Origin of the sequence: Erwinia oleae, assembly GCF_000770305.1 — a bacterium.
In the GTDB taxonomy this organism is placed as follows: domain Bacteria; phylum Pseudomonadota; class Gammaproteobacteria; order Enterobacterales; family Enterobacteriaceae; genus Erwinia; species Erwinia oleae.
Window position 1 is genome coordinate 1 of record NZ_JNVB01000019.1, and the last position, 56,020, is coordinate 56,020.

Consider the following 56,020-nt stretch of genomic DNA (forward strand, 5'->3'; position numbering starts at 1 on the left):
ATGATTACGGCGTGAAGCGAAATATTTTGCGCATGCTGGTCGATCGCGGCTGCCGTTTGACCGTTGTTCCGGCGCAGACGCCTGCCGCCGACGTGCTGAAGATGAATCCCGATGGCGTTTTCCTGGCAAATGGCCCCGGCGATCCTGAGCCGTGCGATTACGCGATTACGGCGATCAAAACCCTTCTTGAAACCGATATTCCAGTTTTTGGTATCTGTCTGGGGCATCAATTGCTGGCGCTGGCCAGCGGCGCGAAGACCGTCAAAATGAAGCTGGGCCATCACGGCGGCAACCATCCGGTTAAAGATCACGATAACAATACCGTGATGATTACCGCACAAAACCACGGCTTCGCAGTGGATGAGTCAAATTTGCCGGCAAACCTGCGCATTACCCATACGTCGCTGTTTGACCACACGGTGCAGGGTATTCATCGTACCGATAAAGCCGCCTTCAGTTTTCAGGGGCACCCGGAAGCCAGTCCCGGCCCGCACGATGCCGCACCGCTGTTCGATCACTTTATCGAACTGATCGAAGCTTACCGTTCAACCGCGAAATAATCAGGAGCGAGAAAATGCCAAAACGTACCGACATAAAAAGTATCCTGATCCTTGGCGCAGGCCCCATTGTAATCGGCCAGGCCTGTGAGTTTGACTATTCGGGCGCCCAGGCGTGTAAAGCGCTGCGCGAAGAGGGTTACCGCGTCATTCTGGTAAACTCAAATCCCGCCACCATTATGACCGATCCGGATATGGCCGATGCAACTTACATCGAGCCAATTCACTGGGAAGTGGTGCGTAAAATCATCGAAAAAGAGCGCCCTGACGCGGTGCTGCCAACCATGGGCGGCCAGACGGCGCTGAACTGCGCGCTGGAGCTGGAGCGGCAGGGCGTGCTTGCCGAGTTCGGTGTCACGATGATCGGTGCGACGGCAGACGCCATTGATAAAGCGGAAGACCGCCAGCGTTTCGATAAAGCGATGAAGAAAATTGGTCTGGAAACGGCGCGTTCCGGCATCGCACACAACATGGAAGAGGCACTGGCGGTGGCTGCCGATGTCGGTTTCCCGTGCATTATTCGTCCCTCTTTCACCATGGGCGGCACCGGCGGCGGCATCGCCTACAACCGTGAAGAGTTTGAAGAGATCTGCGAGCGCGGCCTGGATCTTTCGCCAACCAATGAGCTGCTGATTGACGAATCGCTGATTGGCTGGAAAGAGTATGAAATGGAAGTGGTGCGCGACAAAAATGATAATTGCATTATTGTCTGCTCCATCGAAAACTTTGACGCGATGGGTATCCATACCGGTGACTCCATTACCGTGGCGCCTGCGCAGACGCTGACCGATAAAGAGTATCAAATCATGCGTAACGCCTCGATGGCGGTGCTGCGTGAAATCGGCGTAGAAACCGGCGGATCGAACGTGCAGTTCTCGGTCAACCCGGAAAATGGCCGTTTGATCATCATCGAGATGAACCCGCGCGTATCACGCTCATCGGCGCTGGCGTCAAAGGCGACCGGCTTTCCTATCGCGAAAATCGCCGCCAAACTGGCGGTGGGATACACGCTTGACGAGCTGATGAATGATATCACCGGCGGCCGGACCCCGGCATCGTTCGAACCTTCTATCGATTACGTCGTGACCAAAATTCCACGCTTCAACTTTGAAAAATTTGCGGGCGCCAATGACCGCCTGACGACGCAGATGAAGTCGGTCGGCGAAGTGATGGCGATCGGGCGCACCTTTCAGGAGTCGATGCAGAAAGCGCTGCGCGGGCTTGAAGTGGGTGCCGCAGGCTTTGATCCGAAGGTCGATCACAACGATGCCGAGTCGCTGACGCACATTCGCCGCGAACTGAAGGACGCTGGCTGCGATCGTATCTGGTATATCGCTGATGCTTTCCGGGCGGGCATGTCCGTTGACGGCGTGTTCAACCTGACCAACGTTGACCGCTGGTTCCTGGTGCAGATTGAAGAACTGGTGCGGCTGGAAGAGCGCGTAAGCCGCGAAGGCATTAATGGCCTGACGAAAGAGTTCCTGAGGGATCTGAAGCGTAAAGGCTTTGCCGATGCGCGACTCTCCATGCTGGCGGGCGTTGCTGAGGCGGAAGTCCGCAAACTGCGTGAGCAGTACGATCTGCATCCCGTTTATAAGCGCGTTGATACCTGCGCCGCCGAATTCTCTACCGACACCGCCTACATGTACTCCACGTATGAAGAAGAGTGCGAGGCAAACCCAAACCAGGATCGTGAAAAAATCATGGTGCTGGGCGGCGGGCCAAACCGTATCGGCCAGGGCATCGAGTTTGATTACTGCTGCGTGCACGCCGCGCTGGCGCTGAGCGAAGACGGTTTTGAAACGATAATGGTTAACTGTAACCCCGAAACCGTTTCCACCGATTATGACACTTCCGACCGCCTCTACTTTGAGCCGGTAACGCTGGAAGACGTGCTGGAAATCGTGCGTATTGAGCAGCCGAAAGGCGTCATCGTGCAGTACGGCGGCCAGACGCCGCTGAAGCTGGCGCGCGATCTCGAAGCCGCTGGCGTACCGATTATCGGCACCAGCCCGGATGCCATTGACCGCGCGGAAGACCGCGAACGTTTCCAGCAGGCGGTGGATCGCCTCGGTCTCAAACAGCCCGCTAACGCCACCGTCACCACTACGGAGCAGGCGATTGAGAAAGCCCTGCTGATTGGCTATCCGTTGGTGGTGCGCCCTTCCTACGTGCTCGGCGGCCGCGCGATGGAGATCGTTTACGATGAGGTCGATCTGAAACGCTACTTCCAGACGGCGGTGTCGGTTTCCAACGATGCGCCGGTGCTGCTGGATCGCTTCCTGGATGATGCGGTGGAAGTGGACGTTGACGCCATCTGCGACGGCGAACGCGTGTTGATTGGCGGCATTATGGAGCATATCGAGCAGGCGGGCGTGCACTCCGGTGACTCGGCCTGTTCTCTGCCTGCCTATACGCTGAGCGCTGACATTCAGAACGTCATGCGTCAGCAGGTGGAAAAACTGGCCTTTGAGCTCTGCGTTCGCGGCCTGATGAACGTGCAGTTTGCCGTGAAGGATAACGAGGTTTACCTGATTGAGGTTAACCCACGCGCGGCGCGTACCGTGCCGTTCGTCTCCAAAGCCACCGGCGTGCCGCTGGCGAAAGTGGCCGCGCGCGTGATGGCCGGTAAATCACTGGCGGAGCAGGGCGTGACTGAAGAAGTTATTCCGCCTTACTATTCGGTGAAGGAAGTGGTGCTGCCGTTCAACAAATTCCAGGGCGTTGATCCGATTCTTGGCCCGGAAATGCGCTCAACCGGTGAGGTGATGGGCGTGGGACGTACCTTCGCTGAGGCGTTCTCTAAGGCGATGCTGGGCGCGCAAAGCAACATGAAGAAAAGCGGACGCGCGCTGCTGTCGGTTCGCCAGGAAGACAAAAAGCGTATTGTTGACCTGGCGGCAAAGCTGCAAAAACTGGGCTTTGAACTTGACGCCACCCACGGTACGGCCGTGGTGCTGGGCGAGGCGGGCATCAATCCGCGCCTGGTGAACAAAGTGCATGAAGGCCGCCCGCATATTCAGGATCGCCTGAAGAACGGAGAGTATGCTTATATCGTCAATACCACGGCGGGACGCCAGGCCATTGAAGATTCAAAGCTGATCCGCCGCAGCGCGCTTCAGTACAAAGTGCACTATGACACAACGCTGAACGGCGGCTTTGCCACGGCGATGTCGCTCAATGCAGATCCAACGGAACAGGTGATTTCGGTGCAGGAGATGCACGCGCAGATACAGCGGTAATGTGTGACTGGCCCCGCTTCGGCGGGGTTTTTTCAGGAAATAAAACATTTCTTGTTACAACTATGTCAGTTTTGTGACAGCGTTAATAGCAAGCGCCAGCGGGTTTCCTTAGTATTGAAAGTGATACTGATGTCTCACTTTTAATGCCTACGCTGGAACCCTTATGAAAAAAATCCTGTTAACCTCACTGATTTGCGCTTTCACCACCCAGCTTGCCTTTGCGGCAAAAGACGTCACCACAAAACCCGACGTCTATTTTCTAAAAGAATCCCAGAGCATTGACAGCCTGGCGCTACTGCCGCCGCCGCCGGCAATGGACAGCATCGATTTCCAGAACGATAAAGCACAGTATGACGTGGGCAAAATGCTCAGGAATACGCCGCGCGGCAAGCAGGCGTGGAAGGATGCTCACGTTGCCGGTGATGGCGTAGCGGAAGCGTTATCCGACGCGTTTGGCATGGCGATCAGCAAAGAGAAAACCCCGGAAATCTATCGGCTGGTGATGAAAATGCGTGAAGATGCAGGGGATCTGGCGACGCGCGGCGCAAAAGAACATTACATGCGCATCCGGCCTTTTGCCTTCTACAATGAGCCAACCTGCCGCTCCGACGAAGAGAGCAGCCTGTCTAAAAATGGCTCTTATCCGTCAGGTCACACCACCATTGGCTGGGCCACGGCGCTGGTACTGGCAGAAATAAATCCTGGCCGCCAGGCGGAAATTTTCAAACGCGGCTACGAAATGGGGCAAAGCCGGGTGATCTGCGGCTATCACTGGCAAAGCGACGTGACGGCGGCGCGCGTTGTGGCGTCGGCTATCGTGGCGCGCCTGCATGCGGAACCCGCTTTCAACGAGCAGTTACAAAAGGCGAAAGACGAATTCAAACGCGGTAACGCCTCCTGATAGTAAAAAAACCTGCCGCGGCAGGTTTTTTGCTTCTATGACAGCGCGACTTTTATGCCCAGCGCGATCAGCACACCGCCGAGCAGCTTATCAACCAGCTTTTGCGCTTTCGCCAGTCCGCGACGCACCGGCGCGCTCTGAATCAATACCACCAGCAGCGGCCACCACAGGCAGGAGAGGGCAATAATAATTCCTGCGTACCACAGTTTTTCCCCAAAGCCGGAATGGACGTTAAGCACCTGAGTAAACATCGACAGGAAGAAAAGCGTCGCTTTAGGATTCAGCAGGTTACACAGGTAGCCCTGTATAAACGCTTTCTTATAAGAGGTTGACTCCGCCTTCACGCCGCTGAGATCCATTTTCCCGCCTGCGCGTGAGAGCAGGGCCATCGCGCCGACGTAAATCAGGTACGCCGCGCCTGCATATTTAAGCAGCATGAACAGCCAGGGCGTGGTGGTGATCACCACCGCCAGGCCTGCCACGCAGTAGGTCATATGGGTGATGACGCCACAGATGACGCCCAGCGAAGTGACCAGCGCCGCGCTGCGACGATAGCGCGCCGCATTTTTGATAATCAGAAAAAAATCCGGGCCGGGGGAGAGCATCCCCAGCGTGGCAATCGTGGCAATAAATAAGCTGGTTTCTAACATGGTCACATCTGCGTTAAATCGAAAGACGGATCTTAGCATGGATGATGAATGATGTGCGGTGGATGGAAAAAATCAGCCTTTTTAACTTTGTGTAAAACGTCCGGTTTAGCTATCGACGAAAGTTTCGCCTTTACGTATGATGGCGCGAATTTTATCGCCTGTTGAGTGTTAATGAATGATTAGCTTTATTGCGGCTATCGCAGCCGATCGCGTGATTGGCATGGAGAACGCTATGCCCTGGCATCTTCCAGCCGACCTGGCGTGGTTCAAACGTAACACGCTGGGCAAGCCTGTGATTATGGGACGCCGGACATGGGAATCAATTGACCGTCCTTTGCCCGGACGCCTCAATATCGTGATCAGTAGCCAGACAGGCGAAGCGGAAGGCGTAACCTGGGTGAGTTCCATCGACGATGCGCTGCTGGCAGCCGGCGATGCGGAGGAGATCATGATCATTGGCGGCGGCCGGATTTATGAGCAGCTTTTACCCCGCGCTAACCGGCTCTATCTGACGCATATTGACGTGGAAGTGGAAGGCGATACCACCTTCCCGGACTACGAGCCGGATCAATGGCAGTCAACCTTTAGCGAGTTCCACGACGCTGACGAGAAAAACAGCCACAGCTACTGCTTTGAGATCCTCGACCGCCGTTAGCAGAAGGGCGGAGCTGTCTCCGCCCGCTGCTACTCTTCCAGCGCGCGCTCGCGGTTAGAAGGCTGCACGAAGAGGCGCTTGTCTTCCCAGCGCAGCATGGTCAGCGTTCCGCCCCAGCAGCAGCCGGTATCCAGACCGATGATGCCCTCGGGCGTGCCTTTGCCCTCCAGCGATGCCCAGTGACCAAAAATAATGGTGTACTCTTTTGACACCGGGCCGGGAATGGCGAACCACGGCTTCAGCGGCGGCGGCGCGGATTCCGGCGAGTCCTTGCAGATCATATCCAACTGACCATTGGGGAAGCAGAAGCGCATTCTGGTCAGCGCGTTGGTGCTGAAGCGCAGCCGCGCGAGTCCGGTCAGTTCAGGCGTCCAGTTATTCGGCATATCGCCATACATGGCATTGAGGAACAGCGGATAGGTATCGCTGGAAAGCACCGCCTCCACCTCTTTCGCGCAGATCTTTGCCGATTCCAGATCCCACTGCGGCGTGATCCCGGCGTGCGCCATCACCAGCTTCTTTTCTTCATCAACCTGAAGCAGTGGCTGACGGCGTAGCCAGTTAATCAGTTCATCGGCATCGTCTGCCTCGAGCAGCACTGAAAGGCGGTCTTTTGGCTTATTACGACTGATGCCGGCGAAAACGGCCAGCAAATGCAAATCGTGGTTACCCAGGACCAGGCGAACACACTCGCCCAGCGAGCGCACAAACCGCAGTACCTCAAGCGAACCGGGGCCGCGCGCGACCAGATCGCCGGTCAGCCAGAGCGTGTCCTGAGTGGGATTGAAATCAACCTGCTGAAGTAAAGACTGAAGTTCGTCGTAGCAACCGTGGATGTCGCCAATTAAATACGTACTCATTAAGTCTGCCTGCGACAAGACGCCTGTGAACAGGCTTTAGTGAATTTTACTGGGAATGGCCAGCCTGAATACCGGGATCTCAACCTGGAACGTGGTGCCCTGTTGATCAATCATCTCGTAGTGGCCCTGCATGGTGCCCATTGGCGTTTCAAGTACCGCACCGCTGGTATACTGGAACTCGTTACCCGCCGCAATGTGCGGCTGCTCGCCAATCACGCCTTCTCCCTGAACTTCCGTTTCACGACCGTTGCCGTTAGTAATCAGCCAGTAGCGGCTGAGCAGCTGTACGGCGGACTGCCCAAGGTTGCGAATGGTAATGGTGTAAGCGAAAACGTAGCGGTCCTCCTCCGGGGAAGACTGCGAAGGTATCCAGACGCTCTGCACGTGAACACAAACCCTGGGCGTGTCGGTCATGAATCAGTTCTCCTGCGGCTGAGGATGCGCAGTCAGCCAGTTTGCCAGCTGGCAATACTGTGCCACCGAGATATTCTCAGCGCGTAAAATCGGATCGATATTCATCTCTTCCAGAACCTCGGTAGTAAACAGGTGACCAAGGCTGTTACGCAGCGTTTTACGACGCTTGCCGAAGGCTTCCGTGGTAATCCGGCTCAGGGTGCGGATATCCTCTACGGGATACGGCAAACTGGCGTAGGGTACCAGGCGAACCACCGCGGAATCGACTTTAGGCGCGGGTGTGAAGGAGGCCGGCGGCACTTCGAGTACCGGAATTATCTGGCAATAGTACTGCGCCATCACCGACAGGCGCCCATACGCTTTACTGCCCGGCCCGGCAACCAGCCGATTCACCACCTCTTTTTGCAGCATAAAATGCATGTCGCGGATCGCATCAGTATAGCTGAAAAGGTGGAACATCAACGGCGTGGAGATGTTATACGGCAGGTTGCCGAATACGCGCAGCGCCTGACCCTGCTCGCGTGCATAGGCGGCAAAGTCAAAGGTCATGGCATCCTGCTGGAAAATCGTCAGTTTGGGGCCGAGAAACGGATGCGTTTGCAGGCGTGCGGCCAAATCGCGATCCAGCTCAATCACCGTCATGCGTTCAAGACGTTCGCCGACCGGTTCGGTCAACGCGCCCAGGCCGGGACCAATTTCGACAACGGCTTCGCCTGGCTGCGGGTGAATGGCGGAGACAATACTGTCGATAATGTACGGATCGTTAAGGAAGTTCTGGCCGAAACGCTTGCGGGCGAAGTGGCCCTGATGGACGCGATTATTCATTGACATTCAATCATGGTGATGGCGAGGTTAAGCGCCGTAGTAAAGCTGCCCGCATCAGCGCTGCCAAGGCCAGCCAGCTCAAGAGCGGTGCCGTGATCGACGGAGGTGCGGATAAAAGGCAGGCCGAGGGTGATATTCACCGCCCGTCCAAACCCCTGATATTTTAATACTGGCAGGCCCTGATCGTGGTACATCGCCAACACCGCATCGGCCTGTTGCAGATACTTGGGTTGAAACAGCGTGTCGGCCGGCAGCGGGCCGGTCAGTAACATGCCGCGGTTGCGCAGTTCGCTCAGCGCCGGGTTGATCACGTCAATCTCTTCGCGGCCCATATGTCCGCTTTCTCCCGCGTGCGGATTCAGCCCGCAAACAAAAATATGCGGCGACGCGATGCCGAATTTACTTTGCAGATCGGCATGAAGAATGCCAATCGTTTCGAGCAGGCTTTCGCGAGTGATCGCGGCAGAGACGTCTTTCAGCGGAAGATGCGTGGTGGCGAGCGCGACGCGCAGCTCTTCGGTCGCCAGCATCATCACCACGCGCGCCCGACCGGCGCGCTCGGCGAAAAACTCAGTGTGGCCGCTGAAGGGGATACCGGCGTCGTTGATGACGCCCTTATGAACCGGGCCGGTGATCAGCGCAGCGAACTCGCCGTTCAGGCAGCCATCGCAGGCGCGAGCCAGCGTGTCGAGCACGTAATGACCATTCGCCACGCAGAGTTCACCTGGCGTGACCGGCTGTTGGACGGGTACCGACAACACGGTGAGCGTTCCGGCCGCCTGCGGCTGTGCCGCCACGCCGGGCTGGTAGTCGCGCAGCGTAAGAGGAAGCCCTAACGTCTGCGCGCGCTGCCGTAGTACCACCGGATCGCCGCAAATAACCAGCTCAACGGGCCAGGCACGCTGGGCCAGTTGAACGGTGAGATCGGGCCCGATCCCGGCGGGTTCGCCGGGCGTGATCACAACACGTGCGTTACTGCGCATTCGTATCCAGAATCTTCACATAGGCCGATGCACGCTGTTCCTGCATCCAGGTCTGGGCCTCTTCCGCAAATTTGCGGTTAAACAACAGACGATAGGCGCGTTCTTTCTGCGCGGCATCGGTCTTATCGACCTTACGCGTGTCCATTAACTGAATCAGATGCCAGCCGAACGAGGAGTGCACCGGCGCGCTCATCTGGCCTTTATTCAGGCGCAGCAGCGCGTCGCGGAACGCAGGATCGTAGATTTCCGGTGAACTCCAGCCCAGATCGCCGCCCTGATTCGCGGAACCCGGATCCTGAGAAAGCTGTTTCGCCGCTTCAGCGAAGGTGGTTTTACGGCTGTTAATATCCGCAGCAATCTGTTGCAGCTTCTGGCGCGCCTGATCGTCGGTCAGCACCGGCGATGGCTTCAGCAGAATATGACGGGCATGAACTTCGGTCACGGAGATGCTCTGCTTATCACCGCGCATGTCGTTAACTTTTAAAATATGGAAGCCAACGCCAGAACGAATCGGGCCGATAATGTCGCCTTTTTTCGCCGTCGACAGCGCCTGAGCAAACAGCGATGGCAGCTCCTGAATGCGGCCCCAGCCCATGTTGCCGCCTTTTAAGGCCTGCGGATCGGAAGAGTAGGTGATGGCCAGCTTGCCGAAATCGGCGCCGCCTTTGCTTTCGCTGACTAACTGCTTCGCCAGCGTTTCCTGATCGTCAACCTGTTGTTGAGACGGGTTTTCCGGCAGCGGCAGCAAAATATGACTCAGGTTCAGCTCGGTGCCGGCATCGTTCTGCGAGGCGACCTGTTTCGCCAGCGAATCCACCTCCTGCGGCAGAATGGTCACGCGACGGCGCACTTCGTTATTGCGCACTTCGGCAATGGTCATCTCTTTGCGGATCTGCTCGCGGTAGGTGGCGTAGTTCATGCCGTCATAAGCCAGACGGCTACGCAGCTGATCCATGCTCATCTTGTTCTGCGCGGCAATATTGCCAATGGCCTGATCGAGCTGGGCATCGGAAATTTGCATGCCGCCCTGTTTGGCCATTTGCAACAAAATATTGTCCATGACCAGGCGCTCAACGATCTGATGGCGCAGCGTTTTGTCATCCGGTAACTGCTGACCCGCCTGCTGGGCCTGCCCTTTCACTGACTGCATCATGCCGTCAACGTCACTTTCCAGAACCACGCCGTTATTCACGACGGCGGCAACTTTATCAACAACCTGCGGGGCTGCAAACGCGGTGCTGGCTGTCAGCGCTGCACCAAGGATCAGCATTCTCCAGTTCTTCATACCTTTTCCATTCTTCTATCCGCACTGCGGGTTTGCATACTATCGAACAACATCAGAAAGAGCGCTGGTACGGCAGGATACCCTGACGAAGCATTTCACCCGTGCCCAAACTGTACGAAGGACTCAGACCCCGTAGCTCAATGTTGAATGAGATTTTATTGTCATACTTACTGCTGTCGTTTTCCCAGCTGGTGATCTTCCGCTCGTAGCCGAGACGTATCGCGTAACAGCAGGAGCTGTATTGCACGCCAAGCAGCTGGTCGGCCGGTTGTTTCGCTTTAGTATCGTAATACCATGCGCCTACTACTGACCAGGCGTCCGCAATCGGCCAGCTGGCCGTGGTGCCTACCTGTGAAATCCCCTGCTGATAGCCTGGGTTTCTGATCTGACTTAAGGTCTGCTCAATGTACTCCGGGCTGGTATAGCGATAGTTCAGCTGTACCATGCGGTCGGCGTCGCGACGGTACTCCAGTACGGCATTGCCCTGCGAAACATCATCAAGGCGCGTATCGTACTGAACGCCGCCGCGCGCGCCCCAGCGATCGCTGATCTTCCAGTAAGTGTCGCCTGCCCACACCAGGCTGCCACGGTCGTCGTTGTCTGCCGTAGACAGGCCGGTACGGGAAGGCGTGAACGAGTAGATTTGACCTATAGAAGCGTTAAAACGTTCAACCAGATCGTTATCAAAAATTCGTGTGGTCACGCCGCTGGTTAACTGGTTGGCAGAAGCAATACGATCCAGACCGCTGTAGGTGCGGTCGCGGAACAGGCCGGTGTAATCACTTTGCAGCAGCGTGGAGTCGTAGGCGCGAATGTCGCTCTGATCGCGATAGGGAATATAGAGGTACTGCATACGCGGTTCCAGCGTCTGCGTATAGCCCGGCGACCAGTCCATATTACGATCGAACACCATTTTGCCATCCATCTTAAACTGCGGCATGGTGCGGTTAACGGTGCTTTTCAGCTGGTTAACTTTACTGGTGTCGACATTGTCGTTGTAGTACTCAATATTTTCCTGCTGATAGTGCGTCGCCAGCAGTTTCGCTTCCGTATTCAGGCTGCCCCAGCCGTTAGAGAGCGGCAGATTAATCGTGGGTTCAACGTGCAGGCGCGTCGCGTCAGGATAGTCGTCGTTCACGTTAGTGAATTTGACCGCCTGTGCATAGAGATGCGTATCAAACGGCCCGACGTCATTCTGATAATAGTTGTAATCTAACTGCGGCTCGGCACGGTAAACGTCATTATTGGCATTGGTTGAGAAAATCTGGAACTGCTTGGTTGATAAGGTCGCATCCCAGTTCTTTTCGGCGTAACCCACGCTGAATTTCTGCGTGACGTAGCCATCAGTCGAGTTACCGTAGGTCGAATCCAGATCGGTGAAGTAGTAAGGATCGCTGACCTTGGTGTAATCGACGTTGAAGCGCCAGTTCTGCTCGTAGACGCCGGAATGCTTCCAGAAGAACAGCCAGCGATTCGAATCTTTCTCATCGGAAATGTTGCGCGCATCGGCGTCTTTATTGAACTGATCGTCGGTCGGCAGGTAGTCGAACTCCATCAGCCCCGCGCCCGCTTTGGTCAGGTAGCGGAACTCATTCTGCCATTGTAAGCCGCGCTTGCTCATATAGTGCGGCGTGATAGTGGCATCGGCCTGCGGCGCAATGTTCCAGTAATAGGGCAGAATGAATTCAAACCCGTTGGAACTGCCATATTTGGCGTTAGGGATCAGAAAACCTGAACGGCGGCGGTCGCCGATCGGCAACTGCAAATAGGGGCTGTAGAGCACCGGCACTGCGCCGATTTTAAAGCGTGCGTTCCAGATTTCAGCAACCTGCTCTTCACGATCCTCAATCACTTCGGTTCCCGCCACGCTCCAGCTGTTATCGCCGGGCAGACAAGACGTGAACGTTCCATTTTCAAGAATGGTGTAGCGGTTTTGTCCGCGCTGCTTCATCTGATCGCCGGTGCCGCGGCCCTGGCGGCCCACCATCTGGTAAGAACCGTCCCAGACGTTGGTGTCTTTGGTATTCAGGTTCGACCAGGCTTTCGGACCTTTCAGGATGACCTGATTATCGTCGTAATGTACATTTCCTAACGCATCAACGGTCCGAACCGGCGTGGTCTCTCCGGGCTGCTGCTTCTGATGAAGCTGCACTTCGTCAGAGAGCATGCGGCTGTTGCCCTGCTGAATATCGACGTTACCGCTGAATACCGCGTTATCGGGATAGTTACCCTTCGCCTGGTCGGCATTAATCGTTACCGGCAGATCGTTGGTATTCTGGCCCTCAATCAGCGGACGATTATAGCTGGGCACGCCCAGCATACACTGCGAGGCGAGATCGTCGGCCAGACCCTGCTGGCTGTAGAGCGCTGAACCGATAAGCGTGGCCAGCAAAGTAGGTATTCTTTTTTTCATACGCGGTATCGAAAATTCCGTGATAGCTGGCATCATGCCGACAAACGGTCAGAGACTAACGTACTCAACTGCGTTGCGCTAGTGCTATGCCCTTCATCTTACAATTTACAGACGCGTTGCCGTTAGGCTCGTGGCGAAATGACAGGTATGATAATGCAATTTTCAGCCGGGAGCATGGCGAATTGAGGAGTATATGCGCTATTGGGGAAAAGTAATTGGCCTTGTGCTGGGTTTGTTAAGCGGCGCCGGCTTTTGGGGAGTGGCCTTCGGCCTGCTGATTGGTCATCTGTTTGATAAAGCGCGCGCGATAAAAGGGCAGGGCTACTTCGCCAATCAGCAAACGCGTCAAACGCTGTTCTTCAGCACCACCTTTCAGGTGATGGGCCATCTGACCAAGTCAAAAGGGCGGGTGACCGACGCCGACATACAGATGGCGTCGCTGCTGATGGACAGAATGCAGCTGCACGGCGAAGCCAGAACTGCCGCACAGCGCGCCTTTCGCGAAGGCAAAGAGAGCGGCTATCCGCTGCGCGAAAGACTCCGCGAACTGCGCAGCGCCTGCTTTGGCCGTTTCGATCTGATCCGTATGTTTCTGGAAATTCAGATTCAGGCGGCGTTCGCCGACGGCTCGCTTCATCCCAACGAGCGTCAGGTGCTCTACGTGATCGCAGAAGAGTTGGGTATATCTCGCGTACAGTTCGACCAGTTTCTGAAAATGATGGAAGGCGGTCAGCAGTTTGGCGGCGGGCACAGCTACCAGCAGTCAGGCGGCTTTAAGCCGGGCCAGCAGCGCGGGCCGACGCTGGAAGCCGCATGCAGCGTGCTCGGCGTAAAACGCAGCGACGATGCCGCCACCATTAAACGCGCCTACCGCAAGCTGATGAGCGAGCACCATCCCGACAAACTGGTGGCCAAAGGGCTGCCGCCGCAAATGATGGAGATGGCGAAGGAAAAGGCGCAGGAGATCCAGTCGGCTTACGACCTGATCAAGCGCGAAAAAGGCTTTAAGTAATCTCGGGAGCGGTCTGCTCCCGCTTCAATACGCTAAAAGTCCGCCGGTTGGCGAAAGGTCATCGGCGTTTTATACAGCGGATGGGTAATGGTCAGCGTCTCTGCATGAAGCTGTAAACGGGGCGCCATCAGCCGTGCGGCGTCGTCAGCGTAAAAGTTATCGCCTAAAATCGGATGCCCCAGCGCCTGCATATGCACGCGTAGCTGATGGGAGCGTCCGGTGATGGGCTTAAGCTGCATGCGCGCGCAGTTGTCCTTCTCATATTCCAGCACCTGATAGAGCGTTTGTGCCGGTTTTCCGGTGTCAAAACAGACCTTCTGCTTTGGCCGGTTCGGCCAGTCGCAAATCAGCGGTAAATCCACCAGGCCTTTCTCCTGCGCCGGATGTCCCCAGACGCGGGCGATGTAGGTTTTCTGCGGCTCCCGCTCGCGAAACTGTCGCTTCAGCTCGCGCTCGGCGGCCTTGTTCAGCGCCACCACGAGAACGCCGCTGGTCGCCATGTCCAGACGATGCACCGACTCCGCCGTGGGAAAATCGCGCTGGATACGCGTCATCACGCTGTCCTTGTGCTCTGCCAGACGGCCCGGCACGGAGAGCAGTCCGCCTGGCTTATTTACCACCATGATTGCGCTGTCCTGATAGAGGATGTGCAGCCAGGGCTCTTGCGGTGGGTTATAGGGTTCCAATTCTTTGCCTGTAAAGGGCGGATTGCGCCGCCCTTGCGAAGTTACTGATGCGTAACGACGATCAGGCGCAGCGCGTCAAGACGCCAGCCCGCATCGTTAAGCGCGGACAACACCTGTTCGCGATTGCTCTCCAGCGCGTCGATCTCATCCTGACGAATGTTCGGATTGACGGCACTGAGCGCAGAAAGGCGCGACAGTTCCGCGCTGAGCTTCTCATCGGCCTCCTGACGCGCGGCATCAATGACGTTGCGCGCCTCGGCCGCCGCCTGATCTTCTGCCAGCGTCAGGATCGCATGTACATCCTGTTGCACCGCATTGACCAGCTTGCTGCCGTTATGGCGATTGACCGCATTGAGCTGACGGTTAAAGCTTTCAAACTCAACCTTGCCCGCCAGGTTGGTTCCCTGACGATCGACCAGCATTCTGATCGGCGTGGGCGGCAGGAAGCGCGTGAGCTGAAGATGGCGCGGCGCCTGCGCTTCCACCACGTAGATCAGCTCCAGCAGCAGCGTGCCGACCGGCAGCGCCTTGTTTTTCAGCAGCGAAAGCGCGCAGCTTCCGGTATCGCCGGAGAGGATCAGATCCAGTCCGTTACGAATGATCGGATGCTCCCAGGTCACATACTGCGCATCTTCCCGTGAAAGCGCCTGGGCGCGATCGAAGGTGATGGTGCAGCCATCCTCCGGCAGGCCCGGAAAGTCCGGCACCAGCATGTGATCGCCCGGCGTGAGTACGATCAGATTGTCGCTGCGATCTTCCTGATTGATGCCGACAATATCGAACAGGTTAAGCGCAAAGTTAACCAGCTCAATATTATTATCCTGCTCGCTGATGACGTCCGCCAGCGCCTGCGCTTTTTCGCCGCCGTTGGAGTGCAGCTCCAGCAGGCGATCGCGCCCCTGTTCAAGCTGCGCTTTCAGGGCCGCGTGCTCTTTACGGCATTCGTCGATGAATGCATCCAGCCCTTCGGTATTTTCCGGTGCGGCGAGGAATGAGACCAGCTGCGGCTGTACCCGATCGTAAATGGCGCGGCCGGTCGGACAGGTGTGTTCGAAAGCGTCCAGCCCTTCGTGATACCAGCGGATCAGCACCGACTGCGCCGTTTTTTCCAGATAAGGCACGTGGATCTGAATATCATGAACCTGACCAATACGATCCAGGCGGCCGATGCGCTGCTCCAGCAGATCCGGGTTGGCAGGCAGGTCGAACATCACCATCTGGCTGGCGAACTGGAAGTTACGCCCTTCAGAGCCGATTTCAGAACAGAGCAGCACCTGCGCGCCATCCTCTTCTGACGCAAACCAGGCGGCGGCGCGGTCGCGTTCGATAATGGACAAGCCTTCATGGAACACCGCCGCACGGATGCCTTCGCGCTCGCGCAGTACCTGCTCAAGCTGGAGTGCGGTATCGGCTTTGGCGCAGATCACCAGCACTTTCTGGTCACGGTGGCTGGTGAGAAAGCCCATCAGCCACTCAACGCGCGGATCAAAGTTCCACCAGGTGCCGCTGTCGCCTTCAAATGCCTGATAAATCTGTTCGGGATAGAGCATGTCGCGGGCGCGCTCATCAACGCTTTTACGGCTGCTCATGATCCCGGAGACTTTAATGGCGGTTTGGTACTGCGTCGGCAGCGGCAGACGGATCTGATGGAGTTCGCGATGCGGGAAACCCTTCACGCCGTTGCGCGTGTTGCGAAACAGCACGCGGCTGGTGCCGTGACGATCCGTCAGCATGCTAATCAACGCCTGACGCGCTTCGTGCTTGCCCGCGCCGTCGCCGTTGGCCGTTTGCAGCAGTGGCTCAATATCCTCTTCACCCATCAGATCGTTAAGCAGATTCATCTCCTGCTGGCTGATGGATTTATCGGCCAGCAGCATCGCCACCGCATCGGCAATCGGGCGGAAGTGCTGCTGCTCCTCAACAAAAGCGGCAAAGTCGTGGAAGCGATCCGGGTCCAGCAGGCGCAGACGCGCAAAATGGCTCTCCATACCTAACTGTTCCGGCGTGGCGGTGAGCAGCAGCACGCCGGGGATCTGCGCGGCAAGCTGCTCAATAACCTGATATTCACGACCTGGCTTGCCCTCTTCCCAGGCGAGGTGATGCGCTTCATCAACCACCATCAGGTCCCAGCAGGCATCGGCCAGCTTTTCCAGGCGCGGCTTGCTGCGGCGCACGAAATCCAGCGAGCAGATAATCAGTTGTTCAGTTTCGAAGGCGTTGTCGCTGTCCAGTTCGGCCTGCGCGTAGCGCTCGTCGTCAAACAGGGCGAAGCGCAGGTTAAAGCGACGCAGCATCTCGACCAGCCACTGGTGCTGGAGCGTTTCGGGTACGACGATCAGCACGCGCTCGGCGCGGCCTGCCAGCAATTGCTGGTGAATGATCATGCCGGCTTCGATGGTTTTCCCCAGGCCGACTTCATCCGCCAGCAGCACGCGTGGCGCATGGCGGCGCCCGACGTCATGGGCGATATGCAACTGATGCGGGATCAGGCTGGTGCGCATCCCGCGCAGGCCGCTTACCGACAGGCGATACTGCTCGCTGTGATATTTACGTGCGCGAAAGCGCAGGGCGAAGCGATCCATGCGATCGAGCTGACCGGCGAACAGCCGATCCTGCGGTTTGCTGAACGCAAGCTTGCTGTCCAGCATCACTTCGCGCAGCGACACGCCCGGTTCAGCGGTATCCAGTCGCGTACCCACATAGGTGACCAGATCGTTTTCCGTTACCACTTCATCGACGACTAACTGCCAGCCTTCATGGCTGGTGACGGTATCGCCCGGATTAAATATCACGCGGGTTACGGGAGAATCGCTTCTGGCGTAATGACGGTTTTCACCGGTGGCAGGAAAAAGCAGCGTCACCATGCGCGGTTCTACCGTGACGACAGTTCCCAATCCCAGTTCGCTTTCCGTATCGCTTATCCAGCGTTGACCAAGTGTAAAAGGCATAAATATTCGGCTCGATTCTCGTAAGATGATTTCAGATTTTTTGAGGCAACAGTACAACCGCCCGGCGCAGACGCCCGGCAGGAGGGTTCAGATAATCAGGAAGGGCGCTATGGTACTGGAAGGCCGCGCGTTCGTCACCTGTCAAAAAAGCCCCAGTTGTCCGGTAACCAGTGTAGCAAAGTCATCCTGCAAAAAAGGAAGGATGCCGTCGGCCACCGGCTGAAGCTGACGCTCCAGGTAATGTTCATAGTCAAACGGCGTCGTGCGCGCCTCCAGCGGCTCCGGCCCTGACGTGGCCATCACGTAGCGAATGCGCCCGCCGTTCTGGTAGAGCAGCGGGCGGCCCAGCTTCTGATTCTGTTCATCGGCAATGCGCGCGGCGCGCACGTGTGGCGGCACATTGCGCTGATAGTCACTGAGGGGGCGACGCAGCCGCTTGCGGTAAACCAGCTGCGCATCCAGTTCGCCCTCAAGCAGCTGACGCACCGTTTCGCGAATGTAATCCTGATAGGGTTCGCCTTTGAAAATTTTCAGGTAGAGCGTCTGCTGAAACTGCTGCGCCAGCGGCGTCCAGTCGGTACGCACCGTCTCCAGCCCTTTGAACACCATTTTTTCTTCGCCGCCGGTGCAAATCAGTCCAGCATAGCGCTTTTTACTGCCCTGCTCGGCGCCGCGAATGGTTGGCATCAGAAAGCGGCTGAAATGCGTTTCATACTCCAGCTCCAGTGCGCTTTGCAGACCGTATTCCGCAAGAAGGTGTTCGCGCCACCAGCCGTCGATTTTATCCACCAGGCGCCGCCCGATTTCAGCCGCCGCGTCCTCATCGTGCGGGGTTTTCAGCCAGACGAAGGTGGAATCGGTGTCGCCATAAATCACGTCATAACCTTCCGCTTCAATCAGCGTTCTGGTCTGACGCATGATCTCATGGCCGCGCAGAGTGATAGACGACGCCAGTCGCGGATCGAAAAAGCGGCAGGCGCTGGTGCCGAGCACGCCATAAAACGCGTTCATGATGATTTTCAGCGCCTGTGAGAGCGGCTTGTTGCCCTGTTTTTTGGCCCTTTCGCGGCCCAGCCAGATCTGGCTGACGATTTCCGGCAGGCAGTGATTACTGCGCGAAAAGCGCGCGCCGCGAAAGCCGCTGACCGAATCGGCGTCATCAGGATGCGCCAGCCCCTCAATCAGGCCGACCGGATCGATCAGGAAGGTACGAATAATCGAGGGATAGAGGCTTTTGTAATCCAGCACCAGCACCGAGTCGTAGAGGCCGGGGCGCGAATCCATCACATAGCCGCCGGGGCTGGCCTCCGGCGCCACTTCACCCATCCCTGGCGCAACGAAACCGGCGCGGTGCATGCGCGGCAGATAGAGATGGCTGAACGCGGCGACGGAGCCGCCGTGGCGATCCACCGGCAGACCGTTAACCGACGCGCGCTCCAGCAGGAAAGGCATCAGTTCGGTATGCTGAAAAATTCGCGTCACCAGCTCGCAGTCCTTCAGGTTGTAGCGTGCCAGCGCGGGCTTGTCTTCCGCAAAGCGCTGATCGATCTCCTGCATACGATCCCAGGGATTATCAATCGCTTTACCTTCACCGAGCAGCGTCTGAGAAACCGTTTCAAGGCTGAACGAACTGAAGTTCCAGAATGCGGATTTCAGCGCGTCGATACCGTCGATAATCAGTCGACCGGTGGCCTGAGCAAAAAACACGCCGGGCTTGAAGCCGTGTTCGCGCCACTCAAGCGCCTCGTTGTTGCGGCCCAGACGCAGCGGAATAGCGTAGCGGTCGGCGTGCTTTTGTAACATGCGCAGATCGAACTGCACCACGTTCCAGCCGATCAGCACATCGGGATCGTGGCGGGCGAACCAGGCGTTAAGCTGCTCCAGGAGCTGCGGGCGGCTGGTCACATAATGCAGGTTAAAATCCAGCCCGCGCGCGTCGCCGTTTTCCGGGCCAAGCATGTAGACATCGCGCTGGCCGCAGCCTTCCAGACCGATACAATACAGCTCGCCGTGGCGCGTGGTTTCAATATCCAGCGATACCCACTTCAGGGGCGGACGGTAGTCGGGATGGGGTTTAAGGCGCGCGTTAATCAGGCTGGCGCCGTGCGCCTCGCCGCTGAACCATACCGGTGCGGTAATGAAGCGCTCCATGAGAAAGCGGTCGGGCGGACGGACGTCGGCTTCGTAAACCATGATGCCGTTTTCACGCAGCAGTTTTTCCAGCTTCAGTAGCTGACGATAGTGCGTGCAGTAGAGGCCGAAAACCGGGCGCTGGCGGAAATCTTTCAGGGTCAGCGCAGCGAGGCGGCAGTGGCGCTCCTGTTTGAGCAGCGCGACGGTTTGCGCCCGGTAAGCTTCCGGTATAAAGGCAACGGACTCCTGCGCAGGCAGCACCACGCGCTGCGGGCCCTGGTCGGTCGCCAGCCACAGCACCACTTCCGTTCCCGTTGACGTATCACGCCAGTGGCGGGTCAGCACAAAGCCTGCGCGCGCGTTATTCACCCGATGCCCCTTTTGATGATGAAGTGAGCGATAATGGCATGTTTATTTATACAGTGTCTTCAGGCGGGTTTGGTGTGGCTGCGCGCACCGTCAGCATTCCCATACAAAACATCCCTTGACGGCATGTTAACGGCTCAGGACAATCCGTGCTCCAATCAGCAGAGTGTGGATTGTATGGAAGCCTGGCTGCAACATTTAATTACGCAATCCCTGGCCTGGTCGTTACTGGCCGTCGGGCTGATCGCTTTTTTCGAATCGCTGGCGCTGGTGGGGCTGTTACTGCCCGGCACGGTGCTGATGGCCTCTTTCGGCGCGCTGATTGGCAGCGGTCAGGTCGGGCTCTATCCGGCCTGGGGCGCCGGTATCATTGGCTGCCTGGCGGGAGACTGGATCTCTTATTTTATCGGCTGGCAGTTTAAAGGTCCGCTGCACCGCTGGTCGTTTATTAAAAAGCATCAGGCGTTAATGAATAAGACCGAACATGCGCTGCATCAGCACAGCATGTTTACCATTATCGTGGGGCGCTTTGTCGGGCCGACGCGGCCGCTGATCCCGCTGGTGGCGGGCATGCTTGAGCTGCCGATAAAAAAGTTCATTCCGCCTAATTTGATCGGCTGCCTGCTGTGGCCGCCGCTTTACCTGATGCCAGGCATCCTGGCCGGCGTGGCGATTGACGTGCCGAAGGACGCCCACAGCGACGGGTTCACATGGCTGCTGTTGGCGGTGGCGCTGCTTGTCTGGCTGGGCGGATGGCTGTGCTGGCGCTGGCTGCGCGTAAAAAAGCAGTCCGACTGGGCGACGGCTTATCTGCCTGCCGCGCGTCTGCGCTGGCTGGCGCCGTTAACGGTGGTGGTTGCACTGGGTAGCCTGGCGGCGATCCAGTTCCATCCCATGATGCCGCTGTTCCGTCAGCTTCTCTGGCAGGTCTTTATCGGACGTTAACGCCCAGCACCGCTGCTTCCTCCACCTCGCCGTTGAGCAGCGCTGCGGTGCTGCCGTCCCAGTAAACGCGTCCTTCGACAATCAAAATGCTGCGTTCTGCGATGCGCGCAGCGTCTTCCAGACTGTGCGACACCATCAATAGCGTGATAGCGCGCTCCCTGCACACTTCATCGACCAGGTGCAGCATCTCGTTGCGCAGTGCCGGATCGAGCGCCGAGAACGGCTCATCCAGCAACAGCACCGGCTGCCGCCGCACCAGGCAGCGCGCCAGCGCGGCACGCTGGCGCTGGCCGCCGGAAAGCTCGCCAGGCAGACGCGACAGGTATGCCGTCAGGCCGACGCGTTCAGCGATGGCGTGCAGCTGTGCGGTTTGCGCCGGTTTCAGTCGCAGGCCGGGATGCAGCCCTAAACCGATATTTTGCGCCACCGTCAGATGCGGAAACAGATTGTTTTCCTGAAACAGCATCGATACCGGGCGCTGCGCGGGCGGCGTACGATCGTGCGCCTCGCCGTTAATGCGCAGGCTGCCGCTTTCGGCGTGAATAAAACCGGCAATCAGGCTCAGCAAAGTGCTTTTTCCCGCGCCGCTGGGGCCGAGCACCGCCACTCTTTCTCCCTGATGAACGGTAAAGGAGAAACGCATTGGCAGGTGATGATAGAGCCAGGTGAGATCAGTCAGCGTTAGCATGGCGCCCCGGTAGTTTTTCAATCAGCGTAAAAAGTAAAAAGCAGAGCAGCAGCAGCAGCAGGGCGGTGACCGCGCCGTCCGCGCTGCGGTAAGCGCCAATCTGTTGATAGAGATAGAAGGGAAGCGTGCGAAACGCATCGTTGCCGAAAAGCGCCACCACGCCAAAATCGCCAATTGAGAGCACGCAGGCAAAGGCCAGCGCCTGCGCCAGCGGCCGCTTCAGCGCGCGCATTTCGATTAAACGCAGGCGATGCCAGCCACGAATATCCAGCGACAGGCAGAGCCGCCCGTAGCGTTCCGCCACGTCGCGCATCGGGTTTTCCAACACCTTCATTGCGTAAGGCACCGCCATCAGCGCGTTAGTGAATATCACCATGCCGTCCGCGCGCTGCGGCAGCCCGACGCTGGCGTTGAGCAGCAGAAAAAAGCCGGTTGCCAGTACAATCCCCGGCATCGCCAGGATCAGCATGCCGCTCAGTTCCAGCAGTTGACCAGGCAGGACATGCTGCCTGAGCCGCAGCTCGCGGCTGCTCCACAGCAGCATCATGGTCAGCGTGACGCTGACGACGCCCGCCCCCAGCGCAATACGCAGCGAGGTCAACGTCGCCTGCCACAGCGCGGGCTGATGGAACACCGCGTTCAGGCCCTGACTGAGGCCGTCCGCGATAACGGCCAGTAACGGCGGCAACAGCAACAGCAGCGCCAGCGCGATCGGCAAGGCATCAGTGATTTTCGCCCGCAGGCTATCCTGCGGGTCGCGCCAGCCGCCGACCACCGCGCTCCCTGACGGGATCGCCTTGCTCAATCGCTGACTCAGCATCACCAGACCGAGGCAGCAGACCATCTGGATCATTGCCAGCAGCGCCGCGCGGCCGGGATCGTAATCAAAACTGAGCGCCTGAAAGATCGCCAGTTCGAGAGTGGTGGCTTTAGGGCCGCCGCCCAGCGACAGAACGGTGGCGAAGCTGGCGAAGCAGAGCATAAAAATCAGCGCGCCGGCGGGGAAAATTTGCCGTCGCAGCCACGGCCATTCAACGACAGAAAAAAAATGCCAGCCGCGCAGGCCCAGCTGCGCGGCCAGCTGGCGCTGCTCGCCGGGGATCTGCTCCAGCGCCTGAAGCAGCAGGCGCGCGGCAAGCGGAAGGTTGAAAAAAATATGCGCCAGCAGGATGCCCGCCAGGCCATAAGGCGAAAAGGTGTAATCAATACCCAGCAGCGCGCAGAGCTTAGCCAGCCAGCCGGTTCTGCCGTACACGCTGAGTATGCCAAAAACGGCGACCAGCACCGGCAGTACCAGCGTCATTGCGCACAGGCGCAACAGCAGCGCCCTGCCGGGAAAGCGCCTGCGGTATAGCGCCCGTGCCAGCGGCAGCGCAGGCAGCACCGAAAACAGCGCCGACAGAAAAGCCTGCCAGAAGGAGAAACGCAGCACGTGCCACAGGTAGTCATCACGCCACAGCGCCTGCCACGCGATGTCCGGCGCGTGACAGAGCAGGGCGGTAAAGGCCAGCAGAGCGGTGGCGGTCAGTAGCGCTGCCGCCACGCTGCCGGGCAGCAGGCCCCTCATCAATGGCTGACGGCGCGTTGCCAGGCGGCAATCCACTGGCTGCGCTGGCGGACTACCTCTTCCGGCGTGAACTGGAGCGTGGTAGCGGGAACGGTCAGCGTATCAAAACCGGCAGGCAGATCGCTTTTCACCGCCGGATACATCCAGTTGCCGGTCGGGATGGTCTGCTGAAAACGCTTATCCAGCACAAACTGCATGAATTTTTGCGCCAGCGCTGGTTGCTGACTGGCTTTCAACCGCCCGGCCACTTCAACCTGAAGATAGTGACCCTCGCTGAAATCTGCGGCGGCGTACTGAGTCTTTTTCTCTTCAATCAAATGGTAAGCCGGTGAAGTGGTATAGCTCAGAACCATATCGCCTTCGCCCTTCAGGAACAGCCCGTAGGCTTCGCTCCAGCCTTTGGTGACGGTGACGGTTTTCTTCGCCAGCTTCTGCCACGCGCCGTCGGCCTTGTCGCCGTAGACCTTTTGCATCCACAGCAGCAGCCCCAGGCCAGGCGTGCTGGTGCGCGGATCTTCGTAAATCACCCTGAGCGGACGATCGCTCTCGACCAGCTCTTTCAGGCTTTTTGGGGGATTCGGCAGTCTGGTTTTGTCGTAGACGAAGGCAAACCAGCCGTAGTCGTACGGAACGAAGGTCGCGTTATGCCAGCCGCCAGGCACGGCGGTGTTGCTGGCATCAACCTGCGCCGGGGCGAAGAGACCGGTTTTCTCTGCGGCGTCCAGCAGGTTATTGTCCAGCCCGAGCACCACGTCGGCCTTGCTGTTTTTTCCTTCCATCCGTAAACGGTTGAGCAGTGAAACACCATCTTCCAGCGCAACGTACTTCAGTTCGCAGCCACAGTCGGCTTCAAACGCTTTTTTAATGGCTGGCCCCGGCCCCCAGTCGGCGGAGAACGAGTCATAGGTGTAGACCGTCAGCGTGGGCTTTGCGGCAGCGGCGGGCAGGGCGATGAGCATCAACAGTGGAAAAACTTTTTTTAACACTTTGCGTTCCTTGGTTGCAGGGCGTCGCAAAGGATCTGAGCAGTTGGAGCAGTCTCAAATCCCTACGCCGGTATTATCCGGATCAGGTTCGACGGGTCAGTCTCAGCGAAAACAGACGTTTTTCGCACCCCGTTGAGAAGGCTTCATTCTAGTGCGTATGCGCGCGAAGCGAAAGGCCGACTACGCATCGGGCGGCGCAAACCAGGCGGAGGTGAAGTCGAACCAGCCCAGCGTGTTCATTCGCACGCCGCGCATGCCGCGTTCGCCCTCCAGCAGCAGCCAGTGGTGAAACAACGGATGCAGGAAATCGCGCGCCAGCAGGTTCTGGCACCATTCCGCCAGCGACAGCGTCTGTTCCCGCCAGCGCTGCGCCTCCCGCGGCCAGTCGATCGGGATGCAGTGCTGCATCAGCGGAATGTCATACAATAGCGCGAAAAGGGAATATTCCAGCGGCAGCGTAAAGTTGGCGCTGCCCAGCCAGATATCGCTGGCGGCATCGCCCCGGTGCCAGCGCTCGTAATCCACCTGCTGCGTCACCAGCGTCACGCCGTGTGCCGCCAGCATCGGCGCAATGGCGTTAGCAATACCGACGTGCTCAATATGATCTGAATACCAGGTCAGCGTCAGCGTGGTCAGCCCTTCGGGTTTTTTCGGCGCATTGACGCCGCGACGATGGTGCCAGCGCGGCAGCAGCCCCCAGGCGGGAAACCAGTAGCGCTGATAGCCTGCGCCAAGGTGATTCAGCAGCGCAATAGGATTCAACACAGCGCTGACCCAGCGGCGAATCTCGTCGTTGCGGCCCTGTTCGGAACGCCGATCGAACAGCAGAAAATAGCAGCCTTCTTCGAGTCGGCTCTCTTCTGATTTTTCGCCTGCGCTGAGGCCCTCCAGCCTGACGCCAGCGTAAACCAGCTCCTCAGTGATCTCCGGCAGCACCCAGATATTTACCTCATCGATCAGCGCACGATAGCCAAAATAGTCATCAAAGGCCTGAATGCGCAGCTGGGTTTGCTCATTGCGCACCACGGCATACGGCCCGGTTCCCACCGGCTGGCGGGCGAAACCGGGCAGCGTGGGCCACTCCTGCGGGAGGATCATCGCGCTGACGCTGGCCAGCAGCCAGGGCAGCCACCGGTCGGGCTGGCGCAAATGAACGTCCAGCGTCCAGGGCGCGGAAGAGGCCACGCGCTCAATATTGGCAAAGAGCGGCTGTGGACGCTGCCGTTCCAGCGTGCTGATAACGTCATCCAGATGCAGTTCGCGGCCGTGATGAAAGCGGATCGCCGGGCGCAAAAAAAAGCGCCAGTGAAGCGGCGTCACCGCCTGCCAGTGATGGGCGATATCCGGCTCGATTTCCCCGTTTTCCTCATTTATATGCGTCAGCCCGCTGAAAATCTGCCGCGCCAGATGCGTTTCCGACCGGCGCAGCGGCGTGCCGGGCAGCAGGTTGGGGAGGGAGCGGTAATAGAGTACGCGCAGGATGTGTTTGCCTTCGCGAAAGCTGCGCCCAAGGTGGGAAATCAGCATCTGACGCACGGCGTTTTTATCGCCAACCAGCTGCACCAGCTGATCGATGCGATCCTGCTCAAGCAGATCTTCGGCGCGCTGCTGAGAAAGCGCCAGCCCGGTATAGAGAAAGGTGAGCGTTGAGCGTTTGCCTCTTCCGGCTTCAGCCTGCCACGACAGCCAGCCCGCTTTTTGCATTGCGTTCAGCAGGTTGCGCATGTGTCGGCGCGAACAGTTCAGCCGTTCGGCCAGATCGTTAAGGGTGGTTTCCTGCGTCTGGCCCTGACAGCTTTGCCACAGGCGGATGAACTGCTGCTGCATGCGCGGAGAAGACATAAAAGGGGAATCCTTGTCAGAAAGCAGACTGTTTTTTGTACCCTTTATTATGACGATAATGGATAAAGATGAAAGAGCGGGAGACCTCTTCTCTGAAGAGGGCTCTGACATCGTTAATCTGAGTATGGTGCAACTTCACCAGCCAGCGTGCACAACGACGCTGGCTTTTTTTATGGTTAACGCAGAAAGGCAGGCTGCTGCTGCTCGTAAGCGCTGATGGCGTCTTCATGCTGAAGCGTCAGGCCGATGCTGTCCAGGCCGTTCAGCAGACAGTGGCGGCGAAAGCCGTCGATAGCGAACGCGTAGCGTTTGTCACCGGCCAGAACCCTCTGGTTTTCCAGATCGACGGTAAAGGCGATCCCCGGCTGCGCGGCCACCATCCGGAACAGCGACTCGACTTCTTCTTCACGCAATGACACCAGCAGAAGCTGATTGTTAAAAGAATTATTGGCGAAGATGTCGGCGAAATCGCTGCCGATAATCGCCTGGATACCATAGCCGGTCAGCGCCCAGGGCGCATGCTCACGCGAGGAACCGCAGCCGAAGTTTTCCCGCGTCAGCATAATGCTCGCACCGCTGAATTCGGGCTTGTTCAGCACAAAGTCAGGATTTGGGATCTGGCCTTCAGCATCGCTGTAGCGCCAGTCGTAGAAGAGATTGCGGCCAAAGCCGGTGCGCGTGACCATCTGCAAAAACTGTTTGGGAATGATTGCATCGGTATCCACGTTGGCCGCATCCATCGGCACCACAACGCCGGTATGCCGGGTGAATTTTTTCGCCATTATGCCTTCCTCAATTCGCGAATATCGACAAAGTGACCGTTCACCGCCGCCGCCGCAGCCATTGCCGGGCTGAGCAGGTGCGTGCGTCCGCCGCGGCCCTGACGGCCTTCAAAGTTGCGGTTGCTGGTGGAGGCGCAGCGTTCGCCGGGGCTGAGACGATCGTTATTCATCGCCAGGCACATCGAGCAGCCGGGCAGGCGCCACTCGAAACCCGCCTCGATAAAGATTTTGTCCAGCCCTTCGGCTTCGGCCTGCGCTTTGACCGGGCCGGAACCGGGCACGACGTAAGCCTGCACGCCCGCCGCGAGGGTATGGCCTTTCACCACCGCCGCCGCCGCCCGCAGATCTTCGATCCGCGAGTTGGTGCAGGAGCCGATAAAAACCTTGTCGATACGCACATCGGTCAGGCGGATGCCGGGCTTGAGATCCATATAAGCCAGTGCTTTTTCCGCCGAGGCGCGGTCAATCGGGTCGCTGAACGAAGCGGGATCGGGAATGCAGTCGCTAACGGCAATCACCTGGCCCGGATTGGTTCCCCAGGTGACCTGCGGCGCGATGTCGGCCGCGTTGATCGTCACTACTTTGTCATAGACTGCGCCGGGATCGCTTTTCAGCGTGCGCCAGTACGCCAGCGCGTTTTCCCAGTCGCTCTCCTGCGGCGCAAACTGGCGGCCTTTAACATAGTTGAACGTGGTGTCATCCGGCGCCACCAGGCCCGCTTTCGCGCCCAGCTCAATCGCCATATTACACAGCGTCATGCGGCCTTCCATGCTCAGTTTCTCCACCGCCGGGCCGCAGAATTCGACCACATGGCCGTTGCCGCCGCCGCTGCCGGTTCTGCCGATGATCGCCAGCGCGATATCTTTGGCGGTGATGCCCGGCGCGGTTTCGCCGACAACGTCAACTTTCATCGTCTTCGCGCGCGCCTGCTTCAGCGTCTGCGTCGCCAGCACGTGTTCCACTTCAGAGGTGCCGATACCAAACGCCAGCGCGCCGAAGGCGCCGTGCGTCGAGGTGTGTGAATCACCGCAGACAATGGTCATGCCGGGCAGCGACATGCCCTGTTCCGGGCCGATAATGTGCACAATTCCCTGAAAAGGGTGCTTAAGATCGTACAGCCGCACGCCGAAGGCTTCGCAGTTTTTCATCAGCATCGACATCTGAATACGCGCCATTTCGCCGCTGGCGTTGATATCACGCGTTTGGGTGGAAACGTTATGATCCATCGTGGCGAAGGTTTTTCCCGGCTGGCGCACCGAACGGCCGTGCGCGCGCAGCCCGTCAAACGCCTGTGCGGAGGTCACCTCGTGCACCAGATGCCGGTCGATATAGAGCAGCGGCGTCTCATTGGGCGCCTCAAACACCACATGCGCATCAAACAGCTTTTCGTAAAGTGTTTTCATCATCAGGACTCGCTGATAAATCCGGCAATTATGCCGCCCATTTCGTCGGTGCCAATCGATGCGCCATCGCCCGCCAGATCGCCAGTGCGGTAGCCCTCTTCCAGCGCGCGGCTGACGGCCTGCTCAATCGCATCAGCCGCTTCGCCTGCGTCCAGGCTGTAACGCAGCAGCAGCGCCAGCGACAGAATTTGTGCAATCGGATTGGCAATGTTTTTTCCGGCAATATCGGGCGCGGAGCCTCCTGCCGGTTCGAACAGGCCAAAACCCTGCTCATTCAGGCTGGCGGACGGCAGCATGCCCATTGAGCCGGTGATCATTGCGCACTCGTCGGAAAGAATGTCGCCAAACAGGTTAGAACAGAGCACCACGTCAAACTGCGACGGCGCCTTGATCATCTGCATGGTGGCGTTATCAATATACATGTGGCTAAGTTCGACATCGGGGAAGTCGCTGGCCACTTCACTGACGATTTCACGCCAGAGGATCGACGATTGCAGCACGTTGGCTTTGTCAATTGAGGTGACTTTTTTGCGGCGCTTGCGGGCGGATTCGAAGGCGATACGCGCAATACGCTCAATTTCAAAGCGGTGATAGACCTCAGTATCGAAGGCGCGCTCGTGCTGGCCGCTGCCTTCGCGGCCCTTGGGCTGTCCAAAATAGATGCCGCCGGTCAGTTCGCGCACCACCAGGATATCAAAACCCTGTTCAGCGATATCGCTGCGCAGAGGGCAAAACGCTTCCAGCCCCTGATAAAGACTGGCCGGGCGCAGGTTACTGAACAGCTTGAAATGTTTACGCAGCGGCAGCAGCGCCCCGCGCTCCGGCTGCGCAGCGGGCGGCAGGTGCTCCCATTTTGGGCCGCCAACCGAGCCAAACAAAATGGCATCCGCCTGCTCGCAGCCCGTCACCGTCGCCTTCGGTAGCGGCTCACCGTGACGATCGATGGCGATGCCGCCTACGTCATAGTCGCTGGTGGTGATCCGCATGTTGAAACGCTGACGCACCGCGTCCAGAACCTTCCTGGCCTGCGCCATCACTTCGGGGCCGATGCCGTCGCCGGGCAGAATGGCAATATGGTAAGTCCTTGACATCATTACACCGATTCCTTTTGTTTGGCTTGAGATTTGCGTTGCAGTTCCTGCTCAACCAGGCGAGAGCGCCAGATGTTGTTCAGCGCGTTAATCATCGCCTTCGCAGATGATTCAACGATGTCCGTCGCCAGACCGACGCCGTGGAATTTGCGGCCGTTATAGTTGACCACGATATCCACCTGACCCAGCGCGTCTTTGCCCTGGCCTTTCGCAGTGAGCTGGTAGGTCACCAGTTCGGCGTCAAACTCGGTAATGCGGTTGATCGCCTGATAGACCGCATCGACCGGGCCGTTGCCGGTGGCCGCTTCGGATTTCATCTCTTCACCGCAGACCAGTTTCACCGAGGCGGTTGCCATCACGCTGGAGCCGGACTGCACGCTGAAATAGTCCAGGCGGAAATGCTCCGGCTCCTCGTTCTGTTTATTAATAAACGCCAGCGCTTCCAGATCGTAGTCAAACACCTGGCCTTTTTTGTCCGCCAGCTTCAGGAAGGCGTCATACAGCGCATCCAGGCTGTAGTCATTCTCTTTGTAACCCATCTCATCCATGCGGTGTTTTACCGCCGCGCGGCCGGAGCGAGAGGTCAGGTTCAGTTGGATCTTGTTCAGTCCAATCGATTCCGGCGTCATGATTTCGTAGTTTTCGCGGTTTTTCAGCACGCCGTCCTGATGGATGCCGGAGGAGTGGGCAAACGCGCCGGTGCCGACGACGGCTTTATTGGCCGGGATCGGCATATTACAAATCTGACTGACAATCTGGCTGGTACGATAAATTTCGTGGTGGTTGATCGCGGTATGGACGTTCATCAACTGGCTGCGGGTTTTAATGGCCATGATGACTTCTTCCAGCGCGCAGTTGCCGGCGCGCTCGCCCAGGCCATTCAGCGTACCTTCTACCTGGCGTGCGCCTGCCTGCACGGCGGCAATCGCGTTGCCTACCGCCATACCCAAATCGTCATGGGTGTGCACCGACAGAATCGCTTTATCAATGTTCGGCACGCGGTTGATCAATTGGGTGATGATGTTGCTGTACTCGTCCGGCAGCGTATAGCCCACGGTATCAGGAATGTTGATGGTGGTGGCGCCTGCGTTGATGGCAGCTTCCACTACGCGACACAGATCGTCGATGGGGGTGCGTCCGCCGTCTTCACAGGAGAACTCCACGTCGTTGGTATAGTTACGCGCGCGTTTTACCGTACGCACCGCGCGCTCAATCACCTCTGGCAGGGTGCTGCGCAGTTTGGTGGCGATATGCATCGGCGATGTCGCCAGAAACGTATGAATACGGTAAGCGTCCGCCACGCGCAGCGCCTCGTAAGCAGCATCGACGTCTTTATCCACGCAGCGGGCAAGCGCACAAACGCGACTGTTTTTCACCTGCCGGGCGATAGTCTGCACCGATTCGAAGTCGCCCGGTGAAGAGACCGGAAAGCCGACTTCCATCACGTCCACGCCCATGCGCTCAAGCGCCAGTGCAATCTGCAATTTTTCCTTCACACTCAGACTGGCCTGCAATGCCTGCTCACCGTCGCGCAGAGTGGTATCGAAAATAATCACTTGTTGGCTCATTGGTTAATTCCTTGTCGTGGTTGCGTCGCCCTTGCCGCGAGCAAAAAAAAACCCGCGCAGTGGCGCGGGTTTTTTTAGTTTGTGGACCTGAATCAGTGACTGTTTCCGTCCACAAGGCTACCGCGCAGTTGGGATGCGTTAAGTAGTAGGCCTGGTAGACGGGTAAAACGAATCATTAATTCAAACCTCAGAAATTATGCTGTTGCTTTATTGATACTTGATCCGCAGGGGGGATGTCAACCCGGCACGGCGTTCGGGCGCAGATTCAGCGGCCGTTCCGGGGCTGCCGCGCAGTAATAATGTGATAAAAGGCGCTTTTTTAAGACGTACGCGTGCCGGTTAATTCGTCAATTATTTTATTAACAAAACAATTACACTAATATTTATTTAACCGGCAGAACAAATCACTTTTTTCACCGGCGCTGGCTGGTTTAATTACCGATATTTTTTATCCCAAAGCAGTGCCATAGCGAGCCGACAGGCATCCTTGCGTACCGCGTGGTGTTTGCCTGCCAACTTTTCTACGGTTATGGTATTTCCTCAACTCTACGTAAAAATAGCTAAACCCAGTACCCGGATTCGGGAAATGAGTTCCTGAGTCTTCGCATAAACACAGGTTTTGACCTTATCGGGTGGCTTTCCGCTGCGCGTCGTGGCGGCTGTTCTGCCGGTAAATCAGCACCTTAAAGCCTGGAGGCAAAAATGGAGATGTTGTCAGGAGCCGAAATGGTCGTTCGATCGTTGATCGATCAGGGCGTTAAACACGTATTCGGCTATCCCGGCGGAGCCGTTCTTGATATTTATGACGCGCTTCAGACAGTCGGCGGAATCGATCACATTCTGGTGCGCCACGAACAGGGCGCCGTGCACATGGCCGACGGCTACGCGCGCGCCACCGGCGAGGTTGGCGTGGTGTTGGTGACGTCGGGCCCAGGCGCGACCAACGCCATTACCGGTATCGCCACCGCCTATATGGATTCGATTCCTTTAGTGGTGCTTTCTGGTCAGGTGCCCTCGACGCTGATCGGCTATGATGCCTTTCAGGAGTGCGACATGGTTGGGATCTCCCGGCCGGTGGTCAAGCACAGCTTTATGGTTAAACACGCTGAAGATGTGCCCGCCATTATAAAAAAAGCGTTCTGGCTGGCGGCCAGCGGACGTCCCGGCCCGGTGGTGGTCGATCTGCCAAAAGATATGATGAGCCCGGCCAATAAGCTGCCCTACGTCTGGCCCGACAGCGTCAGTATGCGCTCGTATAACCCGACGACGCAGGGCCACAAGGGCCAGATCAAACGCGCACTGCAAACGCTGATTGCGGCCAAACAGCCGGTCATTTACGTTGGCGGCGGCGTTATTAATGCCGAATGCCATGACGAGCTGCGCCAGATTGTGGAAACGCTGAATTTGCCGGTCGCGTCTTCGTTAATGGGCCTTGGCGGTTTCCCCGGCACGCACCGCCAGAGCCTGGGCATGCTCGGTATGCACGGCACCTATGAAGCCAATATGGTGATGCACAATGCAGACGTAATTTTTGCCGTCGGCGTGCGTTTTGACGATCGCACCACCAATAATCTGGCCAAATATTGCCCGGATGCAACGGTGCTGCATATTGATATCGATCCCACGTCTATTTCCAAAACCGTGGCGGCGGATATTCCTGTCGTTGGCGATGCGAAGCAGGCGCTTTCGCAGATGCTGGAGCTGCTTGCCCAGGGCGACAACACGCAGGATTTCGACAGCCTGCGCGACTGGTGGCAAAAAATTGAAGGCTGGCGCGCCCGTCAATGTCTCGCTTTTGAACAGGGGCATGAGAAAATTAAACCGCAGGCGGTTATTGAAACTATCTGGAAACTGACCCACGGCGACGCCTTCGTGACCTCGGACGTCGGGCAGCACCAGATGTTCGCTGCGCTTTACTATCCCTTTGATAAACCACGCCGTTGGATCAACTCAGGCGGCCTCGGCACGATGGGATTCGGTCTGCCTGCGGCGCTGGGCGTGAAACTGGCGCTGCCGGAAGAGACGGTGATTTGCGTTACCGGCGATGGCAGCATTCAGATGAACATTCAGGAGCTGTCCACCGCGCTGCAATATGATTTGCCGGTGCTGGTGCTGAGCCTTAACAACCGCTATCTCGGTATGGTAAAGCAGTGGCAGGACATGATCTATTCAGGTCGCCATTCGCAGTCTTACATGCAGTCGCTGCCTGATTTCGTCCGTCTGGCGGAAGCTTACGGTCACGTCGGTATTGGCATCAATCACCCTGACGAACTGGAAAGCAAACTGGCGCAGGCGCTGGAAGAAGTTGGAAAAGGACGGCTGGTCTTTGTTGACGTGAACGTTGACGGAACCGAACACGTTTACCCGATGCAGATTCGCGGCGGCGGGATGGATGAAATGTGGCTTAGCAAAACGGAGAGGACTTAACTATGCGTCGTGTTTTATCGGTACTGCTGGAGAACGAATCCGGCGCATTATCCCGCGTGGTGGGGCTGTTTTCCCAGCGGGGTTACAACATTGAAAGCCTGACCGTGGCGCCGACCGACGACCCGACGCTTTCACGCATGACGATCCAGACGGTGGGCGACGCGAAGGTGCTGGAGCAGATCGAAAAGCAGCTTCACAAGCTGGTGGATGTGCTGCGCGTCAGCGAGCTGGGGCAGGGCGCCTTTGTTGAGCGCGAAGTCATGCTGGTGAAAATTCAGGCGACCGGCTACGGTCGCGAAGAGGTGAAGCGCAGCACCGAAATTTTTCGCGGGCAGATTGTCGACGTCACGCCGTCGTTGTATACGGTTCAACTGGCCGGCACCAGCGACAAACTGGACGCATTTCTCACCGCCGTACGTGACGTGGCGGAGATTGTGGAAGTGGCGCGTTCGGGCGTCGTGGGCGTGGCGCGCGGCGATCGCATTATGCGTTAAACCGTCTGCGTGAATGCGCGCCGCCCTGTACTCAATGCGTCAAACAGGAACCGCCGCCGCGGTTCCTGTTTTTGATCCGGGCGGCATCCGTCATCCATGACGCTGAGATACAATCCCCTTCGTCTGAGGCGGCAAAAACGCGAAAGCAGTTGCTCGCTAAACTGATCTGCTGTTAGATGTAACAAATGTTTTATCCATAGTCGTAATGCGGCTATTTTTTGCGCCAGAAAGGTGCCAGCGTGGGGTTATTGTGAAACTGGATGAAATTGCGCGCCTTGCCGGAGTATCGCGCACCACGGCCAGCTACGTTATTAACGGTAAAGCCAGACAGTATCGCGTCAGTGATAAAACCGTCGAAAAAGTCATGGCGGTGGTGAGAGAGCATAATTACCATCCCAATGCGGTTGCCGCAGGTTTGCGCGCCGGACGAACGCGCTCTATCGGTCTGGTTATCCCCGATTTGGAGAATACCAGCTATACACGGATCGCGAATTATCTCGAACGTCAGGCAAGGCAGCGCGGTTATCAGCTTCTGATCGCCTGTTCGGAAGATCAGCCGGATAACGAAATGCGCTGCGTTGAGCATCTGCTTCAGCGCCAGGTGGATGCCATTATTGTTTCCACCTCATTGCCGCCGGAACATCCTTTTTACCAGCGCTGGATCAACGACTCGCTGCCCATTATTGCTTTGGATCGCGCGTTAGATCGTGAACACTTTACCAGCGTCGTCGGCGCCGACCAGGAAGATGCGAATACGCTGGCGGCGGAACTGCGTAAGCAACCGATAAAAAACGTGCTGTTTCTGGGCGCGTTACCGGAGCTGTCGGTAAGCTTCCTGCGGGAAATGGGCTTTCGTGAGGCGTGGGAAGGAGACGAACGTCAGCAGGACTTCATTTATGCTAACAGCTTTGAACGCAGCGCGGCGGCGGCGCTGTTTGAAAAATGGCTTGAGACGCACGCCATGCCTGACGCGCTGTTCACCACCTCGTTTGGCCTGTTGCAGGGCGTCATGGATATCACGCTGAAGCGGGAAGGGCGTCTGCCTACCGATCTGGTGATTGCCACCTTCGGCGATCATGAACTGCTCGACTTCCTTGAGTGCCCGGTTTTTGCCGTGGCGCAGCGGCATCGGGACGTGGCGGAGCGCGTACTTGAGCTCGTTTTAGCCAGCCTTGATGAACCGCGCAGACCAAAACCAGGATTAACCCGAATTCGTCGTAATCTTTATCAACGTGGAAGACTCAGCCGAAAGTCCGGTTAGGCTTTTCGCGACACGCGGCGTTAATGTTTTTATAAAAAAGACGGTCATCCCGTCTTTTTTAGTTTGAATCATATTTTGTCGGTCTTTTATCTGTACGTAAAACCAGTTATTCAACGCTATTTGTTAATATTCATTTCTGGATTATCTGTAATGGCAACGTTTTTTTCATTGAAGAAGAGTTTCTTACATTTAAAAGCGTCAAAATTATTAAATGCTTAGGACAAGAGTAAGCCGCTTCACAACGGATGCGCGTTCAGACTGGCCTGAAAACCAGAAATACCCTAAAATGCAGCGCGCCTCGCAAAGTCAGTAATGAATTTTCTTGTCGTCAGAAAGTGACATATTTGGGTTTAAATAAAAATTTTTGGTTTTTTTTATCTCTATTCATTAGCTTAATTTTAATTTCCCAAAAGTTTCGTCCTCTTTTTATCTCATCGCATTTTAAATTAGTGAAGAAATAATCCTTTCAGACCGTCGCTGTCGCTTGACAATGATTTCCCTCGCTCCGTACACTCTCCAGGTGGGATTTTGTGGTGTAAAGTGGTGAAAAGAGGGCGAGGCTGGCATGTTCCGTGGGGCAACGATAGTCAACCTCGACAGCAAAGGGCGTATGGCCGTTCCAACACGCTATCGCGAAACGCTGATTGAGGAAGCACAGGGGCAAATGGTATGCACCATTGACCTTCATCAGCCATGCCTGCTGCTTTACACCCTCCCGGAGTGGGAAATTATCGAACGTAAACTGGCGCGTTTATCCAGCATGAATCCTGCTGAGCGCCGGGTGCAGCGTCTGCTGCTGGGGCATGCCAGCGAATGCCAGATGGATAATGCAGGTCGATTGCTGGTGGCAGGCACGCTGCGCCAGCATGCGAATCTGACCAAAGAAGTGATGCTGGTCGGGCAGTTCAACAAATTTGAATTGTGGGATGAACAGACATGGTATCAACAGGTCAGGGAGGACATTGACGCAGAGCAAACGACTCAGGAGCCGTTGTCTGAGCGCTTACAGGACTTGTCACTATAGCTATGCAGGCAAATTATAATCACACCACGGTGCTGTTGGACGAGGCGGTAAACGGCCTCAATATCCAACCCGACGGCATCTATATCGATGGCACCTTTGGACGAGGGGGCCACTCGCGACTGATTCTTTCGCGTCTGGGCGCGGAGGGACACCTCTACGCTATTGATCGCGATCCGCAGGCTATCGCCGCCGCCGCTCACATTACCGATCCCCGCTTCACAATTATCCACGGTCCCTTTTCGGCGCTTGCTGACTACGTTGAAGCGCGCGGCCTCAGCGGGAAAGTAAACGGGATCCTGCTGGATCTCGGCGTCTCTTCACCCCAGCTTGATGACGCCGAACGCGGATTTTCTTTTATGCGCGACGGGCCGTTGGATATGCGTATGGACCCGACAAAAGGGCTGTCTGCCTCGCAGTGGTTGCTTCAGGCGGAAGAGAGCGATATCGCGTTTGTGCTCAAAACCTTTGGCGAAGAGCGCTTTGCCAAACGCATTGCGCGCGCCATCGTTGAGCGCAACCGTGAACAGCCCATGACGCGCACCAAAGAGCTGGCCGACGTTATCTACGCCGCCACGCCGGTAAAAGATAAGTACAAACACCCCGCGACGCGCAGTTTTCAGGCAATCCGCATCTGGGTCAATAGCGAACTGGAAGAGATCGAACAGGCGTTGAAAGGCGCGGTAACGGTACTGGCGCCGGAAGGTCGACTGTCGATTATCAGTTTCCACTCACTGGAAGATCGCATTGTAAAACGCTTTATGCGCGAACAGAGTCGCGGGCCGCAGGTGCCGGCCGGTTTGCCGATGACCGAAGCGCAGTTGAACGAACTTGGCGGCCGTCAGCTGAAAACGTTGGGAAAAATGATGCCTGGCGAGGCAGAAGTGGCGGAAAACCCACGCGCGCGTAGTTCGGTGCTGCGTATTGCAGAGAGAACCGCGTCATGATTGGCAACGAGCGCCACAGCCTGCCCACCGTGATTGGTGGCGATCTGCTGCGTCACGGCAAGATCGCGCTGATCCTTACCGTCGCCGTACTGGTTTCGGCGTTGCTGGTGGTGACAACCGCGCACAAAACCCGCCTGCTTACCGCGCAGCGGGAACAGCTGGTGCTGGAGCGTGATGCGCTGGATATCGAATGGCGTAACCTGATCCTGGAAGAAAACGCGCTCGGCGATCACAGCCGGGTAGAGAGGACGGCAACTGACAAGCTACAAATGCAGCATGTCGATCCATCGCAGGAAAATATTGTGGTTCAGCCCTGAGAGAGTGAATGAAAGCCGCAGCTAAGACGTTGAAGTTAAAACGACCGGAAGATCAGGCCAGCTTTGTGAGCTGGCGTTTTGCGTTGATTTGCTGCGGGATTTTACTGGCGCTTTTCGGACTGCTGGCGCGTATGGCCTATCTTCAGGTGATCAACCCGGACAAGCTGGTGCGTGAAGGCGATATGCGTTCGCTGCGCGTGCAGGCGGTGCCTACCGCGCGCGGGATGATCTCCGATCGCGCCGGACGTCCGCTGGCGGTCAGCGTGCCGGTAAATGCTATCTGGGCCGATCCTAAAGAGCTGCATGATAAAGGCGGCATCACGCTGGACAGCCGCTGGAAAGCGCTCTCCGACGCGCTTTCAATTCCTCTGGATCAGCTTGCCGCTCGCGTGAACGCCAACCCTAACGGCCGCTTCGTTTATCTCGCGCGTCAGGTCAATCCCGCCATTGGCGACTACATCAAAAAACTGAAGCTTCCCGGCATCTTTCTGCGCGAAGAGTCGCGCCGTTACTATCCGGCAGGGCAGGTGACATCGCATCTGATCGGCTTCACCAATATCGACGGTCAGGGCATTGAAGGCGTTGAAAAGAGCTTTGATAAGTGGCTGACCGGCAAGCCTGGCGAACGAACGGTGCGTAAAGATCGTTTCGGCAGGGTGATCGAGGATATCTCGTCGGTGGACAGCCGCGCCGCCCATAACCTGGCGCTGAGCATTGACGAGCGTCTTCAGGCGCTGGTTTATCGTGAGTTGAACAATGCCGTGGCGTTCAACAAAGCAGAATCCGGCACGGCGGTACTGGTGGATGTGAACACCGGCGAAGTGCTGGCAATGGCGAACAGCCCGGCCTATAACCCGAATAACCTGACCGGCACCACCAAAGACGTCATGCGCAACCGGGCAATTACCGACATCTTCGAACCCGGTTCCACGGTAAAACCGATGGTAGTGATGACCGCGCTTCAGCGCGGCGTGGTGAAAGAAAATACCGTACTGAATACCGTTCCGTATCGCGTCAACGGCCATGAAATCAAAGACGTGGCGCGCTACAACGAACTGACCCTGACCGGGGTTTTGCAAAAATCGAGTAACGTTGGCGTTTCAAAGCTGGCGTTAGCGATGCCCTCCTCAGCGCTGGTAGAAACCTACGCGCGCTTTGGATTGGGTAAGGCGACCAATTTGGGGTTGGTCGGAGAAAGCAGTGGCTTATATCCTCAAAAACAACGGTGGTCTGACATAGAGAGGGCCACCTTCTCTTTCGGCTATGGGCTAATGGTAACGCCGTTACAGTTAGCGCGAGTCTACGCCACGATCGGCAGCTATGGCGTTTATCGCCCGCTGTCGATTACCAAAGTTGATCCGCCGGTTGCGGGTCAGCGCATTTTCCCGGAGAGCCTTGTTCGCACCGTGATGCACATGATGGAAAGCGTTGCGCTGCCCGGCGGCGGCGGCGTGAAGGCGGCGATCAAAGGGTATCGTATTGCCATTAAAACCGGCACTGCAAAAAAGGTCGGGCCGGATGGGCGCTACGTCAACAAATACATTGCTTACACCGCGGGCGTTGCGCCGGCGAGTCGTCCCCGCTTTGCGTTGGTGGTGGTTATCAACGATCCGCAGGCGGGGAAATATTATGGCGGTGCGGTTTCCGCGCCTGTTTTTGGCGCGATCATGGGTGGCGTGCTGCGCACCATGAACGTCGAGCCTGATGCGCTGCCGCCAGCGGGCCCTGTGGATAAAAATGAGATGGTAGATAACAGAAGTGAGAGATCGAGTGACCGTTCGTAACCTGCGCGACCTGCTGGCGCCGTGGGTGCCTGGCGCACCTTCGCTGCCGCTCAGCGAAATGATTCTGGACAGCCGTGTTGCGGCGTCCGGCGATCTCTTTGTGGCGATAAAAGGCCACGCGGCGGACGGTCGCCGTTTTATTCCGCAGGCCATTGCGCAGGGCGTTGCAGCCGTGGTGGCAGAAGCTGAAGGCGAAGCGGAAGACGGCAGCATTACCCACCTTCACGGCGTGCCGGTGATCTGGCTGGCGCAGCTTTCTCAGCGCCTTTCCGCGCTGGCGGGCCGTTTCTACCAGCAGCCTGGCGAAAAGCTGCGGCTGATAGGCGTGACCGGGACGAACGGCAAAACCACCACTACGCAGCTGCTGGCGCAGTGGGCCACTCTGTTGGGTGAAACGGGCGCGGTGATGGGTACGGTAGGCAATGGTCTTTACGGCCAGTTGCAGCCTGCTGAGAACACGACCGGTTCCGCCGTTGACGTGCAGCAGACCCTGAGCTCGCTGGTCGAACAGGGCGCCACGCTGGCGGCGATGGAAATCTCCTCGCACGGTCTGGTTCAGCATCGCGTGGCCGCGCTGCCGTTCGCCGCTGCCGCTTTTACCAATCTCAGCCGCGATCACCTGGATTATCACGGTGATATGGCGCATTACGAATCCGCTAAATGGCTGCTTTTCTCAGAGCACCTGGTGGCCCAGGCGATCGTCAACGCTGACGATGAAACCGGCCGCCGCTGGCTGGAAAAACTGCCGGACGCCGTGGCGGTAACGATGGAGAACAATCTCCAGGCCGGCTGTCGTGGGCGCTGGCTCAAGGCCGTTGACGTGGTGTATCACGACAACGGCGCGACCGTACGATTTGACTCCAGCTGGGGCTTTGGTGAAATCGAAAGCCGCCTGATGGGCGCCTTCAACGTCAGTAATTTGCTGGTGGCGCTGAGCACGCTGCTGGCGCTGGGCTATCCGCTGGCTTCGCTGGTGGCGACCGGCCAGCAGCTTCAGCCTGTTACCGGGCGCATGGAAGTCTTTTCCGCGCCGGGTAAACCTACGGTGGTGGTCGATTATGCACACACGCCGGACGCGCTGGAAAAGGCGCTTCAGGCGGCGCGGCTGCACTGCAAAGGCACGCTGTGGTGCGTCTTTGGCTGCGGCGGCGATCGCGATAAAGGTAAGCGCCCGCTGATGGGCGCTATCGCTGAGCAGTTTGCGGACGTGGTCGTCATCACCGACGACAATCCGCGCAGCGAAGATCCGGCGGCTATCGTTGCCGACATTCTTAGCGGTTTTATGGACGGCGGCCGCGCCCGCGTGGTGGCCGGACGTGCGCAAGCGGTCACTAACGCGGTCATGCAGGCGCAGGAAGGGGATATCGTCCTGGTCGCCGGTAAAGGCCATGAAGATTATCAGCTTGTCGGCAACCGTCGGCTGGACTACTCCGACCGGGTGACGGTCGCGCGTTTACTGGGGGTAATGGCATGATCGCGCTTTCCCTGCAAACGCTGGCGGAAGTGACCCGCGGCACGCTTATTGGCGGTGACCTGACGTTCAACGCGGTGACGACCGATACGCGCGCGGCCACCGCAGGCTGCCTGTTTATTGCCCTGAAGGGCGAGCGTTTCGATGCGCATGAATTTGTCGGCGATGCGATTGCCGCCGGTTCGGCAGCGCTGTTGGTCAGTAAGCACTTACAAGTCGCGGTGCCGCAGGTCGTTGTCACAGATACCCGCGTTGCGCTGGCGCAGCTTGCGGGCTGGGTGCGTCAGCAGTCAACGGCGCGGGTAGTGGCGCTGACGGGGTCGTCCGGAAAAACCTCAGTGAAAGAGATGACCGCCGCAATCCTGCGCGAATGCGGCGAAACGCTCTTTACTGCCGGTAACTTTAATAACGATATTGGCGTGCCGCTCACGCTGCTGCGTCTGAATGATCAACATCGCTATGCGGTTATTGAACTCGGCGCCAATCATCAGGGTGAAATTGCCTTTACCACCGCCATCACGCGCCCTGAAACCGCGCTGATTAATAATCTGGCGGCGGCGCATCTGGAAGGCTTCGGCTCGCTGGCTGGCGTGGCGAAAGCGAAAGGCGAAATTTTCGAAGGTCTGTCGGTTAACGGCACGGCGATTATTAACGACGAAAGCAATGATCTGCCGAACTGGCGGCCTCTGTTGGACGGCAAACGCGTCTGGCGCTTCTCGGCGCAGGGCGAAAGCGATTTCTCTGCGTCAAACGTGCGTATTTCCGCCAGCGGTACGGCGTTTGTGATGAGCACGCCGGTGGGCGAGGTGGATATTCATCTGCCGCTGCCGGGCCGTCACAACATTGCCAACGCGCTGGCCGCCGCCGCGCTGTCGCTGTCGGTCGATGCCCCGCTCAGTGCGGTGCAACATGGTCTGTCTGCATTGAAAGCGGTGCCGGGGCGGCTGTTTCCGGTTCAGCTTGCCCGGGGCAAGCTGCTGCTGGATGACACCTATAACGCCAATGTGGGTTCGATGACCGCAGCGGTACAGGTTCTGGCCGATATGCCGGGATTTCGCGTGCTGGTGGTGGGCGACATGGGGGAACTGGGCGCCGATGCCGAAGCCTGCCATCGCGAGGTGGGCACGGCTGCACGCAAGGCGGGGATTGACTGGGTGGTGAGCGTTGGCGTGCTGAGCAGGCTTATCAGTGAGGCCAGCGGCAGCGGCGAGCATTTTGCCGATAAACCGTCCGCCGTTACGCGTCTACGCGCGCTGTTGGCGACCCATGCCGATATCACCATTTTAGTGAAAGGTTCACGTAGTGCCGCCATGGAGCAGGTAGTACAGAGCTTAAAGGAGAAAGGAACATGCTAGTCTGGCTGGCCGAACATCTGGTCACTTTTTATTCGGGCTTCAACGTCTTTTCGTATCTGACGTTTCGCGCCATTGTCAGCCTGCTGACCGCGCTGTTTATTTCGCTGTGGATGGGGCCGCGCATGATTGTGCGTCTTCAGGAGATGTCTTTCGGCCAGGTTGTGCGTAACGATGGCCCGGAGTCGCACTTCAGCAAGCGCGGTACGCCGACGATGGGCGGCATTATGATCCTGTTTTCCATTACCATTTCCGTACTGATGTGGGCCTATCCGTCCAACCCCTACGTCTGGTGCGTGCTGTTTGTGCTGGTAGGTTACGGCATCATTGGCTTTATTGACGACTACCGCAAAGTGGTGCGCAAAGACACCAAAGGGCTTATCGCGCGCTGGAAATACTTCTGGCAGTCGGTGATCGCCCTGGCGGTTGCTTTTGTGATGTACATCGTCGGGAAAGATACGCCAGCCACTGAGCTGGTTGTGCCGTTTTTTAAGGACGTGATGCCGCAGCTTGGCCTGCTCTACCTGCTGTTGACCTACTTTGTGATCGTCGGCACCAGCAACGCGGTCAACCTGACCGACGGGCTGGATGGCCTGGCGATTATGCCTACCGTTTTCGTGGCGGCGGGCTTTGCGCTGGTGGCATGGGCCACCGGCAATATGAATTTTGCTGGCTATCTGCATATTCCTTACCTGCGCCATGCGGGCGAGCTGGTGATTGTCTGTACCGCCATTGTCGGCGCCGGGCTTGGCTTCTTGTGGTTTAACACCTATCCGGCGCAGGTGTTTATGGGTGATGTCGGTTCACTGGCGCTGGGCGGCGCGCTGGGCACCATCGCCGTGCTGCTGCGTCAGGAGTTTTTACTGCTGATTATGGGCGGTGTGTTTGTGGTGGAAACGCTGTCGGTGATCCTTCAGGTAGGCTCCTTCAAACTGCGCGGGCAGCGCATTTTTCGCATGGCGCCTATTCACCATCACTATGAACTGAAGGGCTGGCCGGAACCGCGCGTGATCGTGCGCTTCTGGATTATTTCACTGATGCTGGTGCTGATTGGCCTGGCAACGCTGAAGGTACGGTAAACAATGGCCGACTATCAGGGTAAAAAAGTTGTCATCATCGGGCTGGGGCTGACCGGCCTCTCCTGCGTTGATTTCTTTTTAGCGCGTGGCGTTACGCCGCGCGTGGTGGATACCCGCGTCGCGCCGCCAGGCCTGAACAAACTGCCGGAAAACATTGAGTGCTGGCTGGGATCGATCAACGACGACTGGCTGCTGAACGCCGACCTGATTGTTGCCAGCCCCGGCATGGCGCTGGCGCATCCGTCGCTGGCGGCGGCGGCGGAAGCGGGCGTGGAGATTGTTGGCGATATCGAACTGTTCTGCCGCGAAGCGCAGGCGCCCATTGTTGCCATTACCGGTTCTAACGGCAAAAGCACCGTGACCATGCTGGTTGGCGAAATGGCGAAGGCCGCGGGCTGGCAGGTGGGCGTCGGCGGCAACATCGGCCTGCCTGCGCTGACGCTGCTGGATACGCCGGCACAGCTTTACGTGCTGGAACTGTCGAGCTTCCAGCTTGAAACCACCCACAGTTTGCAGGCGGCGGCAGCCACCCTGCTGAACGTGACCGAAGATCATATGGATCGCTATCCGCTCGGAATGCAGCAGTACCGCGCCGCGAAGCTGCGCATCTACGAGCAGGCAGCGGTTTGCGTGGTGAATGCCGATGATGCCATGACCATGCCGGTGCGCGGCGCAGATGCGCGCTGCGTCAGCTTTGGTGTGGACGTGGGCGATTATCATCTGAACCGGCAGCAGGGAAACATCTGGCTGCGGGTGAAGGGCGAGAAGGTGCTGAACACGGCAGAAATGGCGCTCACCGGGCAGCATAATTTTACTAACGCGCTCGCCGCGCTGGCGCTGGCGGATGCGGTTGGCCTGCCGCGCGCCAGCAGCCTGAAGGCGCTGACCACGTTTAGCGGTCTGGCGCACCGTTTTCAGCTTGCCTGGGAGCACAATGGCGTGCGCTGGATCAACGATTCCAAAGCCACCAACGTGGGCAGTACCGAAGCCGCGCTGAAGGGGTTACAGGTGCAGGGCACGCTGTGGCTGCTGCTCGGCGGCGACGGTAAGTCGGCTGACTTCAGCGCGCTGGCGCCGTTTCTGACCGATAACGTGCGCACCTGGTGCTTTGGTCGCGATCGCGAGGCGCTGGCTGCGCTGCGCCCGGATATCGCCGTACAGACGGAAACGCTGGCAGAGGCGATGACGCAAATTGCCGCGCAGGTGAAGCCAGGCGATATGGTGCTGCTGTCGCCCGCCTGCGCCAGCCTCGATCAGTTCAAGAACTTTGAGCAGCGCGGCGATGTCTTTACGCGCCTGGCGAAGGAGCTTGGCTGATGAATATACGCGGTATGAGCCTGGCGAGTGGTTTCACGAATCGTCTGAAAGAGTGGGTGATGGGCTCGCGCGAGAGCGACGCCAGCTCAATGGTTTTGTACGATCGCACGCTGCTCTGGCTGACCATCGGCCTGGCGGTGATTGGCTTTGTGATGGTGACGTCGGCATCAATGCCGGTCGGGCAGAGACTGTCGGACGATCCGTTCTTTTTTGCCAAGCGCGATGCGTTCTATCTGGTGCTGGCGCTGGGTATGGCGATGGTCACGCTGCGCATCCCGATGGATTTCTGGCAGCGCTACAGCAACATCATGCTGCTGGTAACGGTGGTGATGTTATTGATTGTGCTGGTGGTCGGCAGTTCGGTTAACGGCGCATCGCGCTGGATTGCGCTTGGGCCGCTGCGTATTCAGCCTGCTGAGCTGTCAAAGCTGTCGCTGTTTTGTTACCTGGCCAGCTATCTGGTGCGTAAGGTGGAAGAGGTTCGCAATAATTTTTGGGGCTTCTGTAAACCGATGGGCGTGATGGTGGTGCTGGCAGTGCTGCTGCTGGCGCAGCCGGATCTCGGTACGGTGGTGGTGCTGTTTGTCACCACGCTGGCGATGCTGTTCCTCGCCGGTGCAAAACTGTGGCAGTTTCTGGCGATTATCGGCTCCGGTATTTTTGCCGTGATACTGCTGATTATTGCCGAACCGTACCGTATGCGTCGTGTGACGTCGTTCTGGAATCCGTGGGATGACCCGTTCGGCAGCGGCTACCAGCTTACGCAGTCGCTGATGGCCTTTGGCCGCGGTGAATTATGGGGCCAGGGGCTGGGCAACTCCGTACAAAAACTGGAGTATCTGCCCGAAGCGCATACCGACTTTATCTTCTCGATTATCGGGGAAGAACTGGGTTATATCGGTGTGGTTTTGGCGCTTTTGATGGTATTCTTCGTCGCTTTTCGCGCGATGTCCATCGGCCGACGCGCGCTGGAAATCGACCAGCGTTTTTCCGGCTTTTTGGGCTGTTCAATCGGCGTATGGTTCAGTTTCCAGGCGCTGGTTAACGTCGGCGCGGCGGCGGGCATGCTGCCGACGAAAGGCCTGACGCTGCCGCTGATCAGCTACGGTGGATCGAGCCTGATTATTATGTCGACCGCCATCGTATTTTTACTACGTATAGATTATGAAACGCGACTGGCGCGCGCGCAGGCGTTTACGCGGGGGACTCGATGACAGGGAAGCGACTGATGGTGATGGCGGGCGGAACCGGCGGACACGTTTTCCCGGGGCTGGCGGTTGCGCACCACCTGATGGCGCAGGGCTGGCAGGTTCGCTGGCTGGGTACCGCAGATCGTATGGAAGCCGATTTAGTGCCGAAGCACGGCATCGACATCGATTTCATACGCATCAGCGGCTTGCGCGGTAAGGGGCTGAAAGCGCTTCTGGCTGCGCCGGTAAGGATTTTTACCGCCGTACGCCAGGCCCGCGCCATCATGAAGGCGTACCAGCCGGATGTGGTGCTGGGCATGGGCGGTTATGTGTCCGGCCCTGGCGGCCTGGCGGCCTGGAGCTGCGGGATCCCTGTGGTGCTGCATGAGCAGAACGGCATTGCGGGCCTGACCAACAAATGGCTGGCGAAAATCGCGAAAAAGGTGATGCAGGCATTTCCGGGCGCGTTTCCCCACGCCGACGTGGTGGGCAATCCGGTTCGCGTTGACGTGCTGGCCCTGCCCGCGCCGCAAACGCGTCTGGCAGGGCGTGTCGGCCCGATACGCGTGCTGGTCATTGGCGGCAGCCAGGGCGCGCGCGTACTGAATCAAACCCTGCCGCAGGTGGCCGCGCAATTGGGCGATACCATCACGCTCTGGCATCAGGTAGGGAAGGGCGCGCTGGCGAGCGTGAATCAGGCTTACGTGCAGGTAAACCAGACGCAGCATCGCGTTACCGAGTTTATCGACGATATGGCAGAAGCCTACGCCTGGGCCGATGTGGTGGTGTGTCGATCCGGCGCGTTGACCGTCAGTGAAGTAGCCGTCGCAGGCTTACCGGCGATTTTTGTGCCTTTTCAGCATAAAGATCGTCAACAGTACTGGAACGCGCTGCCGCTTGAGCAGGCAGGCGCGGCAAAAATTTTTGAGCAGCCGCAGTTTACGGCGAACGCAGTTGCGGAAACGCTGGCCGGTTGGGATCGACAAACGCTGCTGGCTATGGCGATCAACGCCAGGGCAGCCTCGATTCCCGATGCGACCGAACGCGTTGCGGCAGAAGTCAGCGCCGCAGCGTTATAAAAGAAAGGCAGATGCCGGACAAACCGGCCTCCATAAGTGTTTCCCCATTCAGGTGGGGACAAAACGGTGCGCTAATGCACTGACAGGCAAAAAAGATGAATATTCAACAATTGGCGAAACTGCGTTCTATTGTGCCCGAGATGCGTCGCGTCCGGCACATCCACTTTGTCGGCATCGGCGGTGCCGGCATGGGCGGTATTGCCGAAGTGTTGGCCAACGAAGGCTATGAAATCAGCGGTTCAGATCTGGCGCCTAACGCGGTGACGCAGCATTTGAGCGGCCTGGGCGCGACGATCTATTTCAACCATCGCCCGGAAAACGTCAGCGACGCCAGCGTGGTGGTGGTCTCCACCGCGGTATCGCAGGATAACCCGGAAATTGTTGCGGCCCGTGAGGCGCGCATTCCGGTGATCCGCCGCGCCGAGATGCTGGCGGAACTGATGCGTTTTCGTCACGGCATCGCCGTTGCCGGAACGCACGGTAAAACCACCACCACGGCGATGGTATCCAGTATTTATGCGGAAGGCGGTCTGGATCCTACCTTCGTTAATGGCGGACTGGTCAAAGCCGCAGGCACGCACGCGCGCCTTGGCAGCAGCCGCTACCTGATTGCGGAAGCTGATGAAAGCGACGCCTCGTTTCTGCATCTGCAACCGATGGTGGCGATTGTCACGAATATTGAAGCCGATCATATGGATACCTACCAGGGCGACTTCGAAAATCTGAAGCAGACGTTTATTAATTTTCTGCACAATCTGCCGTTTTATGGGCGTGCGGTATTGTGCGTTGACGACGCGGTGATTCGCGATCTGATCCCGCGCGTTGGGCGTCAGGTCACCACGTACGGTTTTAGCGAAGACGCCGATGTGCGTATTGCCAGCTATGAGCAGCACGGCGCGCAGGGGCATTTCACGCTGGCGCGGCTCGATAAGCCGCTAATGCACGTTACGCTTAATGCGCCAGGGCGACATAATGCGCTGAATGCCGCGGCAGCGGTGGCGGTGGCGACGGAAGAAGGTATTGAAGACGACGAGATCCTCAGCGCGCTGGAGAGCTTTCAGGGCACCGGCCGTCGCTTCGATTTCCTTGGTGAATATCCGATTGTCGACGTCAACGGTAACGCGGGCACGGCGATGCTGGTTGATGACTACGGCCATCATCCAACCGAGGTGGATGCGACGATTAAAGCAGCGCGCGCGGGCTGGCCGGATAAGCAACTGGTGATGATTTTCCAGCCGCATCGCTATACGCGCACCCGCGACCTGTACGACGATTTCGCTAACGTGCTTTCTCAGGTTGACGTGCTGCTGATGCTGGACGTGTATTCTGCCGGAGAAACGGCGATACCCGGTGCGGACAGCCGCTCGCTTTGCCGCACCATTCGCGGCCGCGGAAAGGTCGATCCAATCCTGGTTTCCGATCACGAGGCGGTGCCTGACATGCTGGCGCCGAAGCTCTCCGGTAACGATTTGATCCTGGTGCAGGGCGCCGGAAACGTGGGACGCATTGCGCGTCGGCTGGCAGACCTTAAGTTACAACCACAGACAACTGAAGGGGAACATCATGGCTGAGAAAGTAGCTGTTTTGCTGGGTGGCACCTCTGCCGAACGTGACGTTTCACTGATGTCAGGCAATGCCGTGCTGGCCGGACTGATCGAGGCGGGCATTGACGCCCACGCGGTCGATATTCGCGATTTCCCGGTGATGCGCCTGAAAGAAGAGGGCTTCGACAAAGCCTTTATCGCGCTTCACGGTCGCGGCGGCGAAGACGGCACGCTTCAGGGCGTGCTGGAGTTTCTCGCTATTCCCTACACCGGCAGCGGCGTGATGGCATCAGCCATCACCATGGATAAACTGCGCACCAAACTGCTCTGGCAGGGCTGCGGACTGCCCGTTTCCCCCTATGTGGCAATCACGCGTGATGAAATGAACGCCGGTCTGAACGAGAAGACCCGCGCGCGCATCGCAGCGCTGGGGCTGCCGCTGTTCGTTAAGCCGAGCTGTGAAGGCTCCAGCGTGGGTATCACCCGCGTTAATCATGCTGACGCGCTTCTGGCGGCACTGGATGAAGCATTCCGCCATGACGACGACGTGTTAATTGAGGCCTTTTTAAGCGGCCCGGAATACACCGTTGGCGTCATTGGCGATGAAATCTTGCCTTCTATTCGCATTCAGGTGATTTCTGAGTTCTATGACTATGAAGCAAAATACTTTTCTGACGATACTCAATACTTCTGTCCGAGCGGCCTGAGTGCAGAACAGGAGTCAGCGCTCAGTACCATCGTCACTGATGCCTGGCGCGCGCTGGGCTGTAGCGGCTGGGGACGCGTGGACGTAATGATGGGCGACGACGGCCAGTTTTATCTGCTTGAGGTCAATACCTCGCCAGGTATGACCGGCCACAGCCTGGTGCCGATGGCGGCGAAGCAAGCCGGCATGAGCTTCCCGCAGCTGGTTGCGCGCATTCTGGAGCTGGCCGACTGATATGTCCCAGGCGGCTCTGAACGTTCGTAACCGCGAAGCGCAGGAAAAGGCGCGTTCCGGCAGGAGCAACGGCTCGCGGCTGGCAGGCATCATCTTTTTGATGATGGTGCTGGGCGTGATGGTCGCGGGCGGGCTGGTCGTGGTGAAGTGGATGAACGATGCATCAAGGCTGCCGCTCTCCAGGCTGGTCGTCACCGGGCAGATGCACTACACCACGCACGATGACATTCGCCAGGCGATATTGTCGCTTGGCGCGCCGGGCACCTTCATGTCGCAGGATGTGGATGTGATTCAGCAGCAGATTGAACGGCTGCCGTGGATCCAGCAGGTGAGCGTGCGCAAACAGTGGCCGGACGAGCTGAAGATTCATCTGGTGGAGTATGTGCCGGTCGCACGGTGGAATGATTTGCATATGGTTGACGCCGAAGGGAAATCCTTCAGCGTGCCGGCCAGCCATCTTGGCAAAGAGGCGATGCCGATGCTTCACGGGCCGGAAGGCAGCGAAGCAGAAGTGCTGGCAGGTTACCACCAGATGCGTGATGCGCTGGCTGCCAGCAAACTTAAACTGAAAGTGGCCTCAATGACCGCGCGGCGATCCTGGCAACTGGTGTTGGACGATGACATCCGCCTTGAGCTGGGACGAAATGACGATATGAAGCGGCTGAAGCGTTTTACCCAGCTGTATCCTTCGCTGCAACAGCAGGCGCAGGCGGAAAACAAGCGAATCAGCTACGTTGACCTGCGGTACGACTCTGGCGCGGCAGTAGGTTGGGCGCCAGCGCCCCTTGAGAAAACTGACAGTAAACAGGAACAGAATCAGGCACAGGTTAAACAACAATGATCAAAGCGACGGACAGAAAACTGGTAGTTGGACTTGAAATCGGCACTGCGAAGGTCGCCGCTTTGGTAGGTGAGGTTCTGCCCGATGGCATGGTCAATATTATTGGCGTGGGAAGCTGCCCTTCGCGCGGCATGGATAAAGGCGGCGTAAACGATCTGGAATCCGTGGTGAAGTGCGTGCAGCGTGCGATCGACCAGGCGGAGTTGATGGCTGACTGCCAGATCTCATCGGTTTACCTTGCTTTATCGGGAAAACATATCAGTTGCCAGAACGAAATAGGGATGGTTCCTATTTCGGAAGAAGAAGTGACTCAGGAAGATGTGGAGAACGTGGTGCATACTGCTAAATCGGTTCGCGTGCGCGATGAGCACCGAATTCTCCATGTTATTCCACAGGAATACGCCATCGATTATCAGGAAGGCATTAAAAATCCGGTGGGTTTGTCGGGCGTGAGGATGCAGGCAAAAGTGCACCTGATTACCTGCCACAATGATATGGCGAAAAACATCGTCAAAGCCGTTGAACGATGCGGGCTGAAAGTTGACCAACTGATTTTTGCCGGCCTGGCTTCAAGCTTTGCGGTGTTGACAGAAGATGAACGCGAGCTGGGCGTCTGTGTGGTCGACGTCGGCGGCGGCACCATGGATATCGCGGTTTACACCGGCGGCGCGCTGCGTCATACCAAAGTGATCCCATACGCGGGCAACGTGGTCACCAGCGATATCGCCTATGCGTTCGGTACGCCGCCCACCGATGCCGAGGCGATCAAGGTTCGTCATGGCTGCGCGCTCGGCTCGATTGTCGGCAAGGATGAAAACGTTGAAGTGCCAAGCGTGGGCGGCCGCCCGCCGCGCAGTTTGCAGCGGCAAACGCTGGCTGAGGTCATTGAACCTCGCTATACCGAATTACTGAATCTGGTGAATGACGAGATCCTGCAACTTCAGGAGCAGCTTCGCCAGCAGGGCGTGAAGCATCATCTGGCGGCAGGCATTGTTCTGACCGGCGGCGCGTCACAAATTGAAGGTTTAGCGGCCTGCGCCCAGCGTGTGTTTCACACGCAGGTGCGAATTGGACAGCCGCTGAATATTACCGGGCTGACGGACTATGCGCAGGAACCTTACTACTCAACGGCGGTAGGCCTGCTGCACTATGGAAAAGAGTCTCACCTGAACGGTGAGGCCGACGTGGAAAAAAGAAGCTCGGTGGGCAACTGGTTTAAGCGAATCAACAGCTGGCTGAGAAAAGAGTTTTAATTTTAATAAAAGGAGATCATGCTAGCCTTATTTATGATCTCCAGGCGACAGGCACATAACGGAGAGAAATTATGTTTGAACCTATGGAATTAACCAATGACGCGGTGATTAAAGTCATCGGCGTCGGCGGCGGCGGCGGTAACGCCGTAGAGCATATGGTGCGCGAGCGCATCGAAGGCGTTGAGTTCTTTGCCGTCAACACCGATGCGCAGGCTCTGCGCAAAACGGCGGTGGGTCAGACCATCCAGATCGGTAACGGTATCACCAAAGGTCTGGGCGCCGGGGCAAATCCCGAAGTCGGCCGTAACTCCGCAGAAGAAGATCGTGAAGCACTGCGTCAGGCGCTGGAAGGCGCGGACATGGTGTTTATTGCCGCAGGCATGGGCGGCGGCACCGGTACGGGCGCCGCGCCGGTTGTGGCAGAAGTGGCAAAAGATTTGGGTATCCTGACGGTTGCCGTGGTCACCAAGCCGTTTAATTTTGAAGGTAAAAAGCGCATGGCGTTTGCCGAGCAGGGTATTGCCGAGTTGTCCAAGCACGTTGACTCGCTGATCACCATCCCGAACGACAAGCTGCTGAAAGTGCTGGGCCGCGGTATTTCGCTGCTGGACGCCTTCGGCGCAGCAAACGACGTGCTGAAAGGCGCGGTACAGGGTATCGCCGAGCTGATCACCCGTCCGGGCCTGATGAACGTCGACTTCGCCGACGTGCGCACCGTGATGTCCGAAATGGGCTACGCGATGATGGGTTCCGGCGTTGCCTGCGGTGAAGACCGTGCGGAAGAAGCGGCAGAAATGGCGATTTCCAGCCCGCTGCTGGAAGACATCGACCTCTCTGGCGCGCGCGGCGTGCTGGTAAACATCACGGCTGGCTTCGATCTGCGTCTGGACGAGTTTGAAACCGTGGGTAACACCATTCGCGCCTTCGCCTCGGATAACGCGACTGTGGTGATCGGTACGTCTCTCGATCCGGAAATGAACGATGAACTGCGCGTAACCGTCGTGGCTACCGGTATTGGCATGGACAAACGTCCTGAAATTACCCTGGTGACCAACAAACAGCAGCAGCAGACGCAGCCGGTTATGGATCATCGTTATCAGCAGCACGGTATGGCTCCGCTCCCGCAAGAGCAGAAGCCAGCGGCGAAAGTGGTTAACGACCAGAGTTCGCAGCCAAACAAAGAGCCTGACTATCTGGATATCCCGGCCTTCCTGCGTAAGCAGGCGGATTAAGATATTCCTGATAATTGGGATTCTCCGCTCTTTGTGCTAAAGTGCTCGCCCGTCGGTGATTTATACTGGCGGTCGGATGAGTAATTTTGCGAGATAATGCGATGATCAAACAACGGACTTTAAAACGTATTGTTCAGGCGACAGGTGTCGGTTTGCATACCGGCAAGAAAGTCACGCTGACGTTACGCCCTGCGCCGGCTAATACCGGGGTCATCTATCGCCGCACTGACTTGAATCCACCGGTTGATTTCCCGGCCGATGCCAAATCCGTGCGTGATACCATGCTCTGTACTTGCCTGGTTAATGAGCATGACGTGCGTATTTCAACGGTAGAACACCTGAACGCCGCACTGGCTGGCCTCGGCATTGATAACATTATTGTGGAAGTCAACGCGCCTGAAATTCCTATTATGGATGGCAGCGCCGCTCCCTTTATTTATCTGTTGATGGACGCGGGCATTGATGAGCTGAACGCCGCGAAGAAATTTGTGCGTATCAAGCAGACTGTTCGGGTTGAAGACGGCGACAAATGGGCTGAGTTCAGACCGCACAATGGTTTTACGTTGGATTTCACTATCGACTTCAACCATCCTGCGATTGACGCCAGCTCTCAGCGCTACAGCATGGATTTTTCCGCTGAAGCCTTCGCTCGTCAGATCAGCCGCGCCCGCACCTTTGGCTTTATGCGCGACATCGAAGCATTGCAGGCACGCGGCCTTTGCCTGGGCGGCAGCTTTGACTGTGCCATCGTGGTCGACGACTACCGCGTGCTTAACGAAGACGGCCTGCGTTTTGAAGACGAGTTTGTGCGTCACAAAATGTTAGATGCTATCGGTGACCTGTTCATGTGTGGCCACAATATTATTGGTGCATTTACTGCATTCAAATCGGGCCATGCGCTGAATAACAAACTGCTACAGGCGGTTCTCGCGAAGCAGGAAGCCTGGGAATGGGCGACCTTTGAAGATGAAGCTGAGCTACCGGTAACTTTCCGGGCGCCGAACCTGGTTCTGGCATAGCTACTTATTACGACTGGTTGAGCTGGTACTCTCTCCGGCCAGTAAGGCCAGTCGTTCTATTACTTTTCGCAGTTTTTCAGGACTCTGTTCCGCAACGCCTCGCAAAATCTCCGCGCTTTCTGCACTCAGGCGTCTCCCTGACGTTTTAGTTTCTTTCTCAGATTGATTGCTGCTTTCCTGAACGCTTTCATGCCCTTTTCCCGCCAGCGATGGATTTATCCTGATGTCGATTGACGTCAATGATGGTAATATTTGCGTTCGTAAAGCCGACAGCAGGCTGGATTGTTCATAGCGTAAGCGCATCATCCAGCTGGCATTGGCCGTTTCAAGCACCAGAATGCCCTGGCGAAAGTTTGCCACGCGGCACCAGGGATGAAGCTGGGCGGGAAGCATTCCCCGCACGGCACGGTTCAGTTTATTCAGGGCAAGCGCGCGTTGCTGAATCGCCTGAAGCGTACTCTGGCCTTCTGTGGCTTCAATTAAATTTTCAACAGATTGCGGGCGACTATCGCGCATAGCGGGCTCCGGCGGAAAAAAGTGATTGGTATTCTAAATCGTTGGCGACAATTTGGCAGACGTTATTTCTGGCCGCATCTCCTGTTAGGGATGGTCGCGGCGAGTATCGGCGCGCCTCACACTTTTGCCAGCGAACAGGCTACGTTACCAGAAACCTCCACAAGAAGCCTGAATATTGGCAGTGTGGTGCGTTTCGACGGCCTTGCGCTGTTGCAGGAGAGCACGCGTCGATCGGGCGTTAACGTTGATTACTGGCATCAACATGCTATTCGCACCGTTATTCGTCATCTCACTTTTACGCTTGCACCGGTTCGCGATCCCATTGCTCAGCAAACGCTCAACGTGCAAAAGCTGGTGCTGCTGGATACGCTCAGCACGCTGCTGACGCATGAAGCGCGCCCGCCGGTAATTGTTCGCCAGACGGCGCAGCCCCTGCTGGCTACCGGGACGCAGTGGCAAACCGGCCTCTGGCTGGCGCAGGTGCAGGGTATTCGCGCCGGGCCCTTTTCTCTCACATAAAATTTGTCGCTTTATCCACCTACATTTACATGCTTTACCGCCGGAGGCGGTGGCTGAGAGAAATTATTAATCATGCTAATTAAATTATTAACCAAAGTTTTTGGCAGCAGTAACGAACGTACCCTGCGCCGTATGCGCAAAGTTGTTGATCAGATCAATAAAATGGAACCGGATTTCGAGAAGCTTTCTGATGAAGAACTGAAGGCGAAGACTAACGAATTCCGCGCACGTCTTGAGAAGAACGCGTCTCTCGAAAGCCTGATCCCCGAAGCATTTGCCACCGTGCGCGAAGCCAGCCGCCGCGTGTTCAATATGCGCCACTTTGACGTACAGCTCTTGGGCGGCATGGTGCTGAACAATCGCTGCATCGCAGAGATGCGTACCGGTGAAGGTAAAACCCTGACGGCAACGCTGCCGGCCTATCTTAACGCCCTGAGCGGTAAAGGCGTACACGTTGTGACGGTGAACGACTACCTGGCCCAGCGCGATGCGGAAAACAACCGTCCGCTGTTTGAATTCCTCGGCATGAGCATCGGTATCAACCTGCCCGGCATGCCTGCACCGGCCAAACGTGAAGCCTACGCGGCGGACATCACTTACGGCACTAACAACGAATACGGTTTCGACTACCTGCGCGACAACATGGCCTTCAGCCCTGAAGATCGCGTTCAGCGTAAGCTGAACTACGCGCTGGTGGATGAGGTTGACTCCATTCTGATCGATGAAGCGCGTACGCCGCTGATCATTTCCGGCCCGGCGGAAGACAGCTCTGAACTCTACATTCGCGTAAACAAGATCATTCCTGGCCTTATTCGCCAGGAAAAAGAAGACTCTGATACTTTCCAGGGCGAAGGCCACTTCTCCGTGGATGAGAAAGCGCGTCAGGTTCATCTGACCGAACGCGGTCTGGTCGCCATTGAAGAGCTGATGGTCAGCGAAGGCATCATGGAAGAGGGCGAATCGCTCTACTCGCCGGGCAACATTATGATGATGCATCACGTGACGGCTGCGCTGCGCGCGCACGTGCTCTTTACCCGCGACGTGGATTACATCGTGAAAGATGGCGAAGTGATCATTGTCGATGAACACACCGGTCGTACCATGCAGGGACGCCGCTGGTCAGATGGCCTGCATCAGGCGATCGAAGCGAAAGAAGGTGTGGAGATCCAGAACGAAAACCAGACGCTGGCTTCTATCACCTTCCAGAACTACTTCCGTCTCTATGACAAGCTGGCAGGTATGACCGGTACAGCGGATACGGAAGCCTTTGAGTTCAGCTCAATCTACAAGCTGGAAACCATTGTCGTGCCGACTAACCGACCAATGGTGCGTAAAGATCTGGCTGATTTGGTCTACATGACTGAGAAAGAGAAGATTGATGCGATCATTGAAGACATCCGTGAACGTACCGCCAACGGTCAGCCGGTGCTGGTCGGCACCATCTCAATTGAAAAATCGGAAGTGGTTTCTGCCGAACTGACTAAAGCGGGCATTGAGCACGCGGTACTGAACGCCAAGTTCCACGCCCGCGAGGCAGACATTGTTGCCCAGGCTGGACAGCCAGGCGCGGTCACTATCGCCACCAACATGGCCGGGCGCGGTACGGATATCGTAC

Annotated in this window: 46 protein-coding genes and 1 riboswitch; of the genes, 27 read left to right on the forward strand and 19 right to left on the reverse strand. The window is 57.4% G+C overall.

Annotated elements, in window-relative coordinates:
* From GS12_RS08140 to GS12_RS08150, 3 genes are all read left to right on the forward strand, one after another.
* The coding region (locus GS12_RS08140; RefSeq protein WP_034945765.1) for a carbamoyl phosphate synthase small subunit at positions 1-560 on the forward strand (560 nt) is incomplete at its 5' end.
* 14 nt (positions 561-574) lie between these two features.
* A complete protein-coding gene (gene carB, locus GS12_RS08145; RefSeq protein ID WP_034945766.1) occupies positions 575-3,799 on the forward strand; it encodes a carbamoyl-phosphate synthase large subunit in 3,225 nt (1,074 codons plus the stop codon).
* Between the two features lie 163 nt (positions 3,800-3,962).
* Complete coding sequence (locus tag GS12_RS08150; protein ID WP_034912197.1) at positions 3,963-4,700, forward strand: acid phosphatase; 738 nt, start codon at positions 3,963-3,965, stop codon at positions 4,698-4,700.
* A gap of 35 nt (positions 4,701-4,735) precedes the next feature.
* Here the strand turns inward: GS12_RS08150 and GS12_RS08155 are convergent, their stop codons facing one another.
* Positions 4,736-5,350 carry a LysE family translocator gene (locus GS12_RS08155; protein ID WP_034945768.1) on the reverse strand — a complete coding sequence of 205 codons (615 nt, stop codon included), beginning with the start codon at positions 5,348-5,350 and terminating at the stop codon, positions 4,736-4,738.
* Positions 5,351-5,525: 175 nt separating this feature from the next.
* Here GS12_RS08155 and folA point away from each other — a divergent pair, with 175 nt between their 5' ends.
* Positions 5,526-6,005, forward strand: coding sequence for a type 3 dihydrofolate reductase (folA, locus tag GS12_RS08160; RefSeq protein ID WP_034945770.1), 480 nt, complete (start codon positions 5,526-5,528; stop codon positions 6,003-6,005).
* Between the two features lie 29 nt (positions 6,006-6,034).
* Here the strand turns inward: folA and apaH are convergent, their stop codons facing one another.
* The 6 genes from apaH to lptD are packed head-to-tail and all read right to left on the reverse strand — an operon-like array spanning position 6,035 to position 12,821.
* Positions 6,035-6,865: a bis(5'-nucleosyl)-tetraphosphatase (symmetrical) ApaH gene (gene apaH / locus GS12_RS08165; protein ID WP_034912200.1), complete on the reverse strand. Its 831-nt coding sequence runs from the start codon at positions 6,863-6,865 to the stop codon at positions 6,035-6,037.
* Positions 6,866-6,901: 36 nt separating this feature from the next.
* Positions 6,902-7,279 carry a Co2+/Mg2+ efflux protein ApaG gene (gene apaG, locus GS12_RS08170; RefSeq protein WP_034912203.1) on the reverse strand — a complete coding sequence of 126 codons (378 nt, stop codon included), beginning with the start codon at positions 7,277-7,279 and terminating at the stop codon, positions 6,902-6,904.
* Between the two features lie 3 nt (positions 7,280-7,282).
* Complete coding sequence (gene rsmA / locus GS12_RS08175) at positions 7,283-8,104, reverse strand: 16S rRNA (adenine(1518)-N(6)/adenine(1519)-N(6))-dimethyltransferase RsmA (protein ID WP_034945772.1); 822 nt, start codon at positions 8,102-8,104, stop codon at positions 7,283-7,285.
* On the reverse strand, positions 8,101-9,087 hold the full coding sequence (gene pdxA / locus GS12_RS08180) for a 4-hydroxythreonine-4-phosphate dehydrogenase PdxA (RefSeq protein ID WP_034945774.1): 987 nt from the start codon (positions 9,085-9,087) through the stop codon (positions 8,101-8,103). The genes rsmA and pdxA overlap by 4 nt, the downstream gene beginning before the upstream one ends.
* Positions 9,077-10,372 (reverse strand): peptidylprolyl isomerase SurA, encoded by a 1,296-nt coding sequence (surA, locus tag GS12_RS08185; protein ID WP_034912209.1) that lies wholly within the window; start codon positions 10,370-10,372, stop codon positions 9,077-9,079. Before surA ends, pdxA begins: the two co-directional genes overlap by 11 nt.
* Positions 10,373-10,424: 52 nt before the next feature.
* Positions 10,425-12,821 carry an LPS assembly protein LptD gene (gene lptD, locus GS12_RS08190; RefSeq protein WP_034945776.1) on the reverse strand — a complete coding sequence of 799 codons (2,397 nt, stop codon included), beginning with the start codon at positions 12,819-12,821 and terminating at the stop codon, positions 10,425-10,427.
* A 157-nt stretch (positions 12,822-12,978) separates the two neighbouring features.
* Between lptD and djlA the strand changes: the two genes are divergently transcribed.
* The gene (gene djlA, locus GS12_RS08195; protein ID WP_034945778.1) at positions 12,979-13,797 is read left to right on the forward strand and encodes a co-chaperone DjlA; all 819 of its coding nucleotides are present in this window, start codon (positions 12,979-12,981) and stop codon (positions 13,795-13,797) included.
* A gap of 32 nt (positions 13,798-13,829) precedes the next feature.
* Here djlA and rluA read toward each other — a convergent pair whose 3' ends face one another.
* The 3 genes from rluA to polB all read right to left on the reverse strand — a co-directional run bounded on the left by rluA (position 13,830) and on the right by polB (position 19,933).
* Positions 13,830-14,483, reverse strand: coding sequence for a bifunctional tRNA pseudouridine(32) synthase/23S rRNA pseudouridine(746) synthase RluA (gene rluA / locus GS12_RS08200; RefSeq protein WP_034912215.1), 654 nt, complete (start codon positions 14,481-14,483; stop codon positions 13,830-13,832).
* Between the two features lie 41 nt (positions 14,484-14,524).
* Entirely contained in the window at positions 14,525-17,431 is a 2,907-nt protein-coding gene (gene rapA / locus GS12_RS08205; protein ID WP_034912216.1) for an RNA polymerase-associated protein RapA, read from the reverse strand.
* A 141-nt stretch (positions 17,432-17,572) separates the two neighbouring features.
* Positions 17,573-19,933 (reverse strand): DNA polymerase II, encoded by a 2,361-nt coding sequence (gene polB, locus GS12_RS08210; protein WP_034945781.1) that lies wholly within the window; start codon positions 19,931-19,933, stop codon positions 17,573-17,575.
* A gap of 174 nt (positions 19,934-20,107) precedes the next feature.
* Here polB and GS12_RS08215 point away from each other — a divergent pair, with 174 nt between their 5' ends.
* Positions 20,108-20,875, forward strand: a complete 768-nt coding sequence (locus GS12_RS08215; protein WP_034945783.1) for a DedA family protein — start codon at positions 20,108-20,110, stop codon at positions 20,873-20,875.
* Here GS12_RS08215 and thiQ read toward each other — a convergent pair.
* The 8 genes from thiQ to leuA all read right to left on the reverse strand — a co-directional run bounded on the left by thiQ (position 20,862) and on the right by leuA (position 30,802).
* Positions 20,862-21,563, reverse strand: coding sequence for a thiamine ABC transporter ATP-binding protein ThiQ (gene thiQ, locus GS12_RS08220; protein ID WP_034945786.1), 702 nt, complete (start codon positions 21,561-21,563; stop codon positions 20,862-20,864). The genes GS12_RS08215 and thiQ overlap by 14 nt on opposite strands.
* Positions 21,547-23,154: a thiamine/thiamine pyrophosphate ABC transporter permease ThiP gene (gene thiP / locus GS12_RS08225; RefSeq protein ID WP_034945816.1), complete on the reverse strand. Its 1,608-nt coding sequence runs from the start codon at positions 23,152-23,154 to the stop codon at positions 21,547-21,549. Before thiP ends, thiQ begins: the two co-directional genes overlap by 17 nt.
* A complete protein-coding gene (gene thiB, locus GS12_RS08230; protein ID WP_034945789.1) occupies positions 23,130-24,116 on the reverse strand; it encodes a thiamine ABC transporter substrate binding subunit in 987 nt (328 codons plus the stop codon). The genes thiP and thiB overlap by 25 nt, the downstream gene beginning before the upstream one ends.
* 41 nt (positions 24,117-24,157) lie before the next feature.
* Positions 24,158-24,258, reverse strand: a riboswitch (TPP riboswitch).
* 38 nt (positions 24,259-24,296) lie between these two features.
* Complete coding sequence (gene sgrR / locus GS12_RS08235; RefSeq protein ID WP_034945791.1) at positions 24,297-25,958, reverse strand: HTH-type transcriptional regulator SgrR; 1,662 nt, start codon at positions 25,956-25,958, stop codon at positions 24,297-24,299.
* A 176-nt stretch (positions 25,959-26,134) separates the two neighbouring features.
* Positions 26,135-26,740 carry a 3-isopropylmalate dehydratase small subunit gene (gene leuD, locus GS12_RS08240; protein ID WP_034945794.1) on the reverse strand — a complete coding sequence of 202 codons (606 nt, stop codon included), beginning with the start codon at positions 26,738-26,740 and terminating at the stop codon, positions 26,135-26,137.
* Positions 26,740-28,143 carry a 3-isopropylmalate dehydratase large subunit gene (leuC, locus tag GS12_RS08245; protein WP_034945819.1) on the reverse strand — a complete coding sequence of 468 codons (1,404 nt, stop codon included), beginning with the start codon at positions 28,141-28,143 and terminating at the stop codon, positions 26,740-26,742. Before leuC ends, leuD begins: the two co-directional genes overlap by 1 nt.
* A 2-nt stretch (positions 28,144-28,145) precedes the next feature.
* Positions 28,146-29,234, reverse strand: coding sequence for a 3-isopropylmalate dehydrogenase (leuB, locus tag GS12_RS08250; RefSeq protein ID WP_034918852.1), 1,089 nt, complete (start codon positions 29,232-29,234; stop codon positions 28,146-28,148).
* 2 nt (positions 29,235-29,236) lie between these two features.
* On the reverse strand, positions 29,237-30,802 hold the full coding sequence (gene leuA, locus GS12_RS08255; protein WP_034912229.1) for a 2-isopropylmalate synthase: 1,566 nt from the start codon (positions 30,800-30,802) through the stop codon (positions 29,237-29,239).
* A 702-nt stretch (positions 30,803-31,504) separates the two neighbouring features.
* Between leuA and ilvI the strand changes: the two genes are divergently transcribed.
* The 19 genes from ilvI (at position 31,505) to lpxC (ending at position 53,370) form a co-directional block, all read left to right on the forward strand.
* The gene (ilvI, locus tag GS12_RS08260) at positions 31,505-33,229 is read left to right on the forward strand and encodes an acetolactate synthase 3 large subunit (RefSeq protein WP_034945797.1); all 1,725 of its coding nucleotides are present in this window, start codon (positions 31,505-31,507) and stop codon (positions 33,227-33,229) included.
* A 2-nt stretch (positions 33,230-33,231) separates the two neighbouring features.
* Positions 33,232-33,723, forward strand: a complete 492-nt coding sequence (gene ilvN / locus GS12_RS08265; RefSeq protein ID WP_034912234.1) for an acetolactate synthase small subunit — start codon at positions 33,232-33,234, stop codon at positions 33,721-33,723.
* A 250-nt stretch (positions 33,724-33,973) separates the two neighbouring features.
* On the forward strand, positions 33,974-34,984 hold the full coding sequence (gene cra / locus GS12_RS08270; protein WP_034912237.1) for a catabolite repressor/activator: 1,011 nt from the start codon (positions 33,974-33,976) through the stop codon (positions 34,982-34,984).
* A gap of 565 nt (positions 34,985-35,549) precedes the next feature.
* The gene (gene mraZ, locus GS12_RS08275; protein WP_034912240.1) at positions 35,550-36,008 is read left to right on the forward strand and encodes a division/cell wall cluster transcriptional repressor MraZ; all 459 of its coding nucleotides are present in this window, start codon (positions 35,550-35,552) and stop codon (positions 36,006-36,008) included.
* Positions 36,009-36,010: 2 nt separating this feature from the next.
* A complete protein-coding gene (gene rsmH / locus GS12_RS08280; protein ID WP_034912241.1) occupies positions 36,011-36,952 on the forward strand; it encodes a 16S rRNA (cytosine(1402)-N(4))-methyltransferase RsmH in 942 nt (313 codons plus the stop codon).
* Positions 36,949-37,269, forward strand: coding sequence for a cell division protein FtsL (gene ftsL / locus GS12_RS08285; RefSeq protein ID WP_034912244.1), 321 nt, complete (start codon positions 36,949-36,951; stop codon positions 37,267-37,269). Before rsmH ends, ftsL begins: the two co-directional genes overlap by 4 nt.
* Positions 37,270-37,277: 8 nt before the next feature.
* Positions 37,278-39,053 (forward strand): peptidoglycan glycosyltransferase FtsI, encoded by a 1,776-nt coding sequence (locus GS12_RS08290; protein WP_034945800.1) that lies wholly within the window; start codon positions 37,278-37,280, stop codon positions 39,051-39,053.
* Positions 39,040-40,527 carry a UDP-N-acetylmuramoyl-L-alanyl-D-glutamate--2,6-diaminopimelate ligase gene (gene murE / locus GS12_RS08295; protein WP_034912249.1) on the forward strand — a complete coding sequence of 496 codons (1,488 nt, stop codon included), beginning with the start codon at positions 39,040-39,042 and terminating at the stop codon, positions 40,525-40,527. The genes GS12_RS08290 and murE overlap by 14 nt, the downstream gene beginning before the upstream one ends.
* The gene (gene murF, locus GS12_RS08300; RefSeq protein WP_034945803.1) at positions 40,524-41,879 is read left to right on the forward strand and encodes a UDP-N-acetylmuramoyl-tripeptide--D-alanyl-D-alanine ligase; all 1,356 of its coding nucleotides are present in this window, start codon (positions 40,524-40,526) and stop codon (positions 41,877-41,879) included. Before murE ends, murF begins: the two co-directional genes overlap by 4 nt.
* The gene (mraY, locus tag GS12_RS08305) at positions 41,873-42,955 is read left to right on the forward strand and encodes a phospho-N-acetylmuramoyl-pentapeptide-transferase (protein ID WP_034912253.1); all 1,083 of its coding nucleotides are present in this window, start codon (positions 41,873-41,875) and stop codon (positions 42,953-42,955) included. The genes murF and mraY overlap by 7 nt, the downstream gene beginning before the upstream one ends.
* Positions 42,956-42,958: 3 nt before the next feature.
* The gene (murD, locus tag GS12_RS08310; protein WP_034912254.1) at positions 42,959-44,272 is read left to right on the forward strand and encodes a UDP-N-acetylmuramoyl-L-alanine--D-glutamate ligase; all 1,314 of its coding nucleotides are present in this window, start codon (positions 42,959-42,961) and stop codon (positions 44,270-44,272) included.
* Positions 44,272-45,486: a cell division protein FtsW gene (gene ftsW / locus GS12_RS08315; protein ID WP_034912256.1), complete on the forward strand. Its 1,215-nt coding sequence runs from the start codon at positions 44,272-44,274 to the stop codon at positions 45,484-45,486. The genes murD and ftsW overlap by 1 nt, the downstream gene beginning before the upstream one ends.
* Positions 45,483-46,541 (forward strand): undecaprenyldiphospho-muramoylpentapeptide beta-N-acetylglucosaminyltransferase, encoded by a 1,059-nt coding sequence (murG, locus tag GS12_RS08320; RefSeq protein WP_034945805.1) that lies wholly within the window; start codon positions 45,483-45,485, stop codon positions 46,539-46,541. Before ftsW ends, murG begins: the two co-directional genes overlap by 4 nt.
* 95 nt (positions 46,542-46,636) lie before the next feature.
* On the forward strand, positions 46,637-48,112 hold the full coding sequence (gene murC / locus GS12_RS08325) for a UDP-N-acetylmuramate--L-alanine ligase (protein WP_034912259.1): 1,476 nt from the start codon (positions 46,637-46,639) through the stop codon (positions 48,110-48,112).
* Positions 48,105-49,025 (forward strand): D-alanine--D-alanine ligase, encoded by a 921-nt coding sequence (locus tag GS12_RS08330; protein ID WP_034945807.1) that lies wholly within the window; start codon positions 48,105-48,107, stop codon positions 49,023-49,025. The genes murC and GS12_RS08330 overlap by 8 nt, the downstream gene beginning before the upstream one ends.
* A gap of 1 nt (position 49,026) precedes the next feature.
* The gene (gene ftsQ / locus GS12_RS08335; protein WP_034912262.1) at positions 49,027-49,866 is read left to right on the forward strand and encodes a cell division protein FtsQ; all 840 of its coding nucleotides are present in this window, start codon (positions 49,027-49,029) and stop codon (positions 49,864-49,866) included.
* Entirely contained in the window at positions 49,863-51,119 is a 1,257-nt protein-coding gene (gene ftsA / locus GS12_RS08340; RefSeq protein ID WP_034912263.1) for a cell division protein FtsA, read from the forward strand. The genes ftsQ and ftsA overlap by 4 nt, the downstream gene beginning before the upstream one ends.
* Positions 51,120-51,190: 71 nt before the next feature.
* Positions 51,191-52,351: a cell division protein FtsZ gene (ftsZ, locus tag GS12_RS08345; RefSeq protein ID WP_034912264.1), complete on the forward strand. Its 1,161-nt coding sequence runs from the start codon at positions 51,191-51,193 to the stop codon at positions 52,349-52,351.
* A 101-nt stretch (positions 52,352-52,452) separates the two neighbouring features.
* Positions 52,453-53,370 (forward strand): UDP-3-O-acyl-N-acetylglucosamine deacetylase, encoded by a 918-nt coding sequence (gene lpxC, locus GS12_RS08350; protein ID WP_034912265.1) that lies wholly within the window; start codon positions 52,453-52,455, stop codon positions 53,368-53,370.
* Here the strand turns inward: lpxC and GS12_RS08355 are convergent, their stop codons facing one another.
* Positions 53,371-53,886: a DUF721 domain-containing protein gene (locus GS12_RS08355; protein WP_034945810.1), complete on the reverse strand. Its 516-nt coding sequence runs from the start codon at positions 53,884-53,886 to the stop codon at positions 53,371-53,373.
* Positions 53,887-53,907: 21 nt separating this feature from the next.
* Between GS12_RS08355 and secM the strand changes: the two genes are divergently transcribed.
* Entirely contained in the window at positions 53,908-54,405 is a 498-nt protein-coding gene (secM, locus tag GS12_RS08360) for a secA translation cis-regulator SecM (RefSeq protein ID WP_034912267.1), read from the forward strand.
* Between the two features lie 72 nt (positions 54,406-54,477).
* Positions 54,478-56,020, forward strand: a 1,543-nt coding sequence (gene secA / locus GS12_RS08365; RefSeq protein ID WP_034945813.1) for a preprotein translocase subunit SecA, incomplete at its 3' end; no start/stop codon positions are given.

Coding starts and splice junctions, on each gene's coding strand:
- murC (WP_034912259.1), top strand. CDS start 46,637: ATGAATATTCAACAATTGGCGAAACTGCGTTCTATTGTGCCCGAGATG.
- carB (WP_034945766.1), top strand. CDS start 575: ATGCCAAAACGTACCGACATAAAAAGTATCCTGATCCTTGGCGCAGGC.
- murD (WP_034912254.1), top strand. CDS start 42,959: ATGGCCGACTATCAGGGTAAAAAAGTTGTCATCATCGGGCTGGGGCTG.
- apaH (WP_034912200.1), bottom strand. CDS start 6,865: ATGAGTACGTATTTAATTGGCGACATCCACGGTTGCTACGACGAACTT.
- thiQ (WP_034945786.1), bottom strand. CDS start 21,563: ATGCTAACGCTGACTGATCTCACCTGGCTCTATCATCACCTGCCAATG.
- sgrR (WP_034945791.1), bottom strand. CDS start 25,958: ATGTCTTCTCCGCGCATGCAGCAGCAGTTCATCCGCCTGTGGCAAAGC.
- GS12_RS08290 (WP_034945800.1), top strand. CDS start 37,278: ATGAAAGCCGCAGCTAAGACGTTGAAGTTAAAACGACCGGAAGATCAG.
- rapA (WP_034912216.1), bottom strand. CDS start 17,431: ATGCCTTTTACACTTGGTCAACGCTGGATAAGCGATACGGAAAGCGAA.
- ilvN (WP_034912234.1), top strand. CDS start 33,232: ATGCGTCGTGTTTTATCGGTACTGCTGGAGAACGAATCCGGCGCATTA.
- pdxA (WP_034945774.1), bottom strand. CDS start 9,087: ATGCGCAGTAACGCACGTGTTGTGATCACGCCCGGCGAACCCGCCGGG.
- leuC (WP_034945819.1), bottom strand. CDS start 28,143: ATGAAAACACTTTACGAAAAGCTGTTTGATGCGCATGTGGTGTTTGAG.
- GS12_RS08355 (WP_034945810.1), bottom strand. CDS start 53,886: ATGCGCGATAGTCGCCCGCAATCTGTTGAAAATTTAATTGAAGCCACA.
- leuA (WP_034912229.1), bottom strand. CDS start 30,802: ATGAGCCAACAAGTGATTATTTTCGATACCACTCTGCGCGACGGTGAG.
- lptD (WP_034945776.1), bottom strand. CDS start 12,821: ATGATGCCAGCTATCACGGAATTTTCGATACCGCGTATGAAAAAAAGA.
- murG (WP_034945805.1), top strand. CDS start 45,483: ATGACAGGGAAGCGACTGATGGTGATGGCGGGCGGAACCGGCGGACAC.
- ftsZ (WP_034912264.1), top strand. CDS start 51,191: ATGTTTGAACCTATGGAATTAACCAATGACGCGGTGATTAAAGTCATC.
- rsmH (WP_034912241.1), top strand. CDS start 36,011: ATGCAGGCAAATTATAATCACACCACGGTGCTGTTGGACGAGGCGGTA.
- ilvI (WP_034945797.1), top strand. CDS start 31,505: ATGGAGATGTTGTCAGGAGCCGAAATGGTCGTTCGATCGTTGATCGAT.
- leuB (WP_034918852.1), bottom strand. CDS start 29,234: ATGTCAAGGACTTACCATATTGCCATTCTGCCCGGCGACGGCATCGGC.
- ftsA (WP_034912263.1), top strand. CDS start 49,863: ATGATCAAAGCGACGGACAGAAAACTGGTAGTTGGACTTGAAATCGGC.
- surA (WP_034912209.1), bottom strand. CDS start 10,372: ATGAAGAACTGGAGAATGCTGATCCTTGGTGCAGCGCTGACAGCCAGC.
- rsmA (WP_034945772.1), bottom strand. CDS start 8,104: ATGAATAATCGCGTCCATCAGGGCCACTTCGCCCGCAAGCGTTTCGGC.
- ftsL (WP_034912244.1), top strand. CDS start 36,949: ATGATTGGCAACGAGCGCCACAGCCTGCCCACCGTGATTGGTGGCGAT.
- folA (WP_034945770.1), top strand. CDS start 5,526: ATGATTAGCTTTATTGCGGCTATCGCAGCCGATCGCGTGATTGGCATG.
- mraZ (WP_034912240.1), top strand. CDS start 35,550: ATGTTCCGTGGGGCAACGATAGTCAACCTCGACAGCAAAGGGCGTATG.
- ftsW (WP_034912256.1), top strand. CDS start 44,272: ATGAATATACGCGGTATGAGCCTGGCGAGTGGTTTCACGAATCGTCTG.
- murF (WP_034945803.1), top strand. CDS start 40,524: ATGATCGCGCTTTCCCTGCAAACGCTGGCGGAAGTGACCCGCGGCACG.
- mraY (WP_034912253.1), top strand. CDS start 41,873: ATGCTAGTCTGGCTGGCCGAACATCTGGTCACTTTTTATTCGGGCTTC.
- leuD (WP_034945794.1), bottom strand. CDS start 26,740: ATGGCGAAAAAATTCACCCGGCATACCGGCGTTGTGGTGCCGATGGAT.
- lpxC (WP_034912265.1), top strand. CDS start 52,453: ATGATCAAACAACGGACTTTAAAACGTATTGTTCAGGCGACAGGTGTC.
- GS12_RS08330 (WP_034945807.1), top strand. CDS start 48,105: ATGGCTGAGAAAGTAGCTGTTTTGCTGGGTGGCACCTCTGCCGAACGT.
- ftsQ (WP_034912262.1), top strand. CDS start 49,027: ATGTCCCAGGCGGCTCTGAACGTTCGTAACCGCGAAGCGCAGGAAAAG.
- djlA (WP_034945778.1), top strand. CDS start 12,979: ATGCGCTATTGGGGAAAAGTAATTGGCCTTGTGCTGGGTTTGTTAAGC.
- GS12_RS08155 (WP_034945768.1), bottom strand. CDS start 5,350: ATGTTAGAAACCAGCTTATTTATTGCCACGATTGCCACGCTGGGGATG.
- GS12_RS08150 (WP_034912197.1), top strand. CDS start 3,963: ATGAAAAAAATCCTGTTAACCTCACTGATTTGCGCTTTCACCACCCAG.
- apaG (WP_034912203.1), bottom strand. CDS start 7,279: ATGACCGACACGCCCAGGGTTTGTGTTCACGTGCAGAGCGTCTGGATA.
- GS12_RS08215 (WP_034945783.1), top strand. CDS start 20,108: ATGGAAGCCTGGCTGCAACATTTAATTACGCAATCCCTGGCCTGGTCG.